This window comes from Bdellovibrio bacteriovorus (genome assembly GCF_001592735.1).
GTDB lineage: Bacteria > Bdellovibrionota > Bdellovibrionia > Bdellovibrionales > Bdellovibrionaceae > Bdellovibrio > Bdellovibrio bacteriovorus_D.
Map to the genome: position 1 here is coordinate 1,031,369 of NZ_LUKE01000001.1, position 55,947 is coordinate 1,087,315.

Below are 55,947 nucleotides of genomic sequence, written 5' to 3' on the forward strand. Positions count from 1 at the left end.
GGATTTTCTTGGCCGTCATCATCAATCAAGTGATGCCTGCAAAAGGATTCTGGCGCACGCTTTTCATTATTCCTTGGGCTGTTCCCCAATACATCACCGCCCTGACTTGGCGGGGGATGTTCAATCAAGAATACGGGCCCATCAATCAATTCTTGCAGCAGTTCTTGCATCTTTCACCGGTGCAGTGGTTAAGCCAACCCTTCACGGCATTTACCGCCTGTATTATCACGAACGTATGGCTAGGGTTCCCCTTTATGATGATCGTGGCATTAGGTGGATTGCAGGCGATTCCTCATTCACTGTATGAAGCCGCCTACTTAGATAAAGCCAATGCTTGGCAAAGATTCCGTCATATTACTTTGCCATTATTGATGCCCGTGATGATTCCGGCAGCTTTGCTGGGATGTATCTGGACATTTAATAACTTAAATATCGTATGGCTGGTCAGTAACGCCGGCGAACCGGGTGATCAAACGCATATCTTGGTCAGCTATGTTTATAAAGCGGCCTTTAACTTATATCGCTATGGTTATGCGGCGGCCGTATCCGTTATCATCTTTTTGATCCTGGTCGCGTTTAGTATCAGTTCTTTAGTTGCTCAATACAGAAAGGAGACTCGCTAATGATTAAAAAATTTCTAGCTTGGGTCAGCGTCCTGCTGTTTGCGGTCTTTTCAATTTACCCAATTCTTTATGTGCTTTCGGTTTCATTGCGTGGGGATAACGCCTTTCAATCGCAATCTTTAGAAATCATCAGCTCCACATCAACAGTTAAAAACTTTGTCGACCTTTTCGTGAATACAGAGTTTTTATTATGGCTTAGAAACTCAGTGATTGTTTCCGCGGCAACGACCTTACTGGGTGTCACTTTAGCCTCGACCAGTGCTTATGCCTTATCACGATACCGCTTCCGCGGCCGTAATCTGATGCTGTTTTCGCTTTTAGCGACCCAGATGTTTCCTGCGACGATGTTGATTCTGCCATTTTATATTATTCTTTCAAAAATGCATTTGATCGACAGCTTCGTGGGGCTTTTCATTATCTATTCGGCATCGGCATTGCCATTCTGTGTGTGGCAAATGAAGGCTTATTACGACACCGTTCCTAAAGAGCTTGAAGAAGCAGGCCTGCTTGATGGCTGTTCACGTTGGCAGACGTTTTATAAAATCATTCTGCCCATTTCTTCACCAGCCTTAGTGATCACCGCTTTATTTAGTTTTATGGCTAGCTGGAGTGAATACATTATTGCCGCGATCGTTTTACAAGATCCGCAGCTTTACACATTGCCTTTGGGATTAAGATCCTTCCAAGCAAGTCTGGCAACCCAATGGGGGCTTTATGCGGCCGGCGCATTGATCGTCAGCGTTCCGGTTTTAGTTTTATTTATTAGCATCTCTCGATACCTAGTCTCTGGTTTGACTATGGGAAGCGTGAAGGGATAGTCATGGCAAAGATTCAAATTGAAAACTGCACCAAATCTTTTGGAGAACTACAAATTCTAAAAGGCATTAACTTAGAAATTGCCAGCGGCGAATTCTTAGTTCTTGTCGGTCCTTCGGGTTGTGGTAAATCAACACTCCTACGAACCCTGGCGGGCTTAGAAACGTTAGACGGCGGCGACCTCAAAGTCGAAGGCAAATCAATTGCGCACCTCGAACCCCAAGATCGTGACATGGCGATGGTGTTTCAGAATTATGCTCTGTACCCTCACATGAACGTCGCGGAAAACATGGGTTTTGCTTTAAAGCTGCAAAAAAAATCTAAATCTGAAATCGATAAGAGTGTGAATGAAATCGCTGATCTTTTACAGATTTCCCACCTTCTAGATCGCAAGCCTAAAGAGCTTTCCGGCGGACAACGTCAACGCGTGGCTTTGGGGCGTGCACTAGCAAGACAGACTAAGATCATTCTTTTTGACGAACCTCTTTCAAATCTTGATGCTCACTTACGCGGTCAAATGCGTGTTGAAATCAAGCGCCTGCATCAGCGTCTAAAATCGACGATGATCTATGTGACTCATGATCAGATGGAAGCCACCACTATGGGTGATCGTATCGCGGTTTTAAAAGAAGGCCGCATTGAACAAATCGGTACTCCGTCAGAAATTTATCACCAACCTAAGAATTTATTTATCGCGAGCTTCATCGGTTCACCGGAAATGAACTTCATTGAAGGCGACTTAGTAAAGCGCCTCCCGTGGCCTGAGGCCCAAAAGGGTGAAAATGTTTTAGGGGTTCGCCCGGAGTCCTTTAAGATCTCTCAGGGTCCATTGGAGCCAAACGAATTTGAACTGGGAAGCTATCACATTGAGCTCTCTGAAAACCTGGGTGGCCAACAGATGCTTCATGGCTCGTTAGAGGGACAAAGTGTGCGCATTTTGGTGGATTCTACTTATAATTTTTCCAAGGATGAAAAGGTCAAACTGAAGATCGACCTGACAAAGTCTCATCTCTTTGATAAGTCTTCCGGACTAAATAAGCGAATCTAAGGGGCCTTCATGTCGATCAAGAATCTATCTCGTTTATTGGCGTTGATGACATTAACATGGGGCTTGGTGGCCGGTGCCACTCCCCCACGCACGGTCTTTGTTCAGCTTTTTGAATGGCCATGGCAAGACATCGCCAAAGAATGCGAAGCCTATTTAGGTCCTGCCGGTTTTTCTGCCGTGCAAATCTCTCCGCCTCATGAACATCTATTCTGGAAAACGACTCCTTGGTGGGATCGCTATCAAGTTGTCAGCTACAAGATTATTTCCCGCGCGGGCAATGAAGCTGAATTCACCGACATGGTTCAGCGCTGTCAAAAAGCCGGCGTTGATATCTATGCCGACGTGGTGATCAATCATATGACCGGCATGCGCGATGGCGAAGGCTTTGGGGGAACTAAGTTTACTCATTACGATTATCCAGGCCTTTATTCTTACAATGATTTCCATCACTGTGGGCGCAACGGGAATGACGATATCGTAAATTACCGTGATCGCTATGAAGTTCAAAACTGTGAGCTGGTGGATCTTGCTGATTTAGCAACTGAGTCGGATTATGTGCGCACGCAGATTGCTAAATACATGGATCACTTGCTTGATCTAGGTGTTAAAGGCTTTCGTGTTGATGCCGCGAAACACATCCCTGCTGACGACTTAGCCGCTATTTATCGCAAACTAAAAAAATCTCCGTACATTTACCACGAAATCATCTTTGATCCGGGTGGACCGATTCAGTATTCTGAGTACACTCCATACGGAGATGTTTTTGCCTACGATTACACGCAAGTGTTAGCAGAAGGCTTTCGTAACAAACATCCCAATGCTTTAAAAAGTATCGCTTATAATTTTCCGGCTTCAGATAAATCTATCGTGTCCGTCACAAATCACGATTTAGAACGCCACGGGGACGCCAACATTCTTAGCTTTAACGGCGCTGAACAACGTCTTTACCGTTTGGCCCAAGTCTTTATGCTGGCGTGGCCATTTGGATATCCACAAGTTTATTCCGGCTATCGTTTTGATAACTTTGATCAAGGCCCGCCGGTGGATTCGACTTATAAAACGTTGCCAATTTTAGATGCTAACATGAACTGCCAGGGCCCTTGGACTTGTGAACATCGCGCCCCAGAAATCGCCCCAATGGTGGAATTCCGCAATCGCACCGATAAGTCATTTACTTACAACAGCTGGTGGACCAATGGTTCTGACCAAATCGCTTTTGGTCGCGGAACAACCGGCTTTGTGGTTATTAACTATTCTAGCAATGATTTAACTAAAGAGTTCAACACGGCCCTCACCGGTGGGGAATACTGCAATATCTTAAGCAAAGGTTTTAACTTGCAAAGCAAATCTTGCGTAAATCCCATCAAAGTCGATAAAAACGGCCGCTTTACAACAACCATCCCCGCGATGGCTCCGCTAGTTTTATTAAAAAATTCAAATTCCCTACAAAGAAAATAGAAATGAAGAAAACATACACAATCGGATTAGATCTTGGTGGAACCAAATTAGCAGCGGCCTTGCTTGATAACCACGGTAAGATGCTCGACTTCATCAAAGTTCCCGTGGAAATGCGCCGTGAGAAATCAGCTAGCGAAACTCAAAAGCGCATCATCGATTTAATGGCAGATATCTGCTTAGATTTTAAAAATCGCTTTCCTAAAGAAACATCCTCAAAATGCTTTTTAGGTGTGGGCTTAGCCAGTGCCGGGCCTTTAAATGCCGAAGAAGGAAAACTTGTCCATCCCATGAATTACCCGGGTTGGAAAATCGTACCCATCCGAGATTTAGTAAAGAAAGAAATTTACAAACGCGGTTTTAAAGCGCCTGTTTATTTTCAACATGATGGCACAGCCATGGCTTTGGCGGAAGGCTGGGTTGGCGGCGGAAAAGGCATGAGCTCTTTTGCCGTTGTCACCATCGGCACCGGCGTGGGATCCGGGGTTATCTTTAACGACTTTCCCGCACAAAGCCGCGGCATGGGATCTGAACATGGTCACATCGTGGTGGATTTTAAAAAGCTTCAAGAACATCCCGACAAGCTTCACCACTGCACGGTTGAAGGTATTGCTTCAGGAACCGGACTTTTAAGACGCGCCAAAGAAATGGGCTTTCAAGGCAAGTCCGTTGAGGAATTGGTTGAGGACACGGATCCAAAATATCAGATTTTATTTAAAGAGATGAGCTGGGCCCTGGCATGTCTTTGTTATGATTTATCTATCGGATATAATTTAGAGCAGATCTTTTTAAGTGGTGGCTTGATCAAAATTCGCCATTTGTATTTGAAAGATCTCAAAGCGCACTATAAAAATTTGATTCGTCAGATGAACCCCTCTTTTGAATGCAAAATCGAAATCGCAAAGACTAAAAACCATGCCGGAGTCGTCGGCGCTGGTTATTTGCCTTACTTGGCTTTAAAAAAGTAATCTCGCCAAAAAAAAAGAGGTTTGCTAAAGATCTTTCGATACTTTCAGCAAACCTCTCAACAAGCAAAGAGACTTTTCTCTTAAAACTTTATTAAAAAACTAATTAGTGACGAGCCTTTTCATTAGACTGTTCTAATTTGTCTTTAGCTTTCTCAACTAGGTTGGCAGCTTTTTCTTTAAGAGTTTCTGTCTTTTCAGATGCTTCATAAGCAAATCTAGATGACATATCACTTAGTTTGCGATCCGCATCGTCTTTTGCAATACCATAACGTTCTTGCACAAGACCTGAAATAGACTTCATGTCGCCTTTTGCTTTTTCGATTTCATCACCAGTAATTTTACCCCAGGTTTTTTGAATCTCACCTTTAAGTTGATCCCATTTACCTTGTGCTACATCTTTATTCATAAAAACCTCCTCTATTAGGTTATTCAATAACGTACCAACCTCTATTAAGCATCAATGGTGCCAACCCATAACGACAGTATATGTACGGTAAAAACGCCCTCCGCTTAATTACTGTTAGGCAACATGACTCAATTGCCCCAAGCCTGTTCCAAATTGCCCCGCGACATTTAACGATGGGGATCCAATCTGCTCTATATTTGATCTAGTCCCATAAATCCCTCTGGCACCGTCGTTGCTTTGGTGGCTGGTGTGATCAGATGAATTGAAAGGGGTTCACTATGTTACGTGCAGCTATTGCGTTCTTTATTATCGGACTTGTTGCCATGATCTTTGGTGCTACTGGTTTTGCCGGGGTTTCAATGGAAATCGGAAGACTGTTATTGTTTGTCTTCTTGTTCTTGGCGTTGGTCAGCTTCGTTGTCAGCCTTATTTCAGGCCGCGGCGGAAAAGTTCCCTAACTAGTAATTAGTTATCTGGTAGAGAGCGGGCCTAGCTCTCATGTTGTTTATGGCCCGCTCTCGCTTTTTATTTTGATAAGAAAGGATTTCTTGTGAAAATCTTAAAAACTCTCCCCACATTATTATTGGTATCTTTATTGGCCACAACTTCTCAGGCCGCTGGCTTATTCGTTGAACCCTTAGTGACTTACGAAGGCTCCAGTAAAACCGAAATTGATTGGCCAACTCCGTGGCAAAATTCTTCTGGCTCGGTCGAGGGCTTAGGTATTGGGGCGCGTTTAGGTATGCATGCTGGCGACATCTTGTTGTTAGCGGCAGACGTGCGCTATTCAAAACCGCAATTCAAAGACTCTTCCAACAATATCGACACCGCTTCAAACCAATACAATTATGGTTTGATGGTCGGAGCCCAAACACCGTTCTTAGGAATTCGCGTATTCGGTACTTATATTCTGGGTGGTGAATTAAATCCAGATGAAGACAACAGTGTTGATGCGAAGTTCACAGAAGGAACTGGTTATCGCGTAGGGGCCGGTGTTCACTTTGCGTTTGTCAGCGTAAATCTTGAATACCAAGACATGAAATATAATAAGACGACACTTGAAAGCGTGGGTCCATTTGCGGGACCAGATCTTGATTATGATCTGACCAACAAATCCTACATCTTAAGTGTGGGCTTCCCATTTGAATTTTAATTAAAAATATAACGAACCAACCAAAAAAGGGGTACTAAGATGAAAAAAATCGTTATCGCACTAGCACTTTTCGGTTTCCTTGGCGCAGCGGCTCACGCAGAAGAAACTATGGGTGAAAAAGCCGGCGCAACGGCACACGACGCTAAACGCGCCGTTAAAAAAGGTGTCAACCGCACTAAAGAAGCTTTCTGCGCAGAAGGTGATGCAAAATGTCTTAAAGACAAAGCAGCTAACCGCGTAGAAGAAGGTGTTGATTACACTAAAGACAAAGCTAAAGAAGTAAAAAACAAAGTAGACTAATTTAGCTCTACTCTACACATCTCCATAAAAGGGAGGAGGCCACGGATTGGGTCTCCTCCCTTTTTCTTTTGTGTTCTAACAGCTCCGGTGCTTAAATACCTCTCACCGCTGGAGGTATTTTAAATGACTTATGAAATGACCAACGTTCAATGCATTAATATCCTAACAAATCTTTTAGGCTTCCTGGATAAAGCTGCGGCCTATGCCGATCACAAAAAATTTGATTTTGAAGTTCTTATGCAATCACGTTTAGCACCGGATCAATTCCCTTTAGCTCGTCAAATTCAGATCGCTTGCGACACCGCAAAATTAGGTGCTTTCCGATTAACGGGCAAAGAAGCTCCTTCACACGCGGACACTGAAAAAACCTTGCCTGAAATTCGTCAACGCATCGAAAGCACTGTGAACTATCTGAAAACTCTTTCCGCAAAAGACTATGAAGGTTTTGCTTCTCGCAAAATCACTCAGCCCCGCTGGGAAGGTAAATACTTAATGGGTGACGATTACATGATTCATCACTTGATCCCCAATTTCTATTTTCACATCACCACGGCTTACGCGATCCTTCGCCATAACGGTGTTGACCTGGGCAAAGGTGACTTCTTAGGTACTTTACCTTTCAAAAAGTAAATCTTCGTGCGCCAAAGCCGATCTTCGTCCAATGAGGATCGGCATTATTAATTTACTCAGGTTTTACAAGCGTATCATCAAAGATCAGGAACACTTAAACACACGAGGTGTAAAATGAGATCTTTGAGACAATGCAAAGCGATCGCGATAGGCCTCTTTTTTATTGGGGCCTCTTTTTCAGCCAAAGCCCAAGAGGGCGAACTTTTTTATATCGATGATGAAAACATTCCGAACATCATTGAAGAACTAAATCCATTTGATCCAAATATCGAAGAAAAACTAAAAGAATTAGACCGAATTTATGAAGAAGAAACCGGTTTGTCCTCACACTTACCTGATTACGGTGGAGTTGAAGAACTTTTCGGCATGGCCGGATGTTATCGCGCCAGCTGTCCTGTTTGGCTTCGTATCAATCGCGGCACGCAAAGCTTCACCTTGTATGTTTACGGAAACATTCAACGCACAGGCCTTGTTTCGACCGGTCTTCCAGGGTACGGAACACCGGCATTTGACAAACATCCCGACGGACGTATTTACGATCGCTATACTTCGACTAAATATCCCGGTGGAGATTACATGGGCCTAGGCAACATGCCCTATGCCGTCTTTATCAGCGGGGGATTTGCAGTTCATGGGACCCCCCAAGGGAATTGGTCTAAACTGGGGAAACGCGCCTCTCATGGTTGCATACGCATGCACCCGGACAACGGATTTGTCTTTAATCGTTTGACCCGCCAATACGGAATCAGAAATGTTTGGATCACGGTTGAGTGACAGGGGGATGTAACTATACACGACAATTGTCCTCAAAACCCGAGTCTATTGCGATATACTTTATACACCTTCGCAGTTTTCTCTAAAAAGATTTCGGTGAGGTTAGATGTTAAGGGAGCCCCTTCATGGATGAAGGGGTTTTCTAAACTAGAATAACTGCGAAAACTGCGCTAATATGCGCCTCTATGCATGCACTTCCTCAACTTCAGTTTAAAAATATTACCCGTGAAGATGTTCTTAAATATTTTGATAATGGTTGGAACCTGACGGAAATACTTTTTTCCGCCTTAAATGATTCAGAAGCTTACACGCGCGCGCCTATCCATGGTTTGCGCCATCCTTTAATATTTTATTACGGTCACCCGGCAGTGCTTTACGTGAATAAACTGCGAGTGGCAGGATTTCTAAAAGAACCCGTGGATGCTTATTTAGAAAATATCCTTGAAGTCGGCGTTGATGAGATGTCCTGGGATGACATGTCCAAAAACGAAATGAGCTGGCCGCCTGTGGCGGAGGTTCGGGCTTATCGCCAAAAAGTTTATGGCATCGTTAAAGATCTTATTTTAAATGATTCAAGACTAGATCCCAAAACTTCAAGCTTTTTACCGGACACTCCCGCCTGGGCGCTGGTTATGGGCTTTGAGCATGAACGCATTCATTTAGAAACCTCCTCGGTATTGATGCGCGAACTTCCCTTAAAACATCTTCATAAGCCCGCAGGTTGGCCGGAAACTTTAAAATCCTCCTCTGCTTCGAATGCCAGTTCTTCGGCAAGGCTTGTAAAGGTTTCTGGCGCCACGGTGAAAGTCGGAAAACCTTTTTCGTTTCCAAGTTTTGGCTGGGACAACGAATACGGTCAGCGCCATTTAAGTGTTGATGAGTTTGAAGTCAGTAACGCGCTTATAACCAATCAAGAATTTTTGCAGTTCGTAAATGAAGGTGGTTATCGCGAAGAGCGCTTTTGGAGCAAAGAAGGTTGGCAGTGGCGTGGATTCCGCAACACTAAGCATCCCACCTTCTGGGTTCCTGAAGGTCCCGGAGGATTGCATCAATATAAATTGCGCACCACTTTCGAAGTTATCGATTTTCAATCCGATTGGCCGGCGATTGTAAATTTCCATGAAGCCAAAGCATATTGCCAGTGGCTAACAGAAAAAACAAAGAGCTCCCTGCCCTTTCGCCTGATTAGCGAAGCTGAACATCATCGCTTGCGAGCCGTGACCGGCACTTCAACGTCTGCAGATTGGAATTTGAATTTACGTTTCGGCACCGAAATTTCCGCATTTCATTTTTCGGCCAATGGTATTTATGACCTTTTTGGCAATGCTTGGCAGTGGTGCGAAGACGAATTTAATCCTTTAGAAGGTTTTAAAGTGCATCCGTATTATGAAGACTTCAGCTCTCCGTGTTTTGATGGACGCCATCAAATGATCATGGGTGGTTCTTTTATTAGCACTGGGGATGAAGCCGAGCCTTATGCGCGTTTTCATTTCAGACCGCACTTTTTTCAACATGCAGGCTTTCGGGTGGCTCGATCCACCAAACCTGATGCTAAAGATTCTGCCGTGCGCTTAAGTCGCAAAGCGCAGTCCCACTATGAAAGTGAAGAGCTGTTATCGCAATACTTGATGCTGCACTTTTCCGCCGCTGATGAAAATATCAAAATCGCTCCCGAGCTTAAACACGCTTTACGCTTCCCAGAGCGTTGTGCGGAAAAAGTGATCGAGTTTGCTAAAAAAAGAAATGTCCCGATGAAATCAGCCTTGGATATTGGCTGCGCTGTCGGCGGATCCAGCTTCGCCCTCAGTACGGATTTTGAAAAAGTCGTGGGTATTGATCTAAGCGCCTCTTTTATTCGCAATGCCCAGACCATGCAAAAGCAAGGTCGTATGCCGTATCGCCGTAAAGACCAAGGGGATCTTTACACTTCGATGGAGGCCTTAAGGCCAGCTTCATCTAAGTGCGAAAGAATTGAGTTCCGGGAAGGTGATGCGGGAAACTTGGATCCTGACCTAAAAAACTTTGATGCGATTTTAATGGCCAATTTGCTTTGCCGATTGCCCGACCCGAAAGCCGCGCTTCTTCGTTTAGTTCAAGATTCTGTTTTAGCACCCGGGGGTCTGTTGGTTTTAGTTTCCCCGTATTCTTGGTTAGAACAATACACCCAGTTTGCCGCCTGGCTTGGGGGTAAAGAAGTTCAAGGTCAGAAGCTGACCAGCGATCAAGATATTCGCAATCTGTTAAGCACGCAGTTTGATTTCATAGCGGAAGAAAACATGCCTTTGGTAATTCGAGAGCACGAAAGGAAATATCAGTATATCGTTTCGCATTTAATGGTGTGGCAAAGAAGGTCTTAAATTTCTTACCTCCGCGTAACTTGATTTATAACACCGCCACGCTACTCTGTCTGAATGACGGAAGAAGCAAAATCCGAAAATCCTAAGTCCATGGAATTCACGTTAGCGTTTTCGTTAACGGCTTTGGTCTTATATGTCCCGGCGAATCTGTATCCTTTCATGACAATTGAGCTTTACGGCAATCGCAATAGCTCAACTATCTGGAGCGGAATTGTTTCTTTGACCGAGTCCGGATCTTGGGCTGTTGCGCTTGTCGTATTTTTAGCAAGCTTGATCATTCCTCTGTTAAAGCTGTTAGCTTTGTTTTATCTCGCTTTCACCGCGAAAAGCGGTCGACACCACGGATTTAAATTAAAACTCTACCAAGTCGTTGAAGCCATCGGCCGCTGGTCGATGCTTGATATCTTTTTACTGGCCGTTTTGGTTTCCATCGTAAAGTTAGCACCCTGGGCTCACGTAGAGCCCGAGTTTGGCTCTTTGATGTTTTTACTTGTCGTTATCTTTACAATGCTGGCGTCTGCCTATTTCGATCCTGACCTTATCGTGAAGGAAGATAAAAATGAAAATTGAACGTGAAATTTCTAACGTTAAATCCAGCTGGTATGTTTGGCTTTTTCCTTTATTCGCGATCATCATATGTGGCTGGCTTTTATACCAACACATGGCCGAACAAGGGCCTAAGATTAAAATCTTTTTTGAAGATGGCGCCAACCTACAGCCAGAAAAAACCCGCATTCGTTATCGCGGGGTCAGCATTGGTTTGGTAAAAAAAGTTGAAATCTCTCCGGATGGAAAAAGGGTTGTGGCTCATGCCATGCTTGAAAAATCAGCAGAACATTTTGCCGTCAAAGGATCGAAGTTCTGGATTGTTTCCCCGAAGGTCAGCTTTCAGGGCGTAACAGGTTTAGAAACTTTAATTGAGGGAAATTATATCGCCGCCCAACCCGGCAAAGAAGATTCTGCCCAGGAATACGAATTTGATGGCAAAGTCGATCTTGAATCCGATGATCCGCTTGAAGACACCGTCGCCTATAACCTTGAAGCCACGAATGTCGAATCCATCACCGTGGGGGATTCAGTGACATTTAGAGGGTTAAAGATCGGCAGCGTAAGTCGCGTGACTTTATCTAAGACCTCGCAAACCATCCTGGTTCGAATCAATATCGAAAATAAATATATTAAAGTTATTCGCACCAACACCGTGTTCTGGCGAAAAATGGCGGTGAAAGCAGATCTTGGATTATTTAAGTCCGAAGTTAAAATCAGTTCTTTAGATACACTTCTACGTGGAGGGATTGACCTCTTCACACCCGATACGGCGGGGGAAATCGCCAAAGCGGGAACGCGCTTTGCTCTTAGCGACGCTCCCCCTAAGGGCTGGGAAAAATGGAACCCCAAGCTCGAGTTTCCAGAAAAATAAAGCTTAGCTTACGGAGATTCTACCGGTGCTTCTTGGGCCGGGTTGTCGGTCTTATATGGATTCAGGGAATTACTTCCGCCCCCGACGATCAGCACCAATGCTAAAACCGCTACAACGGCAACTCCAATACACACATACAAAATACGTGCTACTTTCTTTTCAGCTTTGGGACTGTGGCCAGTGGTAGTATCGATGATTGACATAAAGTCCTCCTCTTAAGATACGAAGCAAGATTAATGCCTCGTTCTAAAATCCAATCCATTTCAATTGAAGACTTCCGTCGGGGCATTATGACCCGTGTCTATCAATCTTGTAGAATCTGTGGACGGAACTGATATCGTAAGCCTTCCGTTAACGGAGGAGATTAAAATGGCAAAAAACGTGTATGACTTTGCTGTCACACAAATGGGTGGAAAGAAAACAACTCTGGCTGATTACAAAGGCCAAGTGATGTTGTTGGTAAATACAGCTTCTAAATGCGGACTGACTCCTCAATATGAAGGTTTAGAAGAGCTTTACAAAGAATATAAAAGCCAAGGCCTACAAGTTCTAGGATTCCCGGCGAATGAATTTTTAGCGCAAGAACCCGGTTCTAATTCTGAAATTCAAGAGTTCTGTAAAATGAAATTCGGCATTGATTTCCCCATGTTTGAAAAAGTCGTGGTTAAGGGCGAAGGTCAACATCCTCTTTTTAATTTCTTAACAACCACGCGTCCTGAAACCACCATGAAACCGGGTGGAAGCCTCATGGAAAAACTTAAAGCCGGTGGATTGTTAACAGGGAAACCTGAAGACATTAAATGGAATTTTGAAAAATTTCTTATTAATCGCAAAGGTGAACTTGTGGGACGCTTTTCTCCGGAAATCGCGCCTCAAGATCCAATTTTGGTCGATGCTATTAAAAAAGAACTCGCCAGCAATTAAGCTTACTCTTGGCCGCGCATCATATAAAGGATCGCGGCCTGAAGATCCTTCTCTTTACATTCTGTGCACAGACCTTTCGCGGGCATCGCGCCTTTTCCTATATTCGCACTTTGCGCTAAAGCTTTGAGCGTTTTCATGGACGCTAATCTTGCCGACCAATCGGCTTTATCGCCAAACTTGGGAGAGGCGACCATGATATTGCTAGCGGCATGACAGGCAATACAATATTTCTGATAGTGAGCCTGACCTTGTTTAAATATATTTTCTTCTTGCTGACCTAAAAGTGTTTCTATTAAAGCGTTTGCGGGCTTTTCTGGACCCGCAAACGATACTGCTAAAAATAGAACTAAGAAATACGGCACGATCATAATTGATAACCACCAAAATAATTCACTGGCGACCAACTTGGAAGCGCTTTTATGAACTGTTCTTGCGGAGCCAAACTTTTAAATTCCGCATCACCATGACGGACTTTTCCCGCACGCACTGTTAAGACGGAATAAATATTTTTGATTTTTTCTTCAGGCACCGTGAAATAGTCGACATTTAAGATCGCAAAGTCTGCGACCTTACCTGGCTGAATATCCCCTTTTACTTGCTCTTCTTTTGAAAACCACGCCGCCCCTTGAGTCAAAGCATACAATGCTTTTTCGCGCGATAAGATATTTTCAGAACTTAGGTGTTTTAAGCCACCCACAGTTTTACCTGAAGTCATCCAGTAAAGCGCAATCCAAGGATTGTAACTAGAAACACGTGTCGCATCCGTACCTGATCCCAAAGGAATGCCCAGTTCTAAGATCCGACCGATGGGCGGCGCATTTTGGGCTTTTTTAGCGCCATAGCGCCCAACAAAATCTTCGCCTTGAAAGGCCATGCGATCTTGAATAGATATGCCGCCGCCTAACTTTTTAATTCTTTGCAGATTTTTTTCGCCGATGGTTTCCGCATGATCAATGATGAAACGCTCAGGGAAAGGACCGCCCTCTTTTTTAAGTTCTTCCACCACACTTAAAACACGTTCGATAGATTCATCATAGGTGGCATGAATACGGAAGATCCAATTGCTTTTAAATAGCAAAGCTAAAATCGGCTTCAACTCGGCTTCCATATTCGCGGGCAAATCCGGACGAGGCTCTAAGAAGTTTTCAAAGTCCGCAGCCGCCGTGGTCAGATTTTCTCCTCCGCCCACAAGATGATACGGCACGATGTGAGAAAGTTCATGCTGCGTATGGGGCGAAATCATCTTTGTCCAGCGTTTAAAGTCCTCAAGCTCTTTACCTGGCGTGGGAGCAAACAAAAAGAAAGGCAAATTCACTGCCAATTGGTCCTGGTCATTAAGATCCTTTGCCACACGGTGATCTTCTGGGAAATAAAACCCACCACCGCCGGCATCGATCACCGTGGTTAAACCAAAGCGGCTGAGCTCTTGAAAATAAAGGCGTGTTGAGTTTTTTTCTTCTTCCAAGCTTGCAAGCTTAGGAGCGGTCACTAAAGTTTTATATAAAATAAAGGCATTTGGTTTTGCTAATAGCATTCCAGTTGGTTTGCCGTTTTTGTCTAACTGCACTTCCCCACCCGGGAATTTAGTGTCTTTGTTATAGCCTAACTTTTTAACGGCAGCCTGATTTAAAAACCCACGTGAATAAAGATACATGACAAATAAAGGACGATCGGGAGAGGCATCATTAAGTTCTTTAAGTGTCGGGAATCTTTTTTCAGCAAATTGATAAGGCGACCATCCACCCACGACGCGAACCCACTGATCTGCAGGTGTTCTTTGGGCTTGTTCACGGATCATCTGTAAGCCTTGCTTTAAGGACTTTACACCGTCCCAACGGAGCTCCAGTGTATAATTTAAACCGGCGCGAATTGGGTGCGCATGCGTATCGATAAGACCTGGAATGATTGTTTTTCCTTGGGCATCGATGATACGGGTTTTTTCGCCTTGCCATTTTGTGGTTTCATTTTCGTCGCCCACGGCAACGAACTTTCCGTCTTTCACGGCAAAAGAATTTTTCATGCCTGAAGTGTGAGTGAAAACCTTGGCATTTTTAACGATAAGATCCGCTTTTTCTGAATTTGATTTCATTAGCGGCGTACATGCGGTCATAAGCAGAGCTGAAAGGGCGATGATTGTTTTCATGGTGTCTTCCGTCAGATTTTAAAAATAAAAAGGACCACCGAAGCGGCCCCTTTTTTTGATTTCTATTTATTTGCCTTCTTTAGCGTTAAACATTTCAGTGGCATAGATAGCGCCTAAACCGTAAGCTCCACCGTGTTCTTTAGCGATTCCAATCACCGCATTGTAAGTAGCACCACGAGCCCAGTCACGTTGTAGTTCTAAAAGATATTGCAACCAAGTGATCGGACGAACGCCGGCTTGAATCATACGTTGCATCGACATGTCATGAGCTTCCGTTGTTACACCACCAGAGGCATCAGACACCACATAAACTTCATATCCGTCGGCAATGGCTGATAAAGCAGGTCCTACGATACAAACCTCTGTCCAAAGACCGGCAAAAACAATTTTCTTTTTACCGTATGATTTTACGACCTTTACGACGTTATCGTCTTCCCAGGTATTCATAGTTGTACGATCAATCGGTTTTTGATCAGGGAATACCGCTTGGATTTCAGGAAAGATTGGGCCAGAGAAAGATTTTGCCGCCACAGTTGTAAGGATTGTTGGTACTTTAAAGACTTTAGCTGACTTTGCTAGAGCGACGGTGTTATTGCGAAGAGTTGCCACATCAATAGACTTAGTAGCAAAAGCCATCTGTGGTTGGTGGTCGATAAGTACAAGGGTGTGGTTAGAAGGTGTTAAAAGTTGCGGTGCTGGTTTTGCGGCATAAACGCTAGTTGAAACCAAAACTGTCATCAATGTTGTCATAAGGCCTGTGAATTTCATAAATCCTCCCCGGATGTTTTTTTTCCAGCTTTGCTGGTGGTTATTGTTTCCCGTTGTCGGGTACAAAATGAATATCGACTGGTTTTTCTTGAAAAAAAATTAATATGTTTATATATTCTTGATAGTTTAAATTTATAATTAGAAGGGCCCCCTCCTATGACAATCGACCAGCTCTTGACCCTTGAAATGATCGTGCAAAAAGGCAGTTTTAAGGCCGCTTCGGAGCATCTTTACAAGACCCAGCCCTCTTTAAGCGTCGCGATTAAGAAGCTTGAAGAAGAATTTGGCGTGACCTTATTTAATCGTGATGAATATCGTCCTACTTTGACGGAACAAGGGAAGACCTTCTATCGCTGGTCGCAAAACTGCTTAAAAACTTTCCGTGAACTTGAGGTCATCGGCAAAGAACTTGGTACGCAAGCCGTGGAACCAAAACTTGAAATCGTATTGGATCCACTGGTAAGCCCCGATATTGTTCAACAAGTCTTTAATCTGCCTGATTCAATTCCCGGTTTCACCGAATTTACTTTCCGATCAGAAACCATGGGCATGGGAATGCAAGCCTTGTTAGATGGAACTGCTGACTTTGCCGTATCCCCAAAAGTTCGCGACGATGATAATATCGAAAGCATTCCTTTTGAAAAAATCAAAATGGTGCCCGTGATTTCTCGTAAGCTTTATAAGTCAGAAAAGATTGATCCTCAATGGCTGAAAACCCATCGCCAGATAGTGGTTCCTAATAAAGACGGCACCAAGTCAGACTCTAAGATGCTGTTAGAAGGTCCAAAGTGTTTTGTCGCAGACCACACGATGAAGAAAGAATTTATCTTAGGTGGTTTTGGTTGGGGACGTTTAGCTACTCACGAAATCGCCGCGGAACTGCGCAAAGGAAGTCTTATTGAAATCGACCACGAAGCCGTGCCTTCGTTTGTTCTAAAATTGCATGTCATGCGCAGTAAATTAAAACCTCTCGGGCCGGTGGCGCGTGCGATCTGGAGCAACTTTTTAGCGTGCGCGCCTGCGATGCCTGAAAACTTAAAGACAACTAAAAAGAAAACCAGAAAGAAATCTTAGTTTCCGGCGATCGGCAATAGAGCTTGTTCAAAGAAGGGATGGAAGATCCCGTAATCAGGGTGACTTGCGGCTAACTTCTTTTCTTTCCATAACTGGATACAACGAGACATTGGAAGTTTTTTTCCACCAATAGAGCCGTTCGGAACTTCTTTATAATCTTTCTTTGAAAGCTGCATATTGGAGGTGTAATAAAGCGCGGTTAAGTCCTTCGTTTTTTTACGGAAGGTTTCCCCTTGCAAGACCGCTTTGCTTGCAATACGAACGGCGTCTTTCCAGATCTGCTGCTCTTCAGCTCCTGGCAAGCTTCCCTTCCAGAAAGGTTTATCAGCGCTGCTGGGTGGGCACATCGCCATTCGGCGCGCCGGATCTTCACGGTTCCATACGGAAAACTGATAAGACTTAAACGCGGCATTCGTGATGTCATTGCGATAATCAAGGTTTGATTCGTCCCCGTCAGAGGCAATAAAGCGAGAACCCAAATTCGTTTGGTTTTTAAAATCCACCCGATTTAAGATCACTTTGGCGACGGTTTCTGGGTATTGTTTGCCTTTTTTAAAACAAGAAGCCATTTCGCCGTAAAGAGTTCTCGCCAAAACATCAATGGCCACCCAATCAGCACGAGTGGCATGAACGATTTGGATTGAACCATCTTCCATTTTTCGCTCTTTATACATCACCGCTAATTTTTTTGTCGCCACACTTTCGACGATGCGATCATGATATTTACCATCCATATTTTTGTGACAATCGCCCACGTTTTTCATGATCAGCTCAAGCTGTTGCTCTGAACCCACATCCGCACTGGCCGCGGCGACGTCAAGCAATTCTTGCTCTTGGTCCTTCGGCTTATTGGCCTCACAGTTAGGATCACCCTCATCCATACTGCTGTAAAAATCACTCACGCGACTTGTTTCTTCGGCATTAATCCAACGGCCTTCTTTGTTTTTATAATAGTTGCGCCATTTAAGTTTGCTTTCACCTTCAGAAGTCAAAGCTAAGACAGCTTCATCGACTTCAATATCTTCGCCGGGATTAATGGGCTTGCAGCTCTCATTGATCAAACAAGTGATATGATCATCATCACCCGGGGTCGCGGTGGCAATGCTATCCCCCTCCCCCGTTTTCTTAATTTTTCGAGCGTTCTGGGCAGCGACGAAAATTTTTGAATTCTCTGGGTTTCCGGGATCGTGATCTAAGGATTGTGGATCTAAGGCAAATTCAATATCTTTGCCCTTTTGGTCTTTTCCTTTGATGATGAACCACTTTTTTCCGTCCTTCATGGTTCGCATTTCTTTTAATGTGGCAAAGTCCCCAGGATAAAGTGAGGTGATCTCTTCACCCGCGTTGCCATTTTTATCGACCGCATAAACAGGAACCGTGCGCTCAAGCTTTGGCTCAATAAAAACAAGCTGTGACTTGGTCTTGGCAGCAAAAACCTGCCCACCAGAAATCAACCCAAAACTAAGAAGTAAAATTAGGAAATATCCGAAGCTTTTCACGTACTTCTTTTCGGAAGCCGAAGTCACGACAACAAGTCTAGCTTTGTCCTTTTTGCCCTAGAAACTAGACCAAAGCAGAAAGGATGCGCGCAGCTCTCGCCTCAAATAAGGGAACTTTGCCTGTTCCTTCATAGGTCCATGCCATCGAAAGCATCATCATACAAAAAGCCCCGGCCCTCATACGATAGGGATCAAAGGACATCTCTTCGGCCAAAATTTCGGTGCGACGTCGTAAGATAGATTCTAAGTTTTCCGCCGAAGGAAGTACGTCCAAAGGGTTGTACATAAATGGCGAGATCTCAAAAACCGGATCACCGATATATCCATGCGGATCAATCACTTTCCAAGAGTTACCACAAGACAGAATATTATCGTGATGAAGATCTCCATGCAAAACCACGTCGCTCGAAGACTTATGGGTAAGATCGGTATACAGAGATTCTGCTTTTTCAACTAAGTCCTTATCATAATGGCCGTGAAGTAAAGATATATGCTTCATCTCCGACAAATGCGGAAACTCGTCTGATTTATAGGGGGTAGATTGTAGGGCTTTAACCATATCGCACACAATCCGTGTGGCTTTTTCATCTTCATTATTTTGAACCAGCGTCTTTAATGTAAAACCGGGTTCTATCTTTTCCATCAAAAAAACACCCTCTGCCGAGGCGTCGGCAAATATTTTGGGGGTCACTTTAGAAAAACCATTCAGCCAATGGGTTTCTTTGGTGATTATTCCCGCATCAGGGTTCATTTTTAAAATGGCGGTGCGGTTTTGGTATTCGACTTCGGCAACAAAGCCATAGCTTAGATTTTTTACCGGCGAAATAAAACGAAAATCCCAACGTCTTTCAAATTCACTCATCAAGCCGGGCAGTTGATCGAGCCACTTCAGACCATTTTCTTTATGTACTTCAAAAATGCGGTCTTTGAATTCCGTCGGAAAATAAAAAAGGGACTTCATATGAAGTCCCTTTTACTAGCTATTAGCCATGAATCAACTATTGGAACGTAGTTGCAATGCTGATAGTAGCCGCTTTGTCGTTCAATTTATTACCCAATAAATCTTCATCGCGGTCTGTCGCAGTGTAAGCCGCTTCCGCCACCGTAGTGCCCATTGTGTAAGAAAGACCCGCTTTATAGTCTACATAGTTCTTGAAACCAACTTTGGCATCATCACCGAATGTCGTGCTACCAACAGCAAGAACAAAACCCAATTTTTCATCAACCGGTTGACGCATGCTCAAACGAACATAAGTGTCCGAAGATTTTGTCCCAAAATAGTTGTCCATGTAAGAACCATCAAGACGGAATTGCTTCCAAGCAAAAGACAATTGATAGTCCGTGCTGTTGTTGCTTGAGTTTTTTACATAAAGGTAACCCGTTACTGCTGCAATAACTTTGAAATCTTCAGTGATCGCGTAAGTGTAAGAAACGGTCGGATCAAATTCATTATCACGTTCAACCACCACAGATGTCGGTGTTGAAAGATCAAAGTTTGTCGTGTCAGAACCACCAACAAACATGCTTAAACCCAAGCCAGAGCTGTGAGCATAGTCAAAAGAACCTTGAATTACCGGCGCCCCTTTTGCTGCTTCTAAACCCAATGACGAGAACGACAATCCCCGCCAGATATAGTTAGACGCCGCAGTGACCGTCGCGCTTGTTTGTGCATAAACATTAGTTGAAACCATCAACAACGTTGCTACTAAAAACTTTTTCACTTTAATTTTCCTTTGTTTGCCGGCTTCTAAAAACTAAGAAACCGTTTGAATATCATTATTATTATTTTCTTTTTCCCCGTGAACAACAACATTGAGATCCGTCACGACCTCTTTCATCACCTTAGCTTGTGAGTTGATCTCATCCACCGTTCCAGAAATTTCTTCTGAAGAGGCGGCGTTAGATTGCACGGATTGATCTAACTGATTCATCGCCTGGCTGATTTGTTGGATCCCAACAGATTGCTCTTCACTCGCCGCTGAGATTTCTTTATTTAAGTCTGACACCTTACGAACAGACTCCACGATCTTTTTTAGAACTTCTCCGGAGTCATTGGCTTTAGCTGTCCCTTGCTCAATTTTTTCGACCGACTCGCGAATAAGAACGGCAATATCTTTAGCCGCGGAGGCTGATCTTTGCGCTAATGAACGAACCGCTTCCGCCACGACCGCAAAACCTTTACCTTGCTCTCCCGCCCGGGCCGCCTCCACCGCGGCATTAAGGGCCAATAGATTGGTTTGGAAAGCGATATCGTCAATCACGTTGATGATTTCTTCAATTTGTTTTGAAGACTGCGAAATACCTCTCATCGATTCTAGCAAGTGATGCATTTCGGCTTCGCCTTGAGAGGCTTGTTCAGAAGAGTTTGAAGATAGCAATGCCGCTTGACGAGCATTTTCTGTATTCATCTTTACCATCGAGGTCATTTCTTCTAGCGATGCCACGGTCTCTTCTAAAGAAGCCGCGGATTGACTTGATGCTTGGGAAAGATTTTGCCCTGCCACTGATAACTGCTGAATAGATTCCGTAACCAGGTCCGTTGAAGTTCCAAGGCGGTTTGCCAAAGAGGTGATTCCATTTGAGATCAAGCGTGCCACAATCGTGACGACTAAAATCATGATCACCACGCCAATCAAAGAAATAATGACTTGAGTCCAAACCGCCGCCTTCGCCTCCGCCAAAACAGTGTCTGTTGGAGTTCTCACAACAAGAGACCACTCTTCTTCCGTGTGTCCTGCTGAAAATGGTAAGATCGCATAAAGATATTCTTTACCGTCCGCGGGATCAACACCGGTGATAACGAGCTCTGTTCCTTTGGCAATCGCGTCTTTAAACTTCTCGTTTTCAAAAGGAAAGACCGCGGGCTTCGTAATTAAAGCGTCGTCGGGATGAGAAACAAAATTTCCGGCGTGGGTAATAAGATATGCTTCCGATGTTTCATACGGTTTGATCTTCGCCACTTGCTCTTGAACCGCCTTTAGTGCAAAGTCGACACCCGCAACACCAACCGCCTTATCATTAATAATGATAGGCACCGCTGCGGAGCTCATCAAGGTGTTCACTCCTGCTACCGGATAAATGTAGGGCTCAATCAAAGCTTCTTTTTTACGATTCAAAGGAACTAGGTAATAATCTCCTTCACCCGGATTGGCATAACCGATCAATGGCCCAAGGATGGCTTTCCCCTTGTCCCAACTTGCATAGGGAACAAATCGTCCGGTCTTATCGCTATCGGGAGAATTTTTATATTGTTCGTCTTTACCATCCCAGGCATTCGGCTCCCAGCCTGTCCACACGCCGATCAAATTATTGTTGTCTTTTAAAAGCTGCAGCAGAACTTCATTCTCGTCTTCACGCGAGGTGTGATTTCTGGATTTATGATTTTTAAGAAACTGACCAAGAACTCGGGCCACGTCTAAAGCCTGATCAAGCTGACCGCGAATTTCTTGTCCTGCAAGTTTAGCCATGGACACGGTTCTTTCGTTTGCGATCTCTTTTGCATCGGCCCAATCACTTCGGGCCGTGACAATGGTCATCACTGCCATCACGACAACCGTGATCGCCAATATGGGAGCCAACATGCGAATCTGCAACGAGAACTTTTTCATTTATTATGGTCCTTAACTTTCTTATTTGGTTTGCGTATTAAATGATGGCACATACAAAAACGCTTTGACAACCGAACGCGCAAATCTAGTCAAGGTCGAGTAAACAGTTTGTAGTTCTGATTTCTCCACTGACAGTAACGATAAATAAAATCAAACCTAGGTTGAAGACAATATTGAAGAAGAACGTCGTAAGGGTTTTTTATGCGATACAGTTTAGAAGAAACAGTGGCAGAACAGGAGTTTATCTATTTAGATAAAGTGCATTGTCCTATTTTTATTCATCACACGGACTATGAGCTAATAGAAATCATTCGTTGATTTAGGATTTCTGAGTGTTCCTCTTTTTATTTTGAATTTTTCGCCGGCATAAAATGGGTTTCGCCAACATTGGGTGCGACAAATCTTGTAGCATCAACCTGCATTTTTTTAATCGCCTCTGCCAAGGCCTTTACGGGCTCATCGATTCCTTCATCGGTGAGCGGAAAGGTGCCAAAGTGCGTACCTAAAGTGAACTTAGATTCTAAATCTAGGTGCGCCTGAACCGCTTCTTCCGGATTCATGTGCTGTTCTTTCATAAACCATCTTGGCTCGTAAGCACCAATAGGTAAAATAGCGACATCCATTGGACCCAACTTTCCTTTAATATCTTTAAACAGGGCCCCATATCCAGTGTCGCCAGCAAAATAGATCTGCCTTTGATCAGCAGCTTTCACCACGAAACCTCCCCACAGGGCCTTGTTCGTATCAAACATGGTTCGTCGCGACCAATGCTGAGCGGGCACTAACGTTACCGAATTTTTTTCCGGCAACTCCGCTGTCTGCCACCAGTCCATTTCGATAACTTTTTTTGCGCCCATTTCCTTAATCAAACGTTCATTTCCCAACGGAACGACAAAAGTCGGATCAAACTTTTTAGCAAGTTCACGAATGCTTTCTTCATCCATATGGTCATAGTGATTATGACTGATTAGAACCACATCAATTTTTGGCAAATCCTTTAACTCAATTCCCGGGCGACGTACGCGCTTGGGACCAATCCATGTAAAGGGACTGACTCTTTCTGAAAAAACAGGATCCGTGATAATATTGACCCCTTTTAACTGAATCAAGTGAGTGGCGTGATTAATAAAAGTAGTAGAAATTTCGCCCTCTTTTAATTGATTGGCCACTTCGGGTTTCGAGGTATTTTCTAATGTCGCCGGCCAAGGCGTCACCGTGCTTGTCATTTTCCATTTTAAAACTTGCAACATACTTTTGTTGCCAGACATGCCCGGATTATGAAACTTTTCCCCATCGAAATGATCTGATTTTTGATAAGCCATCGAAGAACACCCACTTAATAAAGACACCAAGGTTAATCCAGAGACAATCCGCAAAATCATATATCTTCCTTCAAATAGTCCCCTCTACGATACCTCCATTTAAGGCCGCAAACTATATAGATTTAATATATAAAGATCATGAATTAATAATAATTTTATTTAACCCCGAAGTCCCCGATACTTAAGCTATCAAGGAGGCCCTTAATGACGGCCAAACTACAGATACCTCGCAGATCTTTTATTATCGGAGCGGCCACAACGACCGCCGGACTGCTAGGAGCGGGAGCTGCTTCCGCACTGTTAGGAAAGGAGAAAACTATGTTCACGATCAGAAAATCTAACGAAAGAGGCTTAGCCGAACATGGCTGGTTGAAATCAAAACATACGTTTTCATTTGCAGAGTATTACGATCCCGCTCACATGGGTTTTGGTCCCTTGCGCGTGATCAATGAAGACCGTATCGCGGGAGGCACAGGTTTTGGAACTCACCCACATAACGATATGGAGATCATTTCTTATGTAATTTCGGGAGGTCTTAAACACAAAGACTCTATGGGTAATGAAACCATTATTAAACCCGGAGAGGTCCAAAGAATGAGTGCCGGCACCGGCATTCGTCACTCGGAATACAATGAAAAGGAAAATGAAGAGACTCACTTTTTCCAAATTTGGATTATGCCCGAGCGTCGCGGAATCACTCCCAGCTATGGACAAAAATCTTTTGAGAAAGAGTTAAACTCGCAAAAACTGGTGCACGTAATTTCTAAAGATGGACGAAATGGATCTATCTCGATGAACCAAGATGCCAACGTTTATATTTCGCGCTTAAATGCCGGCGAAAGCTTTAGCTTCGAATTGCCTGAATACCGACGCCTTTGGGTGCAATTAATCAAAGGTTCTGTGGAAGTAAACGGGCAAAAACTTGAAGCGGGAGATGCCGCTTCCGCGGTGGACATCACGGCGGCTGATTTTAAATCAAGTGCCGACAGCGAAATGATTCTTTTTGATTTGCCATAACCCTTCCCCAAAAAATCCCGGTCGGAACTCTGACCGGGATTTTTATATTTAAAGCGCTTGGCCATTAGAAGCGTGAGCCCCACCATCCACCGGCAAATTAACACCGGTAATGAAATGGGCATCCTCACTTGCCAACAAATAAACGGCACTAGCAATATCCTCAGGCATTCCGTAACGCCCCATCGGAATACGGTCCACCATATCTTTAACCAGCTCTTTATCCTTAAACATATCCGCCGTTAAATCAGTCTTCGTAAACGTGGGGCAAATTGCATTCACGCGAACACCCTCTTTACCGTGATCAATGGCCATCGCCCGGGTTAAATTGGTGATCGCTCCTTTGGCGGCGTTATAAGCAGCCGCTTCAGGATCACCGCCTAAGCCTGACAAAGAAGAAATATTAATGATGTTTCCTTTTGATTTCTTCAAATACGGCAGACACGCGCGAGACATGTAAAAGACTCCGTCCACATCTGTATCCATGACTTTACGCCACTGCTCGGTCGGAGTTTCAGAAATTGTTCCTTCATAATAAATGCCTGCGTTATTAACCAAGACATCAATGTGATCAAATTTTTGCATGACTTGTTTTACAAAACTTTCCACCAGACCTTCACGCGATACATCCGTTTCTGCAAGCAAGATGCTATCGGGTGGATAATCAGCAAATGCTTTTTTAAGCTTACCAAAGTCTTTATCACATACCGCGACTTTGGCGCCTTCTTTTAAAAATCTTTTAGCGGTGGCTTCGCCTATCCCTGAACCCGCTCCCGTAACAATAACGACTCTTCCTTTTGCCATGATATACTCCTTTGCTTCGATACTTATTCTCCGGGGGTTTTATCGAACCACAAAGGATGACGGAAAATTTCTCAGTGCTTTTTGCAGGAATACATCGGCCCCCTATGTTGTGTCGCAAGAAGGTCAATAGACACTTAAGACAAATAGCAGTAAGATGAAATTTCGGAGCAGCCATGAAAAGTCTTAGCGATACTTCAATTTCCGTTCTTGATCTGGTTCCTTATCCGCAAGGAAAAACAATTTCCGATGCATTTAGAAACACCTTAGAACTTTCGCAGAAAGCAGAAGCGTTGGGATATAAAAGATATTGGATGGCGGAACACCATAATCTTGAAGGCATTGCCAGTGCGGCGACATCCATTTTGATCGGCTATGTGGCGGCTCACACGAAAACCATTCGCGTGGGTTCCGGTGGTATCATGCTTCCTAATCACGCGCCTTTAGTGATTGCTGAACAATTCGGAACCTTAGAAACACTCTATCCGGGCCGCATTGATTTAGGTTTGGGGCGTGCTCCTGGGAGTGATGCTTCGACCATGCGAGCTTTGCGCCGCGACCACGGGGCTCGAGGTGTAGATTTTGGTGAGTTGATTGAAGAGCTTGTGGGATATTTTGCTCCCGCGCGGCCCGATCAAAAAGTAAAAGCCATCCCCGGAAATGGTTTAGAAATTCCTATTTGGATTTTAGGTTCAAGTCTTTTCAGTGCTCAACTTGCGGCGCGCCTAGGAAGGCCCTATGCATTTGCTGGGCACTTTGCTCCGGGCGCGATGGAAGAAGCTTTTGAGCTTTATCGACATCAGTTTTTGCCGTCGCATTATTTGAACAAACCTTACACGATGGCCGGCATTTCAATTGTCGCCGCCGACACCAATGAACACGCGGAATACCTCTCTACAAGTTTGAAACAACGATTTGTAAGTCTGATCCGCGGAAACCTTCGACAAACACCACCACCGGTTAAAGACATGCGACCTTTTTGGACGGTTCAAGAAGAAGCCACAGTGCAGTCAATGTCTAGAACAATGATCGTCGGTGACAAAGAAACCGTTCGTCGCAAGATGCAGGACTTTATTGATAGCACGCAAGTAGATGAACTTATGATTACGTCGGACGTTTATGAGCACAGCGAACGCCTGCACTCATTTGAAATTATCGCCGACGCTAAGAAATCTGCGCTTTAACTATTTACCTAGGCGATAGGGTTCTAGGTGTTCTTTTAAAGCCGCATGCAGGGATTGTAAAAGCTTGCGATCTCTAAAGACCTTTCCCATTCCATAAGCTCCTTCTTGCGCCATTACAATATATTGAGCCATTTGCTGGCTATTTAGGTTTTTTTTGAGATAGCCCTCTGATTTCCCGCGTTCCAAATGCTCGCGAGTGCCTTCGATCCAGGCACCTAACACCGAGCTAAGAATTTCGCGGAATTTCGGATCCACCGTCGACATTTCTTGGCAAAGATTATTTAAGGGGCATCCACAGGCCATAAACTCATCCGGGATTTCGACAATGTTCTTTTTAAAACAATGTAAAATCCCTTGGACTGGATCCTTATAAACCCGTAAAGGCTTAATCCAACGCTCTTCCATCATATCGCGCAAGTATTCATTAGCTAAGACATAGCCCAATTCTTTTTTCGAAGGGAAGTGGTGAAAAAACGCGCCTTTGGTCATTTTGGTCTTTGCCACAATTTGATCCACACTGACGGCCTGAAAACTGTTCATATAGATCTCAATAAAAGCCACGTCCAAAATTTGGGCGCGAGTCTTTTCCGAGTCACGTTTTACTAATCTTTCCATGAACTTAGATCCTTTTCATACCAATTGGTATTTAACAGATGCCTTCATATTATCACAGTACCGCCTAAAAACATATTGAGTTTTAAAAATAACATACCGTATAGTATGTAAAGAACCCTCACTTCAGAAAGAGTCAAATATGGAAAAAACTAAAGACATTGCAGTGAATCCAGAGTTGGACCTAGTGTTAGAACGTATTTTACCTGTAACTCGACAACAGGTTTTTAAAGCTTGGACTACGCCTTCTAGCTTCAAAAATTGGTTCTGCCCTCGCCCGTGGACTGTCTCAGAAGCAATTCAAGAACTTCATCCCGGTGGAGCCTTCATCACGACCATGCAATCTCCTGAAGGGCAATCTTTCCCGAACGATGGGTGTGTTCTGGAAGTGATCGAAAATGAAAAACTTGTATTTACCTCCACCATGACTCGTGGCTTTCGCCCCATCCAATCTCACCTCCCGTTTACGGCTGTTATAAAACTTGAAGACCATCCCCAAGGAACCAAGTACACGGCCATTGCCATTCACCAAGATGCTGCCGGCAGAAAGACTCACTCCGAAATGGGTTTTGAACAAGGCTGGGGTATGGTCATCGATCAAATGGTTGAAGAAATTAAAAAAGGTACCATATAAAAAGGAGCCCTTTATGAATAAGCTAACAATCTGTCTTGGCTACGACACCCAAGCTGAACAGGCCGTTAATTTTTACTGTTCCGTTTTTAAAGATGCGAAGATTCAAACAAAAACCATCGTTGGCGAAAATGAATTCGGCGGCCCTCCCGGCTCGGTGCGCACGATTTCTTTTTCAGCCATGGGACAAGATTTTATCGCGGTGAACGGGGGATCCTATTTTGCCAATCTTTTTAATGACGGCATGTCGTTTATGATTAATTGCGAAACTCAAGAGGAGATCGACTATTACTGGGATAAACTGACCGCCGACGGTGGAAAAGAAGTTCAGTGCGGATGGCTTAAAGACAAATTCGGCATGTCATGGCAAGTAGTTCCTGCCATGATGGCTCATCTAATGGCAGATCCTGATCAAAAGAAATCACAGCGGGTGATGCAAGAGGTTTTAAAAATGAAAAAACTTGATATCGCAACCTTAAAGAAAGCTTACCAAGGAAATTAGAACTCCGCTTAGCGGCCGTTTTAGGGCGGCCGCTAGTTTAACTTGGAATATTTCTTTTCCAGATCTTCGGCCAATTTATCTAAAACAAAACCCCAAGCATATTGATGAATGTCCTTAGATTTTTCATCTCTAAAGCCAGCATGGGTCACGCGCAATAAAACTTCATTTTCGACGTCATGCATTTCTATGCGCACCACGGTCTCAGCCCCTTCAGTTCCGCCCGCCCCGGTCACCCAAGTTAGTTCGATGAGCTGATTTTCGACTAATTTAAGAAATCGCCCGTAATGGGGATGACGAGATTCTTTATCCGCCCCTTCGGGCTTAAATGCGGTTTCAAAAAAGAAGGGTGCGTTTACTTCTACGTTCATTAGTACAGAACCTTTGGCCGCAAACCAAGTATCTAAACCACTAGTCCAAGCATGATACAAGATGGAGCGATTGAATTTAAACACCTTTTCACGGAAACACGCTAAAGGCCGATCACTTAAATCGGGCATGCATACTGTCTGCGCCATTCATCCTCCACCTATACAGGGTAGCGCATTTCCTTTCTAAAAACCAACCCCTCCGCCAATAAAGTCCAGGCACAACTATATAATCTAAAGCTATCGTTTATATAAAATAACGGTATTAGCATTTATATAGTTTAAATCCTATATTAAATCCATCACCAAGATTCATGAAAAAGGAGAAACACCATGATTCAAGTACGCAGAGCAAACGACAGAGGAAACGCCCAACACGGCTGGCTGAATTCTAAGCACACTTTTTCATTCGGCGAATACTATGATCGCGACTTCATGGGCTTTAGCGTATTGCGGGTGATTAACGAAGATCGCATTCAAGGCGGAACTGGTTTTGATACTCACGGCCATCGCGATATGGAAATCATCTCTTACGTGATTGAGGGAGCCCTTGAACACAAAGACTCTATGGGCAGCGATGTGGTCATTAAGCCTGGCGAAGTGCAACGCATGAGTGCCGGCACTGGCGTACGACATTCCGAGTACAATCACTTGCAAGATCAAGCGACACATTTTTTACAAATTTGGATCTTACCGGAAGTACTTGGGGTAAAACCAAGTTATGATCAAAAGGCCTTTTTTCAAAACGACTTTTCTTGCAGTGACATGGTTTTAGTAGGCTCGCGTAATGGTCGCAACGGATCTGTTTCCATCAACCAAGATGTCGACATGTATGCCGTAAAAGCCACCGACGACGGGGAAAAACTTTTAAAAACCTACCTTCACCGTCACATCTGGATCCAAGTGGTCAAGGGTGATGTGAAAGTAGAAAACGAGACATTGAATTCAGGCGATGGCGCTGGAATTACCGGAGTTGAAAGCCTTCGCATCACATGGACCAAAGGTTCCGAATTCTTAGTCTTTGATTTACCTTAGGAGACGTTATGAAAGAAAATATTCGCGAACTCAGCTTACGACTAAGAAACGTCCACCAACGTTTCTTAGAGCTAGAGCGCCGACAGGCGGAACAAGATCTTGAACGCCGCCTGACTTCGTTTGATTTCTTATTGTATCTGACTCAAGATTATCGCTATGCATGGCTTCAACCTCTTTCGGCTTTGATTGCCGAAATGGACGCCTTCGTGGACGAAACAGAAGTCGTCTCGGCGGAAGACTTTGAACGTCTGCATCTGCAAATTCGCAACCTTTTAGGAAAAAAAGGCACACGTCTAGCGGGTCGATTTACAGAACACTTAGAAAAAGATCCAGAGCTGGTTTTAGCTTATGGATCGTTAAACGAATTTATTAATGCCAACAGAAAGCCAGAGGCGGAGTTATAAAATGGTTACCGGAGTTAGAAAAGAAGGACTTACAGCAGAAATAGCCGTGCGCGATCATCGCCTTATTTCCGGCGTGGTGGAAAAACTGGGCGGCCACGATGAGGGCTTAAATCCCCATGAGCTTTTAGAAGCGGCGTTGGTGGGATGCACGATCATCACGGCCCAAATGTACGCCAATCGCAAAGGCATGAAATTAGAATCCACAGACGTCACCGTAAAGGTGGTTTCTGAAAGTAAAGAGTCTTCGGTCATTAGCCGTGAGGTTTCGTTTCGCGGTGATCTTACCGATGAAGATCGGGCTCGTTTAGCGGAGATTGTGAATAAATGCCCTATTCACAACCTGCTAGAAAGCCAAATTAAAATCGACACAGTTGTAAAGTAATAGACAGCTTCTAAAAGACGCGACTATAGTAAAATCTATGGCGATCTTTCCTAAAGAAGTAATTCAAAAAAGACAAAAGAACGTCGCTGAGGCTCTTAGCGACGTTCTTAAAAATGACGAATGCCTTTTAGTCCTTTCTGGACTTCCAATCGGGAAACCCGGCGGGCTTGATCAAACTTACGATTTCCTTCCTCATCCTACCTATTACTGGCTGACGGGCTTTCGCTCTGCTCGCGGAGTGGCTTTCTTTTCTAAAAGTACGGGCTGGATTGATTTTGTTAAATTTGCGACTCGCGAAGATAAGTTTTGGGAAGGAGCGGATGAAGAACTTCATGGCCGTGATATTTCTGAACTAGAATCTTTTTTAAGCGGCCAAAAATTTTCGCAAATTTATAAAATTGGCCAACTTGCTTATAATGATTCTGCACTTACCAGCGAAGCAGGCAAAGCCACGCTAGAAAAGATCCACTTAAAAGTAAATGCCCTTCGTCGCGTGAAAGACGCTCACGAAGTGCAGATGATCTTAAACATCGCCGATATTGCCAATAAAGGTTACAAAAAACTTCAATCTTTTATTCGTCCCGGGGTCACTGAAAAAGAAATTCAAATAGAATTTGAATCTGAAATCCAACGCCACGGCGCCCACGGCATGCCTTATGGGACCATTGTCGGCAGTGGAAGCAACGCCGCGATCTTGCACGCCATCCCTACAATGAAAAAGGTCGAACAAAGTGATTTGGTTCTTATTGATGCCGGGGCTGATGTTTACGATTACTGTGTGGATATCACGCGCGTGTACCCGGCGAGTGGTCAGTTTTCAACCATGCAAAAAGAAATTTATGATCTTGTGAAACAGGCACAAACCAAAGCCATCGAAAAATGCCACATCGGCACCCAATGGCATGATGTGCATCGCACTTCTGCTAGAGTGATCGCCGAAGGGTTAAAAGCATTAAATATTATGAAAGGCGACACGGAAGCCATTCTTGATACGGGTGCTATTGCCGTCTTTTATCCTCATGGTGTCGGTCACCTTGTGGGACTGAGAGTGCGCGATGTTGGTTGTCCAGAAAATCTAAATCCAAAAAAATACTGTGGTGCCAACTTGCGCGTGGATTTAGAACTTAAGGAAAACTTCCTGATCACTGTTGAGCCGGGATGCTATTTTATTAAGGGCTTGATTGACGACGCAGAAAATCGCACTAAGTTTAAAGATTTTATCAACTGGCAAGAAGTCGAAAAATGGAAAGGCCTTGGTGGCGTTCGCATCGAAGACGATATGCTAATCACTCAAGGCCCGGCAAGAAACTTAACAGCGGTTGTGGATAAGATTTAGTTATCTGACTTTTGATACGACCACTTCTAATTTAAGATTTTTACCAGAATCCTCAGCAATCTCGATGCTGCCTGGATGTCCTTCTTTTAATATCATTTGAGGCGTCGAATGGATTTCTTCTCCATCGCGTTTGCTATAAACATCCATATTTAAAAGAACACCTTGAGCCTTGGGGTCGTTAGGAATATCCGACTTCGTTGCAATAACTTTTAAAGAAGTGGTGTGTGTTTTCTTTGAGTCGGTCTCTGTGATAGTGCCCACTTGACCCTCTGAAACAGTGATACGGGGCTTAGAAACTAATTTTCCGTTCATAAAGATGGACGTACTAATCATATAGACTGATTTAGCATCAACTTCGTTGGCCGCATTCACCGCAAACGATACAAATAATAAAACAAAAGAAATGAAAACCGATTTCATATGTATTCTCCTTTCAACTTTTTTAGCCACCCCATCTTATCAAGTCTTTCGCATCGGAATACCGGTATCTCCTGGGGTCCAGTGTCACGGGCGAAACTGCTTACAGTCAGCTTGCAAATAATAGCAAAATCGCAAGAATAGGTTTTGAGGTGATCCATGAACGTGAAAGATTCAGAATTCAAAGCACTTTTAGAGAAATACAAAAAATTCGCCGTTTACGGATTAAGCCCAGATGCCACCAAGGCCAGCCATTATGTTCCACTGTACATGCGTGATCATGGATGGGAGATGGTGGGTACTTACCCGAAGGATCATAACGCCGGTGGATTTAAAATTTATAAGACATTAAAAGAAATTCCGGCCGAATACAGAAAATTCGTGGACGTCTTTAGAAGTTCTGACCGCATTGATGAAGTCGTGGATGAGGCCATAGAGGCCGGTGGCGTAGAAGTTCTTTGGCTTCAATTAGGGATATCAAATCCTGAAGCGGAAGTCCGCGCCGAAAAAGCTGGTATCAAAGTCGTTTCCAACCGCTGTTTGATCATTGAACACAAGAAATATTTTTGATCTCATTCCACGCTTTGGTGAGCGGTTCACTAATAGCTCCATCAAAGCTGACCGCTTTAAACAGATTAAACTCGGACACTTCGCCCATCTTCCAAGTTCCGTCGGCCTGTGGATTATAGCTTCGTTTATCAATTAAGTTATAGCGGCGAAGTTGAATTCCTTTATCTGTCATCTGCGCGGAAACAAGCTTTTCTACTTCTTCGACCAAATCAACAGGAATCAAAAAACCAGAGGCCTCTTTCCATTTTGCCAGAAAGTAATAACCCCTTAAGAAGTCATAGTCATAAAAACGTGGAAATCTAATTTCAATCCAGTCGTTATCAATAACGTCACCATTTGAAATCCTGCGGAAAAGTTTTTGGCGCACTAGATATTCCGCGCCTTTATTCAAAAAATTCACTTCTTCAGCCGTTAAATCTTGATGACGACAGAATAAAACCGCTTCAAGACAGCAGATTGTCGAAACGATGGAACTTTTGGGTGTTGTCTTCGTATAAACGCTCTCATCACAGTTAAGGCCGCCGTCAGGCAATTGATACTTTACAAACCATGGGCGCATCCATGGCAAGTCCCTGTCGACGTCAACCCCTGCTGCAAAAAGAATCTGATACATATTTCCCACTGAGCAAATGCACGGAATCTGACGATAAGAATCGGTGCCCGGGGGAACTTCTTCCGAGCGAATGGGGAAAAACTGAAGATAGTGGTTCTGTAAGGCGTGCACCATCGCATCCAAGGTGATTTTAGGGATCTGACGAGCTAAGCCCAGCTCTTTTAAAACAGCCATGTGCCACCACGGCGTATCCCACTTAGGCCAATACGGATCTCGTTTGATGCTTTCAACAGCTTCAAATGATGAAAGATAAGAAATACTTTCTTCTAACGCGCTTTTAAAATCCGTCATCCGATTTCCATTCGCATAGGCTGACAAGGAACATCAACGCCTGACATCTTAATGAAAGCTTGTGGTCCGTTTTCTTTAAAACCCACGGACTTATAAAAATCTTTTGCAGAGATCGTCGACTCCAGGCGAACTTCTTTTACCTCTCTAGATTTCATACACTCAAGCATGATTTGCATCGCCGTCTTACCCACGGACCTACCCAAAACTTGCGGAGTAATATACAAGCCAAATACGTGAGCAATTCTCCATCCATTTTTAAAATGATGCTTCATATGAGCATAACCTTCAATTTTTCCCTGACACTCGATAACCCACACATCCGAATCTTTGATAGCGCTATGCCGGGCCTCTTCAGAATAAGGACGATATCCCCAAGCTTGAATTGCATCCTCGGAATAATCCTTGGCACATATCTCTTGAATTGACCTCATGTGTGCCTGATGGATCCCTTCAGCATCAGTAAGAACCGCCTTTCGAATCACAAGTCCTTTGGCAGGGCTTTTATTCCATCTTTTCAAGGCTTCGCTAATAGCGATAGCACTGCTTTCTAGCAACTCAGCCTCAGCACCATTTCGCTGGCGCAAAAAGTAGGATGTGGAAAAATCTCCGTAAGCCAGTCCATAGAATTTTTGGTCAAAAAACAGTTTACCTAAATGCTGATGATAAGATGCTCTGAGCGAATCTGAAATCTCGGAAGCATTCATTATTTCTTTTGCTTGATCGAAAAGGCCTGCGGCCTTTTTAAATTCCCGTTGCCACTGGTAGACATGGGCCAAACGGATAAGGTTTTGTAGAATTCGAGACTGAGCGACACCTTTATAAGACAATGCAAGAGACTTCATTAAATAAAACTCTGCCTTATCTAATTTCATCAAAATTCGAGAAGAAATCCCCGCCATTTCATATAAAGAAAGCCTTTCCTCATCATTAACGGCAGATTTCATCTTTTCTTGCTGATCTAATAGATAACTTTCCCACTCCGCAAGATTATTGGGTACATCCCGCAGATCGCTATCAAAATGAAATCCAGGAATTGATGTCATATTTATCCGATCTTCTTAGCATAGGCGTAAGCCCGCTTAGTCCAATTGTTTTTTTCATAAAACTTAACACCGCGTTCGTTTTCAACACCTGTGCACAGGCGAAGCACTTTGCATTTATTTTGCTTCGCGATTTCTTCAGCGTAAATCAAAAGCTTCGCGCCCAGACCCTGAGATCTAGCACTTTCGGTTGAAACCAAATCATCAATATACAAATGTCTTCCGCGAACAAAATCAGATAAAAAACGATAACCAATTAAGGCTAAGATTTGATCACCACTTTCAACGGCCACGATTTCATAGCCATCGGTTTTTTGCGCTTCTTGATAAATTAAAAGATATTCTTCGTAACTAAGATGAGGACGAAGTTCCCGCATAACGGGAAAGCATCTTTTTAAATCTTCCAATTTTTTGACCGTAAAAAAATGCAAAGACATCTTCACCTCGAAAATATAATGAACTCGCTAATCTTAACCTTCTAAGAACAAAATCCTAACAATCATTTTTGCTAAATTCTGCTATTTACTCATCAGATTAAAACAATTGTTTCAGGGATCTTATGCTTAGAGCCATTTTATTCTTAGCTTTTTATATGCTTCACTTTTCAGCCGACGCTGCTTACTTATTTTTCTATTTCTGAAAAACAGCCATCCCAAAATCGCCAATCACATAATCTTTTTGATTCGCAATTCCCCAACGAATCATCGCATACAGAACAGGCTTTAAGGATTCACCTTTCGGGGTTAGCGAGTATTCCACACCGGCTAAGCGATCTTTAGATATCGCAAAGCGCTGCACGATGCCTGATTTTTCTAATTCCTTAAGTTCTTTGGTTAAGGTCGTTGGCGTAATGCCCGGCGAAAGCCGCTTTAATTCGCCAAATCTTTTGGATCCTTTGCGCATATTGTAAAGCAAAATAGCTTTCCATTTTCCACCAATAAGACTGATCGTCATCTCCGCGGGACAATTAAATTTACGCTTTTCCATAAGGCCTCATAGTATCTAAAAGCATACTAGTTATCATTCTCGAACTTATTTTCAAGACCATGAACTTGTGCTAACTTAAGCGAACTTATGGATCAAGTTAAAGTTATCACCTTTAATCCCAAATACGTTAATAGCTATATAGAGCTTAATCGCCAGTGGATTGAAAAGTATTTTAAAATTGAACCAATGGACATTGCCCAGCTTGAAAATCCTTATGAAAACGTCCTAAAACATGGCGAAATCTTTTTTCTTTTAGAAAATGAAGTCGCCAAAGGAACCTGCGCGATGATCGAGCACGGCGTCGGCTGTTATGAACTTGCAAAAATGGCCGTCGACCCAATATCGCGCGGAAAAGGTTACGGAGATATCTTAATGGAAGAAGCCATCAAATGGGCCCGAACAAAAGGGGCTAACAAAGTGATGCTGCTTTCAAATACCATTTTAGAGCCCGCCATCACGCTTTACAAAAAGCATGGATTTAAAACCACACATTTAGGTCCGCACCCCGATTATGAACGCTGCAATATTGAGATGGAACTAGCCCTTTAAGAACAAATCTTACTTACAGGCAAACATCCAACTTTCAATCCACAAAAAGACCGCTATTCCCTCGGCATAAACTTTTTCTTATTGTTAAATCAAAACTCTAGGAGAAAGCTTATGAATCTCAAATCCATCCTTGTTCTTACGATCAGCACCGTTGTTGCCTTGCCCGCATATCCCTGCACCCGAGTTTTATGGGAAAATAAAAAAAGTGACGTCATTGTGGGGCGCAATATGGACTGGGCTGAAGACACGATGTCAAACATGTGGCTTTTACCTCGAGGAATTTCGCGCGAGGGCCTCACTCACGAAAACCCCCTGAAATGGACTTCTAAATATGGCAGTGTGATTATCACCGCCTATGATATCGGAACCGCCGATGGACTTAACGAAAAAGGTCTGACAGCGAATCTGCTTTATCTAACTGAAAGCAAGTTCCCAACTCGCGACCCTAAGATTCCGGGGCTCGCTGTGAGTTTATGGAGTCAATATTATCTAGATAATTTTGCTACCGTGGCAGAGGCGGTTTCCTATACCGAAAAGAATCCCTTCCAAGTTCAAACTGCCGGCATTCAAACCGCGGCGGGACGAAGAGAAGGTACCGTCCATATTTCGCTTTCCGATAAAACCGGAGATTCCGCGATTTTGGAATACATCGACGGCAAGGTTAAGATTTATCACGATAAAAATTTTAAAGTGATGACGAACTCCCCACCGTTTGATCAACAGATCGCTGCCTTAAGCAAATACAAAGGTTTCGGAGGGACTCAGAAATTACCCGGCACCACCGACGCGGCCGATCGCTTTATCCGCGCTGCTTACTATAGCAATGCTTTGCCTGAGCCCAAAGATTACCGCGAAGCCGTGGCCGGAGTCTTAAGCGTTTTAAGAAACGTTTCTCAACCCTTTGGTACGCCAGACCCTGTTCGTCCGTATATTTCTACTACACGCTGGAGAACTGTCGCAGATTTAACTAAGGGAATTTATTTTTACGAAAATGTTTTGAGCCCTAATATTGTATGGGTGGATTTTGCAAAACTTAATTTCGCTCAAGGACAACCCGTACAAAAGATCGGTCTAATCAAAAACTATGAGCTGATCGGCGATGTTTCAAATAAGTTTGCACCCGCAAAACCGTTTCAGTTCTTAAAACCTGAGGCAGAGCCCGCACGCAATGCTCAGCTCTAAACTCTGCCTAACTTTAAATTCGCCGGAACCGCGACGTCCAATTTTTTTGGCGGAGGTAATTTTAAATCCGCCATAATCTGAACGAAGTCTTCCAGTTTACGCTGTTGATTCAGTCGAACATTGTGCTTTTTCTCATCCCCAATAGTCGATGAGGTAAAGCCTTTATAATCATGTGCTGGATACACCAAAGTTTCGTCAGGCAGAACAAAAAGCTTAGTGCGCACGTTTTCATAAAGGCTCTTTGCCGATCCCTCTTGAAAGTCAGTACGGCCATTAGCGCGAATCATTAAAGTGTCACCAGTAAAGACTCGGTCACTCATTAAAAAGCACAGACAGCTATTGGTGTGACCCGGAGTTGTTAATACCTTAATTTCATACTGGCCAAAACGAATCACATCCCCCTCTTTAAGTGCTTTAAAAGAGCCTTCGATATTAGCTTCAGAGCTTAAAGCAATCTGCGCGCCCGTAGCATCCGCGATTTTTCCCGCACCGGTGATATGATCGGCATGGACGTGAGTTTCAAGGATATAAAGTAATTTAAGATCTAATTCCTTAATCAGCTGAAGGTCTCTGTCGACTTTTTCTAAAACCGGATCAATCATCACGGCTTCGCGCGTAACACGATCGGCAAGGATATAGGTGAAAGTGGAACTTTCGCTTTCAAAAAGCTGCTGGAAAATCAGATTTTTCATAGGCTTTTATGATGCACTCTAGTGCGCGGAAGTACCAGAGGTATTTAAAAGCTCTAAACGACGACCAATCGCTGATAAGCTTTGAACCAAAGAATCCGCACCTTGCTCAAGCGTTTTAAGGCGAGAAGTATGAGCTTCATTTTTCAGTTTCAAAGCTTCCGCAATCAAAGGCTGAAGTTGAAGTTGGAATTCTGACAAACGCATTGAAAGATGAGCCCTGTCGTCATCGGTAAGCTCTTCCCCGTCGGGGCGTTTTAGATCATTCAGGGAAAGAGTCAAATCACGAACCTTGTCACCCAAAGCGCGGAAGTCAGCCATTTTTTGATGGTGATCATTTTGGCGAGCTTGGATTTGTTCGGCGCGAGCGGCTACGATTTGGGCTGCGGCTTCCGCCTTAGCGCGGGCTTCGTTTAAAGTCGCAGAAAGTTGAACAACCTCTTCAGCGACACCTTGACCACATTGAGTAAAGTGGTTCATTAGTTTTTGAGCTTGCTCATAGTCGAAGTCTGTTTTTAGATCCATGCTTTCAATCTTTTCGCCCAATCGGACGATTTCAGAAAGATAGTTATCAAGTTTAAGAACAGTTTCAACAAGTGGGGACGGGTTTTTGATTTGATTAGACATGAATTTCTTATGTCACAGCCGCAAAACAAAGCCAATTTTTTTGCGGCTGGCACACTGCCCGATACCGTTACAAATTATTCATAATCAGGGTCAGGATGAAGTTCAGACGGAAGCTCATCAAGAGTGAATTCACCGTAATTAGGATCGATCTCTAAACGCAGGCCCTTAGCATTGATAAACGCAAGTCCCAGATAAAATCCTGGGTCTTCAGTATATGTCATTAGGTTCGCCTCGATATAGCCGACAACCACCCCATTATCAGTCACTTCGTAAAAAGCACCCGCGCGGTAATTGTAATAGCCATCACCCATTTCAAATGGAAGATCGACTTGATCAAACGCTTTTACAACTTTTGAAGGCAATGACGAAACGTTATTGATGTAGCGCGCGTTCGCATCCCCCGGCATCGTTGATAACAAGACTTGATCCGCAGACTTAAAAGGCAACTCAAGCTGCTGAGCTTGGGCGTGATTTACAAAAACCACTGACGTTAACATCGCAAACACAAACATTAAGTTCTTCATGGACATTCCCCTTTTTCAATGGCCGGGGATATAGCACTGCCTTTATCGTAACCAAAAGGTATTCTTGGCACATTGTTATGCCTTAGATGAATACCTCTTCAGCTGTCTCTAAACGACTGTTTGCAAAATGAAAACAAACCCTTCGAATTCCAATATCTTTCACTTGAGATTTTTTACATTACAACTGCGCCTCAATATGATCCGGAATCTTTAGTCATACTTATATTCGACCGAATAGATGGGTCCAAACATCACACTAAGGGGATTCGGGAATGGTGAAGTTTTTGGCGGCCAGCCTGTTCTTGGCAAACATCGCTTATGCACAAATCAATGTTTCCGTAAATTCAAACACCACGATCACCGAGATAAATGCCAACCCCGTCGGCATGGTTTTAAACCAAATGAATGACGGAACACTTTCGCAAAGCTCGTTAACTACCGCGGTTCAATCAACCGGCTCAAAGCGCCTGCGCTTTCCTGAAGGTGAAACGGCCGATAACTATTACTTTACCGACCCTGCTTATATTTCTGCGCCACGCCCGTCCACTCACCGTGTGGCCAATACCAGCTGGTATCCGGCAAATAGCTCGCTTGCAAATTCGGCAGGCGTTTACTCTAAGGGTTTAAACTTTGACCAATTCATGGCGGTCGCTAATGCGGCAAAAGCCATTCCTAACGTCGTTCTTTGTTATCCATGTACCGATAAAGCAAAAGCTTTAGAGATGGCCAAAGCTTGGGTGAAGTACGCTAAAGACAAAGGCTATAAAGTAGGCCAATGGGAAATCGGTAACGAAACCTATATTTTTAATTCCAATTACACCGACGTTTATCAAATGAGCGTCAGCGAATACGCTAAAGACGTCATCGAATGGTCGCAAGCTTTAAAAGCCATTGATCCAAGTATTAAACTAGGTGCTAATGGCGAAACGACGGAATGGTTCTATTCACTTTTGACTTATAAACATCCGACTTTAAATATTTATGCGGCCCAAGCTCTTGATTTCTTGGTGGTGCATTCTTATCAACAATACGGTTCTAACTTTGCAAACTATCAAGCTAATAAAAATTCTTGGGGCACACTTGATTATGGCGCCAGCATTAAAAGTGTTGAAAACGCCCTGAGCCGCGCACAATCGGTGGTGAACACTTCACATCTTCGTCTTTCGATGACCGAAACAAGCAGCATGAATTTCTCTTCCAACGATCCTAATAATTTAGGCTCGGCACTGATGACGGTGGAGATTCTTTTAGAAGCTTTAAAATACTCTCGCCTTGATTATGTGGAACTTTGGGCCAGCCGTTGGATTAATAATTTCTCTGCTAAAACCCCGCAAGCTTCAGATACTTTTTCTTCAACTAATAAATTAAACGCTTCCGGCACGGCCCTAGCGTTAGTTTCAAAATTCGTCGGGAACCGCGCGGTCTATAACTCTGGTTCTACAACGACTTTAAGAGTTTTCAGCCAATTAGATTCGGCGACGAACATGGTAAATGTGATCCTGGTAAACAGAGCAAGCTCTGCCCAAACTGTGGCCCTAAATATCCAAGGTAAAACATCGGCCTTTTCAGGAACACTTTATAAACTCACTGGTAAATCGACGGACACCGCACCCGCACTCAGTTCTTCATCGAATGTGTCTTCATCATCGGCCACACTTTCAATCAGCGTTCCGGCGACTTCAGTTTACGTGATTCAAACAAGTGCACCGGCCGCCTCTCAACCAGCGCCTAATTTAGTTTTAAATCCAAGCTTTGAATCTTCGCTGACTTCTTGGGGTGAAGATTGGGGCAATTCAAGTGTCGTTGCTAATGCCTCTGCCGGCTCTTATGGTTTAAGAATCGGAACGGCGGCGGGTGGTCGCGCGCAAGTATTGAGCGGCCTGGTTGCTGGCAAAACATATAAGCTTTCGGTGTACGGAAAATTAAGTGCCGCTTCCAGTGAATACGCCTGGGCCGGAGTGAAGTTTAGAGATGCTTCTGGCAAAGATATCGCCGGGGCTTCCTACACTGTTCTTGTCACCGGAACGACTTATCAAAAATACGAAGTCATCTTTACCGCGCCTAGTTCATTTAGCTCTGCTGTTGTGTGGGGTTATAAGAATGCGGGTTCAGCTTACTTGCACTTAGATGATTTCTCTTTAACCGCGCAATAGTTTTTGGGACTTTTACAAATGCGAGGATGTCGGAGCTTTTTTTGAGTTTCGACATCTTTTTTGCGTTCAACTCACCCCTTCATTCACCCCCTTTTGCTAATCAATTAAGCAAAATTCTAAGCCGAAAATATTTCGGGTAAATTTAAGAATCTTAAATTTTGGTGACATTTTTGCCCCGATTTTTCCGACCCGATGTGGATAAGTCTGTGGAATACACACATAAATGGTGGATATCTGGACCATTTGGCGCAAATTGTCCCTTGCTTAAGTCAGGATCTCGTTAAGGCTAAGTAATGCAAGCAAGACCAAAGTACTGCGTCATGGAAAATTTAATCATTGAATGTGAGGACTTCAAAAGGAAGGATAAACGATTTTCATTTTGCCGCTGAAAAGTGTGGTAAGGTGAAAAGAATGTTTTTTGTTCTACATGGGGGCGTACTGGCTTCGACGTGGGTGCTGAAACATAAGGAGCATACAGGGGCGCATGAGGACCTCTTTAAAAACGTGCATTTTGTAATTGGCAACGATTACGCACTTGCAGCTTAATTAGCCGCACGATCAACTTTGAGGTGGTTGCGCTCTTAGATTGATTGTCATTTAGTGACCTCGGTGAGCTGGGTTTTCTCCAGCAGGCTCGCTTAAATCCACTGGGGGAATGTTTGATGGGAACTTTGTCGATAGAGGTCCCATCATCATATTAAAATATCGACTAAGTATGTAGCGCCTTATCGCGGATCACTTGCGGACGGGGGTTCAATTCCCCCCGCCTCCACCATTTGTCGGTAAAGATAAAATCGAACTGAGTGAGTTTTAACCAAGATTCACTCGGTTTACTTTTCTCTCATTTTCAGAGGAGAAATCAGTAAGTTGTGGGCAATCTATTTACTTTCTGATACTCGGTTTTCACTCAAATAAATAATCCAAAGCTGGACACAGTTCTGGCTCATGTCTGGACATACTAAGTGCTTACTAAGCATGTAGCGTTTTGAGTGGAGGTTTTTGAATGGGGCGAACAGATCGAGTCGTAATGAGCGTAGAGGCTCGCGTAATGAAGCGATTGCGAGAGCGCAATGGCCTTTCAATGAGGAAAGCAGGACAGCTTCTAGGATACTCAGATAGCTATATTAGCCAAATTGAGAACGGCAGGGAAAATGTCCCTACGGGTGAACGCCTGCTTAGATTTCTGAATATCTACGGGAATATAACCGAAAAGTATTTTAAGCAACTGTGTAAGGATTTTGAAGAAGATCAGACAGACCAAATGGTAATTCAGGATTTACTCCCAAAACTAGGAGTCCCAGGATATGGTTAGCAGAGACACTCTCGCGCACAATTTGCCATAAATACCATCAAGCCCAAAGTCGATTGAGCCGATATATATTCGATGTCAAAAGTATTTAGGCTTTCCAAATCCCAATATTGCAAAGCACGAAAGTGCATGAAAGCAATTTGGCTATATCGCCATCAAAAAGAAGTGGCTGATCTGCCTTCTGATTTTCAGAAAAACTTGTTCGACCAAGGAAAAGAAGTCGGTGCCTTGGCTATCAAGATGTTTCCAAATGGCATTATGATTGACGCTGATCACACGCAAGGTGAACTAGCGATTCAGACAACTCAGCAAGCTATGAAGTCACATCCAGAAGCGATCTTCGAGGGTGGATTTCAGTTTGAGAATGTTTTAGTCAGGGTGGACATCTTGAAGAACAACTTTGATGGTACCTGGGATTTAATTGAAGTTAAATCGACAAATGATGTCGAGCCAAAAGCGCACTATGACGACGTTGCCATACAAAAGTGGGTTCTAACGAATTGCGGAATTAAACTACGAAGTTGTAATTTGATGCACCTGAATCGTGAATATTCCTTTGAAAATTCCCTTGATATGAATTCGCTATTCGTAATCAAGCCTCTTGATGGACTTATCGCTGCCAATTTAGCAGAAATCGAAGGTTTTTTGCCGGCAATTCAAGCAACCCTAAACTTGTCGTCAACACCATTAGAAGACATAGGCTCTAGATGCAATAATCCATATCCATGCGAGTTTACCACCTATTGTTGGAGTCACGTGGGGCCAGATAGCATCCATACGCTCGGCAGAATCAGCGACTCAAAACGAGGAGAGCTTTTAGAAAAGAGTATTGAGCGAATCTCCGAAATTCCCACTGAGTTCAAACTTACAGCCAACCAGGCTGTTGAAGCAAAAGCTCACCGTGAAAATGACGTTCAGATTGCTCTTAGAGAAATCCAAGGACATTTGGAAAAGCTCAAGTATCCTCTCTATTTTCTAGATTATGAATCAGTTGCTTATGCCGTACCCAGATACAATGGAAACTGGCCGCACAAACAACTTACAACGCAGTATTCTTTGCATATTTTAGACAAACCAGATGGTGATCTTATTCATAAGGAATTCATCCATGACGAAGCATCGAACCCATCTAGAAAATTTGCCGAGCACCTAGTCAGAGATATCAAAGACGATGGCGGATCAATTATCGTATATCATCTGACATATGAGCGTGAAAGAACGAAAGAATTGGCAGAAGAAATTCCCGAACTTTCACACAGCTTGGATATTCTGATTGATCGAATGTGGGATCTTGAAATTCCATTTGCTAAACGCTGGTATTGGGATCACAGATTTGAAGGTTCGAGTTCGATTAAGAATGTCCTTCCAGTTTTCAAACCAGAATTCTCTTACGACAAGCTTGCGATAAAAAAAGGCGATCAAGCTGTACTGGAATATTCAAAAATGGTCGCACTAGCCCCAGGTAGCACTGAGCGCGAAGCAATCAAACGAGCCTTGCTTGAATATTGCAAAATGGACTCGCTAGCAATGTTCCACATTCTAATGGAATTACAGTCCCAAATCGGATTTCCAAAGCGTCAACAGGTCGGTTAATTGTCTTTTGATTTGTACTCAAAACTTTGGAAGAACTTGATATCTTTATTTGTCTCCACCTGATCGTGCGGGATCAGCAAATACTTCCAAGTACGCCCGCCATTAGCTTTGAGGTATTCATTCACCGAATTGCAGTATTGGGTTGCGGATCGTGCTTTATCTTGTACTTCATCTGATTGAAGTTCCGCACTATCTTTGATTTCCACCATATAGATGACTTTTTCAGTTTGAACTACGAAATCGGGTTCATACATTTTGGATTGATTGCTATAGAAAATCTTGAACTGGTTGTGCGCCGGCCTTAGCCATTTCTCGACATTTTTATCGTCTTCTAGAATAACGGCAAAGTCTCTCTCTGGTTTGACATCAAACTTATAGTAGCTATGGCAGGATTTCTTAAAACCCTTCAGAATTTTCAAACGCATTTCGCCTGTTGATTTGAACGTCGTCCTGAAATCAACCAAGTTGTCCGAGCGAATTTTTGAGAAGTTGTGTTTTTCAATTCGTTGGAATGGTTGGACATCAGAGGCTTCGTAGCCTGCGTCTTTCACAAAGAATTTTCCTGACATCTGTAACCAGATTTGGCTCGCGATGTCCTTCGCGTAAAACTGAACTACGTTTGAAACTTTGTTCGGATCTTTGTGACTCTTTTCTATGTGTTCAATCGCCGTTTCCGCTAAAGAATAAAGCAGGTCCTTGTGTTCATCATAATCAACTTCATCATTATTGATGAGTTGTCGGACTATTGTATTTACATTTGTATCCCTAGAATTCGCATTATTTTTGATAATTCCAATACTACTGGTTTCTCCAGATTGAAGGGCCTTAATCAGAATTTCCTCATCGACAGGTTGCCAGTTCGGAAATGGCTTAGTGTCGAGCTTAAACGTATGAAACCCTGTCTTAGTTTCACCACTCGGCTGAATAACAATCCTTGGTATTTCAATAGTTCCAGAAATTATCTCTTGCAGAGTTTCTTCCAGCAAACCGTCTTTTAGGAGTTCTGCAACAATCTTATCTCGATCGTCGGTTAACATTTCCATGAGAGGCAATGTTTCGGTAACTGATTTTTGAAGCTCTTTTTTGACTTTGGCTTCGGTTAACTCTTTGAGTGATTTCACGTCTGTGATGGCCGTCCCATCTGCAACGGCATCAATAATAGCTTTTTTAAGGTTGTACTTTACCTCGGCCATTTTTTTAGCTTCGGGAGTTTTGGCCTTTTCAATTTCTTCCTGGACTTTTTGCAACCCTGCTTCAGCGAGTGATGGAACCGTGACTATTTCCTGTCCATGCTTAAACTCTGGATCGTCAGGGTCAATTATGTACTCTTTCATTATTATCGAGTTAGGATCTGTGGCCGCCTCAATTAGTTCTTTGAATAACTCGTGCGCTACTACGGTCAGGCGATCAACATTAGGATCTCCTGTACGCTGTCCATAGGGGAGCCTAAGTCCTCGCCCTAAAGTTTGCTCTCTTAGAATTACGGCGGCGGCAGATCGAAGTGGAACAATGGTAAAGAGGTTTGTAACGTCCCATCCTTCTTTGAGGATATTGACGTGGATAACAATTTCCACTGGATTCTCTGGTTTCTCAACAGACAATAAGCCTTGAACAACTTCGTCCTTTTCACTTCCTTTTTGGCCGGAGTGAATGGTCACTACCTTTTCAGAATATTGCCCATCAAAGAACTTCGGAGATTTAACTAGGTCTAATAATTTTTCGGCATGCTTCGTATCTTCAGCGACCACAAGGATAAATGGCTTAACCCTTGGGAGGCCATTATTTTTTGAGTAAATATCCAGACTAGTTTTTGTCTTCTCATGGATCACGACAGCATCCTGAAGCTTCATTTGATCAAGCTCGTCTTTATCCATTTTTTTAAGCGACTTCAGATCAAAGTTCTTTCTGGTCGCTGCGTAGGGTTCCTTTACAAACCCATCACGAATTGCCTTCGCCAAAGAGTATTCGTAAGCAATGTTTTTGAAAGGGATGTCTTTTCCACCTTTTGAAACCACAGGTGTTGCTGTTAGCTCAAGACCTAGGATCGGATTCAAATCATTTATGACTTGCATACCTCTTTCGGCACGATAACGATGTGATTCGTCCATGATAACAACGAGATTTTCGAGGTTCTTCAGATAATCGAAATACGCTTCGCCAAGATACTCATTGATGGATTTAATTTTTGAGACATCTTTATCTAGCTTAGAGATGTTAAAAATATTTATGGCCAAGTCTTCTGTAAAGAGAGCCTGTTGCTGGCCAGGCTTAAACATCTGCTTTCTAGGAGTGTTTACGCTTTCGTAGTCGTCACCCGTAATAATCCTGGGTTCATGGTGAACAAAATCACCAATGCCACGAAAGACGTATTTAGGGCTGGATGTGTTTCTGAAATCATCAATCAATTTATTATAAATGGTTAAATTGGGCGCGAGGATTAGAAAGTCACGAATCTTGTGCTCGATAAACAAGTAGGAGATGAACGCACCCATAAGCCGCGTTTTTCCAACCCCAGTAGCAATCGCAAATGAAAGCGATGGGAAATCTCGATCAAATTCCTTGAGATTTCCGAATCCACCATTTGTTAAAAGAGCATCGAGTTTTTTCTCTTTAGAGTCTTTGGATTTGAAATCAACGACCTGAAATGCTCTTTCAAGTATCTCAAGACTTTCTTTCTGTGGTTTTCGTAGGCTCATTCGTTGAGCCAAAGTTCGTGTTGTGTTTCCCATGTTGCGCATCCTTGCAGCAGTTAAACTTAGTTACATTTCGGCATCCATATCCATTTCTTCTTGGATTGGTTCCTTGATATTTAGGCTATAGTTATCTCTTCCAAACTCAACTCCGCGAGTGAGTAAGGACTGCGGAATCTTTTTAAGTGTAATTCGATCAAACTTATTCGCGGGAACCTTAAATGCTTTAGCACTGATGAGTAATGTTTCGTCAGGCTTTAGTTGATCATGAATTCTTTGAAGGTGTTCTGCCGTGAGGAACTGAGTGGTGACGAATATGAAGTCCTTTTCTGTAGAATAACCTTGTTTCCAATACACCTTCTGATCTGGGTGGAACTTAAACCCCTCATGCTTACAAACTGCCGCCGCAAGCATTGTTGCGTCGTATTTCTTTGAAATAACCCAGTTACCTCGGTCGTCTTTTTCTAGGAGAGAAGGGGCTAGAGTCATAAACTTGAATCCGCCGCCGCCTTTCCAGTTGCAGGCAGATGTGACACCAGAATCATCCTTTCCACTTATGACCGAACTCAAGCGAGGGACAATTAGCTCTTCGCATTGCTGACCCAACTCGATCATAATCCACTTTCTATCCATTTTATGAGCTACCGCACCAGTAGTGCCACTCCCCCCAAAACTATCTAGAACATAGTCGCCCTTGTCGGTGGACATCTCGATAACGCGCTTAATGAGAGCTTCTGGCTTTTTTCCTTTAGGTAGTTTTACTCCTCCTTCATTGTGGAGATTGTTTGATAATAGATCGTCCCAGATTGTCGTAAGGGGCTCGCCAGCCACAAGTTGGCCATCCACTTCCTTGAGTTTTTGCGAATAAAACAGCAACCTCTTGCCCTTGAGAAAATACATATCTGAATGCTGTTCTCGCTGAAGATGGTAAAACTTGGTAGGGTTTGCAGCCGATAAATCAATCATTTTTCTAACTTGTTCCCCTACGCTTTTGTAATCGGGGCGAGCAAGCTGCACAACAGAGTCTGGATTATTTAATACAAATGTTGAAATCTGACTCTCAAAGTCCTCTTTAGAAATTCCCTTTGCTTCTTTTGCAGAAATTCCCAGTGACTCCAAGAACGCTTGTCGAAGCGGAATCATTTTCCACTTACCTATTGGTTGATCACGATTGAGGATGAACTGGTCATATCGAGAGTCACGATCTCTGGCCGTAAAAATCTTCTTGTTTTTCCACTCTGATTTGTTTTTTGCGTATATCAGAATGAAATTTGAAGTGTTTACGACACCTTTGTTGATTGCTTTGTGTCCAGTCGCGGCGCCTTGCTTGAATGTAATTATTGATATTCGATTGTTTCTCCCGAAAACTTCGTCAGCGAGCGCAATCAGATAGCCAAGTTCGTTGTCATCAATATGAATAAAGAGACTGCCTGAGGCACAAATGAGTTTGTGAATTATTTCAAGGCGCGCTTTCATCATTGATAGCCAGAGCGAGTGTTCTAAGCCATCATCGTAATGCTCGAAAGCCTGCTGAGTGTTAAACGGGGGATCAATATATACGCATTGAATTTTGCCACTGAAATCATTTTCCAAAGCCTTAAGACCCAAAAGGTTATCACCATGTATTAAGAGATTTTGAGTGGTTTTGGCGCCTACCGAAAGTGTTTCCTTTTCAATCAAGATTCTAGGTTCAAGTATGAATTTTTCATCTTTTCCTACCCAGTCTAATTCTAATCTTTGTTTCGTCATTCCTTCTCCCTAAACGACTTTCCATCCGATGGTGAAAATCTCAGTTAGTTCTGTTTTAATATTCATGTTTTGTTCAATACGGTTTAGAACTGACTCCTTCTCCTGATCAATACGATCTTGAGAAGAGAAAAGTTCCTTTCGCTTTTCATTGCGCTTGGCTTCGAGATTTTTGATGTGTCTTTTGGCCTGAACCGTTTCCTCTAAGTTACTCATTTTTTTTGAGGCAGTCTTCAAGGTCTTAATCTCCTGGTCCAACTGCTTAATCTCAATTTCTAGACTTAATTTGATGTCCTCAGCCCAGGCATCTAGCCTGTCGATTTCTTCGTGGAATACGACTTTGTTTTTTTCAGCCAATTTCAAATTTAACGCCTCAAGTTCGGACTTAATGTTGGCCTCAACCTTTTTCAAATTCACTTCAGAAAGCTGTCCGGTAGTCGGACGGGCGTTTAGCCTAAAAAGCTTTGAAATGACCTCTGCTGAAATGGATTTGCCTTCTTGGGTGGCCCCTGCAAGAAGAATGCAGTCCTCGTCTCGAAATGCAGAGAGCTTGGCGTGATATGCTGCAAGTATGCCGGATTCGCCGGACAGTGATTCTAGTAAGGAAATGGTGTTTTCATAATTGGAAAGATCAAACTCTAGAATTTGTGGCGGAGTAGACGAAGACTTTGCCTTTGCTAAGAAAAGCTCTCCCAAGGAATTGTTCGTTAGAATCGGAGTAGCTTCCGAGGATAAATCTGTGGAATAGCGCCCTTCTGTGATCTGGCCATTTGGGGACGTGACTTCAAAGACTCCGTCCTTGGCTTCTATTCCAAGGCCATCAAAACCAAATTCCACGATTGTATTAAACTTTCTGCTAAACTCATCAACGGTCTTTTTGGTCTGCTCTTCTCTGAATTTTAGCTTCGCCTGAACCTCTTCATCGAAGTTTTCCAAGAGCAACTTTTTTGCGTCAGTCATTGATTTATCAATCTTAGACTTTAGTTTTTCAGATAGATCATTAAATGCGCTCTTGATCTCTTCAGGTGTTCTACAAGCCAAATAGATTTTCAGAATTTCCTTTTCAAAATCATGACCAGATTCAATTTGTCCTAGTACTTCGTCACTAGCACCAAAGGCACCTTTGAATAAGTTGAATTTCTCTTGAAGAAGCTCAAGCACTCGGACATCTGCACCGTTCTTCTTGTTAACAAAGTTTACGACTATTACATCGAGCGGCTGACCATATCTGTGGCAGCGTCCAATCCTTTGCTCTATGCGCTGTGGGTTCCAAGGAAGGTCATAGTTGATGATTAGATTGCAAAATTGGAGATTTAATCCCTCTGATCCTGCTTCGGTTGTAAGAAAGATTTTTTTATTCTGTTTGAATTCAGACACCAGAGACTTTCTCTCTTCTGTATCTCCAGAATCGCCATTAAAAATGACGACATCTGATTTTAAGTTCAGACCCATTCTCTCAAGAGCCTTTAGCACATAATTTTGAGTAGTTCTGAACTCAGTGAAAATTACGGCCTTTTCGGGCCAACCTTCGCTTTTCGCTTTTGCAAATTGTTGATTGAGAGCCTCGATAAGAGAATCTGCTTTTTTGTTTTCTGAGATTTCTCTAGATGTCGTGATGAATGACAAAATCAGTTTTGCTTCTTCTTCAATTTCATCAGTAGGATGGAGAACTTCTTCTTGCGTGTCCTGATCGTCATCTTCGGAATCGGTTTCCTCGTAGGTTGCTGATATTTCGGACTCTTCGTCTGTTAGCTCGAACTCTGCAAGGGCAGCTTCGGCGCGCTCTCTAAGTGCATCGAATGTTTTGGAGATCACGCCCTTAAACAGTCTCTTTTCAAACCTCTCCAACTCGTCCGCTCGCGTGCCATCGCTGTTTGTTAGTTTGATTTTAATGTCTGAGTAAAGCTTTTCGTATAACTCTCGATTATTGAGATTTACACTTAGCCACATTAAGCGGCAGTACAGATTGAGCAGGCTATTCTTGAGAGCAAAAGTAGAACTAGCCAGCAATTTAAGATAGATCAGCTTTAGCAAAGGCAACGCTGAAGTAGGAATAGAGTGAATAATCGGTCTTCTTAGAAAGTCTTCAAATCCAATTCTAAGCTTTTCTTCATCTACCGACGGCTCATAAGTGAATGTCATTGGGTTTCGATTTGTGTATGGAACGTAGTCCTTCACATTCTGGCGAAGTTCACGATTAAAGAAGCGACTCATTCGATGACGAAGCTCGATTAGCCGCTCTTCGCGCTGCTCTTCTGGAACATTGCAAAAGGTGGCGGCGAAGCTTTCTGGAGTTCCAAGAATGTAATCGTCAATGAAGCTAACTAAGCCGTATAGCTCCATGAGGTTGTTTTGCATTGGAGTAGCAGTCAAAAGGGCTTTATTGAATCCACGAACTGCATCCCGAACACTCTTTGCACGCTTTGCCTGCGTGCGAGATTTTTTCCATACATTTCTAAGCTTGTGAGCCTCGTCGATAATAACTAGGTCCCACTTGTAGAGTTTTATCTGAGTTGAGTAGGCATCAACGAAGTGTTCGTTTGTTATGATGATCTTTTCATTGCGATCAAATGGATCGTTTTCTCCAGATTTCTTTATCTTTCGGTAAATGGCACTATTGAGAACATCGGATTTAAGAAAGAACAGGCGATCAAGCTCATCCTTCCATTGGTGCCTTAAGGACTTCGGAGCGATAATTAGAATGGATCTCTTTCCTTCGGCCCAATACTGTGAAATTAGTAATCCAGCCTCAATGGTTTTTCCTAGTCCAACTTCATCAGCAAGAATTACCCCTTGAGATAGCGGATTCTTTAGAGCGAAGAGAGCGGCGTTTACTTGGTGGGGGTTGAGGTCCACTTTAGCGTCATGCAAAGCGCGCGCGATTCTGTCAGGAACATCTGCGCCAGGTTTTGAAGTTAACTCGTATGCAAAAAGTTTTGCGTGGTAAGGGGTGATCATTATTCGTCCACCCTCAATACAAATTTGGGATCATCAAGAACTTGCTTCAGTATCGCAGAAATAAGGGATTGCCTGGAGAGGCCATTTTTCTCTGCAGTTTTGTCCATCTCGGCCATGATCTTCTCTTCAATGCGAAGTGTGACCGTGCGGTAGTGTTTAGTGTCTTCTTTTTTAATTATCTTCATGATGTGTCTTCAGTGTAGTTGCTTGATAGATTCAATGCATCTATTGCTTGATCTTAATAATGCAATGAAGCAATGCATATACTGGACTGGACTGGACTTCGGTTTGCGGCCTAACATGAGTGAAGTATTACGGGGTATGTCTCAAAAGGATGCGTTGAAAGTGAGCGACGATGAAAATGGCAATATACTTACGTAATTTCAATAGGATAGACGTTTATTAAAGATTCCTTTTATAATGCCGAAGAGGTCAATAGTTGACAAAAGTGAATAAAAGTGTACAAAGGCAACCAGTTAAGGTAATATGGATATGTTGGAAAAAAAGCTAAATACCAAGGCAGTGTCAGAGAGGATGATCCATAAAGGGTTATCTCAAACTGACTTAGCCGATAAACTTCAAGTTTCTAAAGCGACAATTTCCTCTTGGCTCAAGCCAGAGAAGTTTCCTCGTCCGCGCCACTTATTACAGTTGGGCGAATTGCTCAGCTTGAAATATGAAGAATTGATATTGGAGTCACAGGCTCAATCTCCCGTAGTCGCATTTAGAAAGAGCGGGAATTATAAAATTACTCCTGAGCATATGGAGAAGTTTTATTACGTTGGTAGATTACTGAATAAGCTCGTCCAATTCTTACCGTTCGATACATTAAGTAGCCCAACTACGCTTAAAGATCCCAAGCTTGACTATGAATATATCCAGAAGGCGGCAAGTTCTGTCCGTCAGATTATCAACCCTAAGACCCACGTCATAGATTTTCCTGATTTGATTAGGTTCTTCAATGAACTTCATGCAGTTCTTATTCCAGTTCTATGGGGGACAAAGCATTATAAAAATGCAACTCATCTCTATTTACCTGAATCATCTACGACATGGATATTTATAAATTTAGATACAAAAGTATTCGATTTCAAATTTTGGTTAGCACATGAGCTAGGACATGCGAAGGCTCCTCAGTTACTTGGTGAGGAAGGTGAAGAGTTTGCTGATAACTTTGCAGGTGCCCTTCTGTTTCCGAGAGAAAGTGCCGAAGCTGCCTATAAAGAACTTTCCAAAGTAGGGAATGCTGACCGCTTAAAGATAATTGGTAAGTTCGCAACTGAATATCTAGTGTCACCAATTACGATTTATCTTCAGATCGAAGAATTCGCGAAGGCAAATGACCTTCCATCTTTGGAGCTAGAAAAGCAGATTTATGGATTCACTACAAATTTCAATAAATCATACAAACTCATTAGCGAAATATTGCTGAATGTGGAAAAGCCCTCGGTCGAGCAATATTGTAAAGTTGCTAGTGAGGCATTCAAGACACCATTTTTTAGCTGTCTGAGCGAGTATCTAAAAGCGTCAGAGGATTCACCTAAGTTTGTGGCAAATCTTTTGGATATTTCCATTGAAGATGCTCAGGAATTGTTTCGGTGTCTTGTTAAAAATGGCTGAAAAAAGAGTTCTTGTTGATACAAACAGCTACGTTCGTTTGGCGAGAGATATTCATCCCCTATTAGGGCAATCTTTTACTGTTGATGAATGGACACTTTATATTATCGAAGAGTTCGAGTCTGAATACTCAAAGCAACCAAGGCTTCAAAATAAGCACTCTTGGGTCACGCAAAATGATTTTAAGGTTAACCGCGCATTTAAGTTGAAGCCAAACTCATTTGAAAAAGGGGCAATAGAGAATGCTCGAATCTTTATTGGGGAAACAGCAAAGGAATTGGAATTAACGGCTTCTCCAGTTGATGTCCGTGCACTCGCTACAGCGCATGTTCTCAAGATACCCGTCATCACTGATGATGATGATATGATCCAGTTGGCAGACGAATATGAGATAGAAGTTTGGAAGAGTTTGAAGTTTTTGAGCGTGCTCTTAGCTGGAGGAGTAATCGCACTCCCTAAAATACGATCCATGTATCAATATTGGTGTTACTTGCCAGATAAGCCTAAAAACTGCGCTGCTGATTACAAAGCCCTATTCAATGAAGACCCACCTCCTCCAGTTTAATTTCTTGCGAGTGTCTTCTTTTGATTTACCGCATCTTAATCGCAGTTACCCATTCACAGAGGGCAAACTCTGGACTCCATTCTGGATATGATTTAACTATGTATGTAGTTTCATGGAGTTAGCGGATCGACCGTGTCCTCCACCATTTTGTTTCCGCAAGGAAGTAAAACGAGTCCGAAAAACATAAGTTCTGAATTGGGGTTCAGCACGTGAAGTTGAATATTAAAAAGTAGGTTTTGACCCCTCATGCAGTTGAAAGAGTCGTGAATCGCAAGATTTCGATGGAGGAGCTAGAGCTTCTGATTCTTTCTCCTGAGGAGGTCATCGCTCAAGGTCCCAAGTTCCTTTTAGTTAAAAAGCTAAAAGGACGTAAGGACAACAACGTCGCCGCTGTCATTATCGAGAAAAAGGGACAGGATCTATGGGTCGTAATACCGGTCATGGTAAAATTTCAAAAAAAGTAGAATCGTTTCCTAAAATCTTTATTGATAAAGAAAACGACTTTGCCGCTATCAAAATCGCCAAGGGCATTGAACACAAATCCTATAAAAAGGATGGCTTTATTTTTTGTGAGGATAAAGCTGGGCGAGTTATTGAGATTCAGGTTTTGAATCTCAGCAAACTTCCGGAGCTTCTTAAAAAAGCTTCCTAGTGTGTTCTTTATACTGACCTCTCAAATCCCACCTCCAATAAGATTTATCAGAATATTGGATACCGGGAAGTCTCTGATTCAAAACATTTTTTATTTTAGGTAAAAATAAAAATACTGTGGTCAATAATACATAAGCATAGAGAATCATAAAATGAGCTGCGTTTTTTGCAAAGTTATCAATGGTGAACTACCTAGTAGCAAAGTTTACGAGGATGACGTTTGCCTAGCGTTTCTTGATATTCATCCAATCACAGAAGGCCATGTTTTAGTTATTCCTAAAAGCCATAAAGAACGATTCACTCAATTGGATGCCCAAACTGCGGGTCATCTTTTTCAGATCGGCCACAAAATACTTAAAGCTATTGAAAAATCGGACCTTCGCTGCGAAGGTGCAAATCTATTTCTTTCCGACGGCGTGGTTGCTGGACAAGACGTTATGCACTCCCACCTCCATATAGCGCCCAGATTTAAAGGCGACGGCCAAAGAACGGGTTTTTCGCACTCAGATCCAGATGAGTACCCAAGAAAACGGCTAGATGAGATAGCCAACAAAGTTAAAAAATTCATTAAGGAATAAGTTATGAATCCAAGTCATAGAGCTGAATGTCGGTCTTTAACAAAACCGATATGAAACGCAGCCCAGAGTTCGCGATCCTGAGTTTCAAAATAAGGGCCTTGGTCGTCAGATAATGCAGGGCTCTTATTAAAAGTGCTCCCAATACCTGCATTCAGTTAACATCCACGTTTGGCAATGAACCTTTCTATCACAAGCTGGGCTTCCGATTTCATAAGTCGGCAATGGCGCTTTATCCTGAAAGATTTGGCAGATCACCCTATTTAGATGGGGATAGAAATCCGATAACATAGTCATAAGGTGCTCTGGAGGAAGTTTCGATAACTCGCGATCGAAACTTTAATTCTTGCCATTATACCGGGCTCGTAGATAAAAACCACCGTAAGAATAAGCAAAGGATAGATCGTGGGAACACCCGACAAAGATTACTACTCCCACTGTTTGCAGGCGGACCTAAAGTCTGCAATCAAGGCCATTTCTAAAGAGAGCAGATCTGATTCAAAAAAAGTAATCTCACTTCGAAAAAAAGTGATGTCGAGGTTCGTTGAGCAAAATGAACAGCTAAGGATTAAATGTAAAGATCCATTCGTGAGCACGGTGATAGCCACCTATCGCGATTACTATAGAAAAGTGCTGCTTCAACCTGGACGAAGCGAACAGCTTAGTACATCCCTCTATAGCAGTTTACGCATAATTCTAGCTGATAGTGATCAAAAGCAGACCGCTAAATATTCTTCAGACAAAATAGAAAAGAAATTATCAGAAGAAATCAGAAAACGTGGTTATTATTCTTTATTTGGCTCAGTTACGCCGTTTCGTTCGCTGCTTGTTTGGAAAAAACAGTATTCGAAAATATATACCGTTTCCCTCCCTGAGAAAAAACAAAAGATCGAAGTCGTTTTTATGGATGATTTTGTCGAGCTTAGTTGGATGCACTATGCGACCCTAGGAAGATATTATGTCGGTGGATGGGCAAAGAAAAATGCTTTATACTGCATAAAGCAAGCCTATAAAGTCGGATCACCTGAGTTTCAGGCACACTACCTA

General features: G+C 43.1%; 60 protein-coding genes and 1 other RNA gene (2 of these 61 only partly in view). 36 read left to right on the top strand and 25 right to left on the bottom strand.

Features of this window, described 5'->3' with window-relative positions; translation table 11 throughout:
• The 5 genes in view from AZI86_RS04980 to AZI86_RS05000 are tightly spaced (at most 9 nt apart) and all read left to right on the top strand, a layout consistent with a single transcriptional unit that may run on beyond the window.
• Window positions 1–623, top strand: the 3' portion of a protein-coding gene (locus AZI86_RS04980) for an extracellular solute-binding protein (RefSeq protein ID WP_253715748.1). The gene continues 1,585 nt to the left of window position 1, outside the view; the window shows 623 of its 2,208 coding nt (coding positions 1,586–2,208); the start codon falls outside the window, past its left edge; the stop codon is at window positions 621–623.
• On the top strand, window positions 623–1,441 hold the full coding sequence (locus AZI86_RS04985; RefSeq protein ID WP_061833971.1) for a sugar ABC transporter permease: 819 nt from the start codon (window positions 623–625) through the stop codon (window positions 1,439–1,441). Before AZI86_RS04980 ends, AZI86_RS04985 begins: the two co-directional genes overlap by 1 nt.
• Window positions 1,442–1,443: 2 nt before the next feature.
• Window positions 1,444–2,487 carry an ABC transporter ATP-binding protein gene (locus AZI86_RS04990; RefSeq protein WP_061833972.1) on the top strand — a complete coding sequence of 348 codons (1,044 nt, stop codon included), beginning with the start codon at window positions 1,444–1,446 and terminating at the stop codon, window positions 2,485–2,487.
• Window positions 2,488–2,496: 9 nt separating this feature from the next.
• Complete coding sequence (locus tag AZI86_RS04995) at window positions 2,497–3,945, top strand: alpha-amylase (RefSeq protein WP_061833973.1); 1,449 nt, start codon at window positions 2,497–2,499, stop codon at window positions 3,943–3,945.
• 2 nt (window positions 3,946–3,947) lie between these two features.
• A complete protein-coding gene (locus tag AZI86_RS05000; protein WP_061833974.1) occupies window positions 3,948–4,910 on the top strand; it encodes an ROK family protein in 963 nt (320 codons plus the stop codon).
• Between the two features lie 103 nt (window positions 4,911–5,013).
• Here AZI86_RS05000 and AZI86_RS18985 read toward each other — a convergent pair whose 3' ends face one another.
• Complete coding sequence (locus tag AZI86_RS18985) at window positions 5,014–5,316, bottom strand: CsbD family protein (RefSeq protein WP_081111787.1); 303 nt, start codon at window positions 5,314–5,316, stop codon at window positions 5,014–5,016.
• Between the two features lie 278 nt (window positions 5,317–5,594).
• Between AZI86_RS18985 and AZI86_RS05010 the strand changes: the two genes are divergently transcribed.
• The 8 genes from AZI86_RS05010 to AZI86_RS05045 all read left to right on the top strand — a co-directional run bounded on the left by AZI86_RS05010 (window position 5,595) and on the right by AZI86_RS05045 (window position 11,950).
• Entirely contained in the window at window positions 5,595–5,774 is a 180-nt protein-coding gene (locus tag AZI86_RS05010; protein WP_061833975.1) for a DUF1328 family protein, read from the top strand.
• A gap of 92 nt (window positions 5,775–5,866) precedes the next feature.
• Window positions 5,867–6,469: an outer membrane beta-barrel protein gene (locus AZI86_RS05015; RefSeq protein WP_061833976.1), complete on the top strand. Its 603-nt coding sequence runs from the start codon at window positions 5,867–5,869 to the stop codon at window positions 6,467–6,469.
• A 39-nt stretch (window positions 6,470–6,508) separates the two neighbouring features.
• On the top strand, window positions 6,509–6,769 hold the full coding sequence (locus AZI86_RS05020) for a hypothetical protein (protein ID WP_061833977.1): 261 nt from the start codon (window positions 6,509–6,511) through the stop codon (window positions 6,767–6,769).
• Between the two features lie 123 nt (window positions 6,770–6,892).
• On the top strand, window positions 6,893–7,399 hold the full coding sequence (locus tag AZI86_RS05025; RefSeq protein WP_061833978.1) for a DUF1993 domain-containing protein: 507 nt from the start codon (window positions 6,893–6,895) through the stop codon (window positions 7,397–7,399).
• A 114-nt stretch (window positions 7,400–7,513) separates the two neighbouring features.
• Complete coding sequence (locus tag AZI86_RS05030) at window positions 7,514–8,173, top strand: L,D-transpeptidase (protein ID WP_061833979.1); 660 nt, start codon at window positions 7,514–7,516, stop codon at window positions 8,171–8,173.
• A 185-nt stretch (window positions 8,174–8,358) separates the two neighbouring features.
• Window positions 8,359–10,530, top strand: a complete 2,172-nt coding sequence (gene ovoA / locus AZI86_RS05035; protein WP_061833980.1) for a 5-histidylcysteine sulfoxide synthase — start codon at window positions 8,359–8,361, stop codon at window positions 10,528–10,530.
• 54 nt (window positions 10,531–10,584) lie between these two features.
• Window positions 10,585–11,100 carry a paraquat-inducible protein A gene (locus tag AZI86_RS05040; protein ID WP_061833981.1) on the top strand — a complete coding sequence of 172 codons (516 nt, stop codon included), beginning with the start codon at window positions 10,585–10,587 and terminating at the stop codon, window positions 11,098–11,100.
• Window positions 11,090–11,950: an MlaD family protein gene (locus AZI86_RS05045; protein ID WP_061833982.1), complete on the top strand. Its 861-nt coding sequence runs from the start codon at window positions 11,090–11,092 to the stop codon at window positions 11,948–11,950. Before AZI86_RS05040 ends, AZI86_RS05045 begins: the two co-directional genes overlap by 11 nt.
• An 8-nt stretch (window positions 11,951–11,958) precedes the next feature.
• On the opposite strand, the gene AZI86_RS05050 is transcribed toward AZI86_RS05045, so the two are convergent.
• Window positions 11,959–12,153: a hypothetical protein gene (locus AZI86_RS05050; RefSeq protein ID WP_061833983.1), complete on the bottom strand. Its 195-nt coding sequence runs from the start codon at window positions 12,151–12,153 to the stop codon at window positions 11,959–11,961.
• Between the two features lie 166 nt (window positions 12,154–12,319).
• Between AZI86_RS05050 and AZI86_RS05055 the strand changes: the two genes are divergently transcribed.
• A complete protein-coding gene (locus AZI86_RS05055) occupies window positions 12,320–12,874 on the top strand; it encodes a glutathione peroxidase (protein ID WP_061833984.1) in 555 nt (184 codons plus the stop codon).
• A gap of 2 nt (window positions 12,875–12,876) precedes the next feature.
• Here the strand turns inward: AZI86_RS05055 and AZI86_RS05060 are convergent, their stop codons facing one another.
• The 3 genes from AZI86_RS05060 to AZI86_RS05070 all read right to left on the bottom strand — a co-directional run bounded on the left by AZI86_RS05060 (window position 12,877) and on the right by AZI86_RS05070 (window position 15,767).
• Window positions 12,877–13,242: a c-type cytochrome gene (locus tag AZI86_RS05060; protein ID WP_061833985.1), complete on the bottom strand. Its 366-nt coding sequence runs from the start codon at window positions 13,240–13,242 to the stop codon at window positions 12,877–12,879.
• Entirely contained in the window at window positions 13,239–15,017 is a 1,779-nt protein-coding gene (locus AZI86_RS05065) for an amidohydrolase (RefSeq protein ID WP_061833986.1), read from the bottom strand. The genes AZI86_RS05060 and AZI86_RS05065 overlap by 4 nt, the downstream gene beginning before the upstream one ends.
• A gap of 66 nt (window positions 15,018–15,083) precedes the next feature.
• On the bottom strand, window positions 15,084–15,767 hold the full coding sequence (locus AZI86_RS05070; RefSeq protein WP_081111860.1) for a hydrolase: 684 nt from the start codon (window positions 15,765–15,767) through the stop codon (window positions 15,084–15,086).
• Window positions 15,768–15,941: 174 nt separating this feature from the next.
• Between AZI86_RS05070 and AZI86_RS05075 the strand changes: the two genes are divergently transcribed.
• On the top strand, window positions 15,942–16,859 hold the full coding sequence (locus AZI86_RS05075; protein ID WP_061833987.1) for a LysR family transcriptional regulator: 918 nt from the start codon (window positions 15,942–15,944) through the stop codon (window positions 16,857–16,859).
• Here the strand turns inward: AZI86_RS05075 and AZI86_RS05080 are convergent.
• The 5 genes from AZI86_RS05080 to AZI86_RS05100 form a co-directional block, all read right to left on the bottom strand.
• Window positions 16,856–18,385, bottom strand: coding sequence for a cell wall hydrolase (locus tag AZI86_RS05080; RefSeq protein WP_061833988.1), 1,530 nt, complete (start codon window positions 18,383–18,385; stop codon window positions 16,856–16,858). The two genes, AZI86_RS05075 and AZI86_RS05080, sit on opposite strands and share 4 nt — an antisense overlap.
• Before the next feature lie 37 nt (window positions 18,386–18,422).
• Complete coding sequence (locus AZI86_RS05085) at window positions 18,423–19,319, bottom strand: aminoglycoside phosphotransferase family protein (protein WP_061833989.1); 897 nt, start codon at window positions 19,317–19,319, stop codon at window positions 18,423–18,425.
• 37 nt (window positions 19,320–19,356) lie between these two features.
• Window positions 19,357–20,079 (bottom strand): TorF family putative porin, encoded by a 723-nt coding sequence (locus AZI86_RS05090; protein ID WP_061833990.1) that lies wholly within the window; start codon window positions 20,077–20,079, stop codon window positions 19,357–19,359.
• Between the two features lie 33 nt (window positions 20,080–20,112).
• The gene (locus tag AZI86_RS05095; RefSeq protein ID WP_061833991.1) at window positions 20,113–21,966 is read right to left on the bottom strand and encodes a methyl-accepting chemotaxis protein; all 1,854 of its coding nucleotides are present in this window, start codon (window positions 21,964–21,966) and stop codon (window positions 20,113–20,115) included.
• A gap of 344 nt (window positions 21,967–22,310) precedes the next feature.
• The gene (locus tag AZI86_RS05100; RefSeq protein WP_216635887.1) at window positions 22,311–23,348 is read right to left on the bottom strand and encodes an MBL fold metallo-hydrolase; all 1,038 of its coding nucleotides are present in this window, start codon (window positions 23,346–23,348) and stop codon (window positions 22,311–22,313) included.
• Between the two features lie 258 nt (window positions 23,349–23,606).
• Here AZI86_RS05100 and AZI86_RS05105 point away from each other — a divergent pair, with 258 nt between their 5' ends.
• A complete protein-coding gene (locus tag AZI86_RS05105; RefSeq protein ID WP_061835071.1) occupies window positions 23,607–24,305 on the top strand; it encodes a pirin family protein in 699 nt (232 codons plus the stop codon).
• A 48-nt stretch (window positions 24,306–24,353) separates the two neighbouring features.
• Here AZI86_RS05105 and AZI86_RS05110 read toward each other — a convergent pair whose 3' ends face one another.
• Entirely contained in the window at window positions 24,354–25,106 is a 753-nt protein-coding gene (locus AZI86_RS05110) for an SDR family NAD(P)-dependent oxidoreductase (RefSeq protein WP_061833992.1), read from the bottom strand.
• 173 nt (window positions 25,107–25,279) lie between these two features.
• Here AZI86_RS05110 and AZI86_RS05115 point away from each other — a divergent pair, with 173 nt between their 5' ends.
• Window positions 25,280–26,287: an LLM class flavin-dependent oxidoreductase gene (locus AZI86_RS05115; RefSeq protein WP_061833993.1), complete on the top strand. Its 1,008-nt coding sequence runs from the start codon at window positions 25,280–25,282 to the stop codon at window positions 26,285–26,287.
• On the opposite strand, the gene AZI86_RS05120 is transcribed toward AZI86_RS05115, so the two are convergent.
• Entirely contained in the window at window positions 26,288–26,902 is a 615-nt protein-coding gene (locus AZI86_RS05120; protein ID WP_061833994.1) for a TetR/AcrR family transcriptional regulator, read from the bottom strand.
• 139 nt (window positions 26,903–27,041) lie between these two features.
• On the opposite strand from AZI86_RS05120, the gene AZI86_RS05125 reads away from it, so the two are divergent.
• Both AZI86_RS05125 and AZI86_RS05130 read left to right on the top strand, forming a co-directional pair.
• Window positions 27,042–27,533 (top strand): SRPBCC family protein, encoded by a 492-nt coding sequence (locus AZI86_RS05125; RefSeq protein ID WP_061833995.1) that lies wholly within the window; start codon window positions 27,042–27,044, stop codon window positions 27,531–27,533.
• A gap of 13 nt (window positions 27,534–27,546) precedes the next feature.
• Window positions 27,547–28,032: a VOC family protein gene (locus AZI86_RS05130; RefSeq protein ID WP_061833996.1), complete on the top strand. Its 486-nt coding sequence runs from the start codon at window positions 27,547–27,549 to the stop codon at window positions 28,030–28,032.
• Window positions 28,033–28,064: 32 nt separating this feature from the next.
• Here AZI86_RS05130 and AZI86_RS05135 read toward each other — a convergent pair whose 3' ends face one another.
• Window positions 28,065–28,547 (bottom strand): SRPBCC family protein, encoded by a 483-nt coding sequence (locus AZI86_RS05135; RefSeq protein WP_061833997.1) that lies wholly within the window; start codon window positions 28,545–28,547, stop codon window positions 28,065–28,067.
• Between the two features lie 183 nt (window positions 28,548–28,730).
• On the opposite strand from AZI86_RS05135, the gene AZI86_RS05140 reads away from it, so the two are divergent.
• The 4 genes from AZI86_RS05140 to AZI86_RS05155 are packed head-to-tail and all read left to right on the top strand — an operon-like array spanning window position 28,731 to window position 31,554.
• Window positions 28,731–29,432: a pirin family protein gene (locus tag AZI86_RS05140; RefSeq protein ID WP_061833998.1), complete on the top strand. Its 702-nt coding sequence runs from the start codon at window positions 28,731–28,733 to the stop codon at window positions 29,430–29,432.
• Between the two features lie 8 nt (window positions 29,433–29,440).
• Window positions 29,441–29,836, top strand: coding sequence for a hypothetical protein (locus tag AZI86_RS05145; protein WP_061833999.1), 396 nt, complete (start codon window positions 29,441–29,443; stop codon window positions 29,834–29,836).
• Between the two features lies 1 nt (window position 29,837).
• On the top strand, window positions 29,838–30,218 hold the full coding sequence (locus AZI86_RS05150) for an OsmC family protein (protein WP_061834000.1): 381 nt from the start codon (window positions 29,838–29,840) through the stop codon (window positions 30,216–30,218).
• A gap of 37 nt (window positions 30,219–30,255) precedes the next feature.
• Window positions 30,256–31,554 carry an aminopeptidase P family protein gene (locus AZI86_RS05155; RefSeq protein ID WP_061834001.1) on the top strand — a complete coding sequence of 433 codons (1,299 nt, stop codon included), beginning with the start codon at window positions 30,256–30,258 and terminating at the stop codon, window positions 31,552–31,554.
• On the opposite strand, the gene AZI86_RS05160 is transcribed toward AZI86_RS05155, so the two are convergent.
• Window positions 31,555–31,974: a hypothetical protein gene (locus AZI86_RS05160; RefSeq protein WP_061834002.1), complete on the bottom strand. Its 420-nt coding sequence runs from the start codon at window positions 31,972–31,974 to the stop codon at window positions 31,555–31,557.
• 156 nt (window positions 31,975–32,130) lie between these two features.
• On the opposite strand from AZI86_RS05160, the gene AZI86_RS05165 reads away from it, so the two are divergent.
• On the top strand, window positions 32,131–32,541 hold the full coding sequence (locus AZI86_RS05165; RefSeq protein ID WP_061834003.1) for a CoA-binding protein: 411 nt from the start codon (window positions 32,131–32,133) through the stop codon (window positions 32,539–32,541).
• On the opposite strand, the gene AZI86_RS05170 is transcribed toward AZI86_RS05165, so the two are convergent.
• The 4 genes from AZI86_RS05170 to AZI86_RS05185 all read right to left on the bottom strand — a co-directional run bounded on the left by AZI86_RS05170 (window position 32,516) and on the right by AZI86_RS05185 (window position 35,472).
• A complete protein-coding gene (locus AZI86_RS05170; protein WP_061834004.1) occupies window positions 32,516–33,445 on the bottom strand; it encodes a hypothetical protein in 930 nt (309 codons plus the stop codon). The two genes, AZI86_RS05165 and AZI86_RS05170, sit on opposite strands and share 26 nt — an antisense overlap.
• A complete protein-coding gene (locus AZI86_RS05175) occupies window positions 33,442–34,488 on the bottom strand; it encodes a GNAT family N-acetyltransferase (protein WP_061834005.1) in 1,047 nt (348 codons plus the stop codon). Before AZI86_RS05175 ends, AZI86_RS05170 begins: the two co-directional genes overlap by 4 nt.
• Before the next feature lie 2 nt (window positions 34,489–34,490).
• Complete coding sequence (locus AZI86_RS05180) at window positions 34,491–34,922, bottom strand: GNAT family N-acetyltransferase (protein WP_061834006.1); 432 nt, start codon at window positions 34,920–34,922, stop codon at window positions 34,491–34,493.
• A 193-nt stretch (window positions 34,923–35,115) separates the two neighbouring features.
• Window positions 35,116–35,472, bottom strand: coding sequence for a winged helix-turn-helix transcriptional regulator (locus AZI86_RS05185; protein ID WP_081111789.1), 357 nt, complete (start codon window positions 35,470–35,472; stop codon window positions 35,116–35,118).
• An 87-nt stretch (window positions 35,473–35,559) separates the two neighbouring features.
• On the opposite strand from AZI86_RS05185, the gene AZI86_RS05190 reads away from it, so the two are divergent.
• Window positions 35,560–36,021 (top strand): GNAT family N-acetyltransferase, encoded by a 462-nt coding sequence (locus AZI86_RS05190; protein WP_061834007.1) that lies wholly within the window; start codon window positions 35,560–35,562, stop codon window positions 36,019–36,021.
• A 111-nt stretch (window positions 36,022–36,132) separates the two neighbouring features.
• A complete protein-coding gene (locus tag AZI86_RS05195; protein ID WP_061834008.1) occupies window positions 36,133–37,203 on the top strand; it encodes a linear amide C-N hydrolase in 1,071 nt (356 codons plus the stop codon).
• Here the strand turns inward: AZI86_RS05195 and AZI86_RS05200 are convergent.
• The 3 genes from AZI86_RS05200 to AZI86_RS05210 form a co-directional block, all read right to left on the bottom strand.
• Complete coding sequence (locus AZI86_RS05200; RefSeq protein ID WP_253715763.1) at window positions 37,200–37,895, bottom strand: MBL fold metallo-hydrolase; 696 nt, start codon at window positions 37,893–37,895, stop codon at window positions 37,200–37,202. The two genes, AZI86_RS05195 and AZI86_RS05200, sit on opposite strands and share 4 nt — an antisense overlap.
• A gap of 18 nt (window positions 37,896–37,913) precedes the next feature.
• Window positions 37,914–38,519: a hypothetical protein gene (locus AZI86_RS05205; RefSeq protein WP_061834009.1), complete on the bottom strand. Its 606-nt coding sequence runs from the start codon at window positions 38,517–38,519 to the stop codon at window positions 37,914–37,916.
• 74 nt (window positions 38,520–38,593) lie between these two features.
• Window positions 38,594–39,043 (bottom strand): hypothetical protein, encoded by a 450-nt coding sequence (locus tag AZI86_RS05210; RefSeq protein WP_061834010.1) that lies wholly within the window; start codon window positions 39,041–39,043, stop codon window positions 38,594–38,596.
• Window positions 39,044–39,315: 272 nt separating this feature from the next.
• Between AZI86_RS05210 and AZI86_RS05215 the strand changes: the two genes are divergently transcribed.
• The 4 genes from AZI86_RS05215 (at window position 39,316) to AZI86_RS05230 (ending at window position 44,098) form a co-directional block, all read left to right on the top strand.
• A complete protein-coding gene (locus AZI86_RS05215) occupies window positions 39,316–41,196 on the top strand; it encodes a carbohydrate binding domain-containing protein (protein ID WP_061834011.1) in 1,881 nt (626 codons plus the stop codon).
• 429 nt (window positions 41,197–41,625) lie between these two features.
• Window positions 41,626–41,971: a transfer-messenger RNA gene (gene ssrA, locus AZI86_RS05220) on the top strand.
• Window positions 41,972–42,244: 273 nt separating this feature from the next.
• Window positions 42,245–42,508, top strand: a complete 264-nt coding sequence (locus tag AZI86_RS19490; protein WP_157684633.1) for a helix-turn-helix domain-containing protein — start codon at window positions 42,245–42,247, stop codon at window positions 42,506–42,508.
• A gap of 126 nt (window positions 42,509–42,634) precedes the next feature.
• The gene (locus AZI86_RS05230; protein WP_061834013.1) at window positions 42,635–44,098 is read left to right on the top strand and encodes a DUF2779 domain-containing protein; all 1,464 of its coding nucleotides are present in this window, start codon (window positions 42,635–42,637) and stop codon (window positions 44,096–44,098) included.
• Here the strand turns inward: AZI86_RS05230 and AZI86_RS05235 are convergent.
• Genes AZI86_RS05235 through AZI86_RS05250 form a run of 4 tightly spaced genes read right to left on the bottom strand, consistent with a single transcriptional unit; the run spans window position 44,095 to window position 51,677 of the window.
• The gene (locus AZI86_RS05235; RefSeq protein WP_061834014.1) at window positions 44,095–46,827 is read right to left on the bottom strand and encodes a DEAD/DEAH box helicase; all 2,733 of its coding nucleotides are present in this window, start codon (window positions 46,825–46,827) and stop codon (window positions 44,095–44,097) included. The two genes, AZI86_RS05230 and AZI86_RS05235, sit on opposite strands and share 4 nt — an antisense overlap.
• Window positions 46,828–46,857: 30 nt before the next feature.
• On the bottom strand, window positions 46,858–48,537 hold the full coding sequence (locus AZI86_RS05240) for a site-specific DNA-methyltransferase (RefSeq protein WP_061834015.1): 1,680 nt from the start codon (window positions 48,535–48,537) through the stop codon (window positions 46,858–46,860).
• Window positions 48,538–48,546: 9 nt separating this feature from the next.
• The gene (locus tag AZI86_RS05245; RefSeq protein WP_061834016.1) at window positions 48,547–51,492 is read right to left on the bottom strand and encodes an SNF2-related protein; all 2,946 of its coding nucleotides are present in this window, start codon (window positions 51,490–51,492) and stop codon (window positions 48,547–48,549) included.
• Window positions 51,492–51,677, bottom strand: a complete 186-nt coding sequence (locus AZI86_RS05250; protein WP_061834017.1) for a hypothetical protein — start codon at window positions 51,675–51,677, stop codon at window positions 51,492–51,494. Before AZI86_RS05250 ends, AZI86_RS05245 begins: the two co-directional genes overlap by 1 nt.
• Before the next feature lie 301 nt (window positions 51,678–51,978).
• On the opposite strand from AZI86_RS05250, the gene AZI86_RS05255 reads away from it, so the two are divergent.
• The 6 genes from AZI86_RS05255 to AZI86_RS05280 all read left to right on the top strand — a co-directional run.
• Window positions 51,979–53,112 (top strand): helix-turn-helix domain-containing protein, encoded by a 1,134-nt coding sequence (locus AZI86_RS05255; RefSeq protein ID WP_061834018.1) that lies wholly within the window; start codon window positions 51,979–51,981, stop codon window positions 53,110–53,112.
• Complete coding sequence (locus tag AZI86_RS05260; protein WP_061834019.1) at window positions 53,105–53,674, top strand: hypothetical protein; 570 nt, start codon at window positions 53,105–53,107, stop codon at window positions 53,672–53,674. Before AZI86_RS05255 ends, AZI86_RS05260 begins: the two co-directional genes overlap by 8 nt.
• A gap of 281 nt (window positions 53,675–53,955) precedes the next feature.
• The gene (locus AZI86_RS19495; RefSeq protein WP_061834020.1) at window positions 53,956–54,138 is read left to right on the top strand and encodes a hypothetical protein; all 183 of its coding nucleotides are present in this window, start codon (window positions 53,956–53,958) and stop codon (window positions 54,136–54,138) included.
• The gene (locus AZI86_RS19365; protein WP_061834021.1) at window positions 54,096–54,326 is read left to right on the top strand and encodes a hypothetical protein; all 231 of its coding nucleotides are present in this window, start codon (window positions 54,096–54,098) and stop codon (window positions 54,324–54,326) included. Before AZI86_RS19495 ends, AZI86_RS19365 begins: the two co-directional genes overlap by 43 nt.
• A 151-nt stretch (window positions 54,327–54,477) precedes the next feature.
• Window positions 54,478–54,903 (top strand): HIT family protein, encoded by a 426-nt coding sequence (locus tag AZI86_RS05275; protein ID WP_061834022.1) that lies wholly within the window; start codon window positions 54,478–54,480, stop codon window positions 54,901–54,903.
• Window positions 54,904–55,305: 402 nt separating this feature from the next.
• Window positions 55,306–55,947, top strand: partial view of a hypothetical protein gene (locus AZI86_RS05280; protein ID WP_061834023.1) — the 5' portion only. Its footprint extends 309 nt past the window's final position; the window shows 642 of its 951 coding nt (coding positions 1–642); its start codon is at window positions 55,306–55,308; its stop codon lies beyond the right edge, outside the window.

Coding starts and splice junctions, on each gene's coding strand:
- AZI86_RS05020 (WP_061833977.1), top strand. CDS start 6,509: ATGAAAAAAATCGTTATCGCACTAGCACTTTTCGGTTTCCTTGGCGCA.
- AZI86_RS05165 (WP_061834003.1), top strand. CDS start 32,131: ATGAACGTGAAAGATTCAGAATTCAAAGCACTTTTAGAGAAATACAAA.
- AZI86_RS05255 (WP_061834018.1), top strand. CDS start 51,979: ATGGATATGTTGGAAAAAAAGCTAAATACCAAGGCAGTGTCAGAGAGG.
- AZI86_RS05095 (WP_061833991.1), bottom strand. CDS start 21,966: ATGAAAAAGTTCTCGTTGCAGATTCGCATGTTGGCTCCCATATTGGCG.
- AZI86_RS19365 (WP_061834021.1), top strand. CDS start 54,096: ATGGGTCGTAATACCGGTCATGGTAAAATTTCAAAAAAAGTAGAATCG.
- AZI86_RS05140 (WP_061833998.1), top strand. CDS start 28,731: ATGATTCAAGTACGCAGAGCAAACGACAGAGGAAACGCCCAACACGGC.
- AZI86_RS05120 (WP_061833994.1), bottom strand. CDS start 26,902: ATGGAAAGATTAGTAAAACGTGACTCGGAAAAGACTCGCGCCCAAATT.
- AZI86_RS05135 (WP_061833997.1), bottom strand. CDS start 28,547: ATGGCGCAGACAGTATGCATGCCCGATTTAAGTGATCGGCCTTTAGCG.
- AZI86_RS05055 (WP_061833984.1), top strand. CDS start 12,320: ATGGCAAAAAACGTGTATGACTTTGCTGTCACACAAATGGGTGGAAAG.
- AZI86_RS05100 (WP_216635887.1), bottom strand. CDS start 23,348: ATGATTTTGCGGATTGTCTCTGGATTAACCTTGGTGTCTTTATTAAGT.
- AZI86_RS05240 (WP_061834015.1), bottom strand. CDS start 48,537: ATGACGAAACAAAGATTAGAATTAGACTGGGTAGGAAAAGATGAAAAA.
- AZI86_RS05160 (WP_061834002.1), bottom strand. CDS start 31,974: ATGAAATCGGTTTTCATTTCTTTTGTTTTATTATTTGTATCGTTTGCG.
- AZI86_RS04985 (WP_061833971.1), top strand. CDS start 623: ATGATTAAAAAATTTCTAGCTTGGGTCAGCGTCCTGCTGTTTGCGGTC.
- AZI86_RS05205 (WP_061834009.1), bottom strand. CDS start 38,519: ATGTCTAATCAAATCAAAAACCCGTCCCCACTTGTTGAAACTGTTCTT.
- AZI86_RS05060 (WP_061833985.1), bottom strand. CDS start 13,242: ATGATCGTGCCGTATTTCTTAGTTCTATTTTTAGCAGTATCGTTTGCG.
- AZI86_RS05190 (WP_061834007.1), top strand. CDS start 35,560: ATGGATCAAGTTAAAGTTATCACCTTTAATCCCAAATACGTTAATAGC.
- AZI86_RS05235 (WP_061834014.1), bottom strand. CDS start 46,827: ATGGGAAACACAACACGAACTTTGGCTCAACGAATGAGCCTACGAAAA.
- AZI86_RS05245 (WP_061834016.1), bottom strand. CDS start 51,492: ATGATCACCCCTTACCACGCAAAACTTTTTGCATACGAGTTAACTTCA.
- AZI86_RS19495 (WP_061834020.1), top strand. CDS start 53,956: ATGGAGGAGCTAGAGCTTCTGATTCTTTCTCCTGAGGAGGTCATCGCT.
- AZI86_RS05085 (WP_061833989.1), bottom strand. CDS start 19,319: ATGAAGTCCCTTTTTTATTTTCCGACGGAATTCAAAGACCGCATTTTT.
- AZI86_RS05000 (WP_061833974.1), top strand. CDS start 3,948: ATGAAGAAAACATACACAATCGGATTAGATCTTGGTGGAACCAAATTA.
- AZI86_RS05125 (WP_061833995.1), top strand. CDS start 27,042: ATGGAAAAAACTAAAGACATTGCAGTGAATCCAGAGTTGGACCTAGTG.
- AZI86_RS05155 (WP_061834001.1), top strand. CDS start 30,256: ATGGCGATCTTTCCTAAAGAAGTAATTCAAAAAAGACAAAAGAACGTC.
- AZI86_RS05175 (WP_061834005.1), bottom strand. CDS start 34,488: ATGACATCAATTCCTGGATTTCATTTTGATAGCGATCTGCGGGATGTA.
- AZI86_RS18985 (WP_081111787.1), bottom strand. CDS start 5,316: ATGAATAAAGATGTAGCACAAGGTAAATGGGATCAACTTAAAGGTGAG.
- AZI86_RS05025 (WP_061833978.1), top strand. CDS start 6,893: ATGACTTATGAAATGACCAACGTTCAATGCATTAATATCCTAACAAAT.
- AZI86_RS05260 (WP_061834019.1), top strand. CDS start 53,105: ATGGCTGAAAAAAGAGTTCTTGTTGATACAAACAGCTACGTTCGTTTG.
- AZI86_RS05250 (WP_061834017.1), bottom strand. CDS start 51,677: ATGAAGATAATTAAAAAAGAAGACACTAAACACTACCGCACGGTCACA.
- AZI86_RS05115 (WP_061833993.1), top strand. CDS start 25,280: ATGAAAAGTCTTAGCGATACTTCAATTTCCGTTCTTGATCTGGTTCCT.
- AZI86_RS05145 (WP_061833999.1), top strand. CDS start 29,441: ATGAAAGAAAATATTCGCGAACTCAGCTTACGACTAAGAAACGTCCAC.
- AZI86_RS05150 (WP_061834000.1), top strand. CDS start 29,838: ATGGTTACCGGAGTTAGAAAAGAAGGACTTACAGCAGAAATAGCCGTG.
- AZI86_RS05050 (WP_061833983.1), bottom strand. CDS start 12,153: ATGTCAATCATCGATACTACCACTGGCCACAGTCCCAAAGCTGAAAAG.
- AZI86_RS05275 (WP_061834022.1), top strand. CDS start 54,478: ATGAGCTGCGTTTTTTGCAAAGTTATCAATGGTGAACTACCTAGTAGC.
- AZI86_RS05200 (WP_253715763.1), bottom strand. CDS start 37,895: ATGAAAAATCTGATTTTCCAGCAGCTTTTTGAAAGCGAAAGTTCCACT.
- AZI86_RS05110 (WP_061833992.1), bottom strand. CDS start 25,106: ATGGCAAAAGGAAGAGTCGTTATTGTTACGGGAGCGGGTTCAGGGATA.
- AZI86_RS04995 (WP_061833973.1), top strand. CDS start 2,497: ATGTCGATCAAGAATCTATCTCGTTTATTGGCGTTGATGACATTAACA.
- AZI86_RS05075 (WP_061833987.1), top strand. CDS start 15,942: ATGACAATCGACCAGCTCTTGACCCTTGAAATGATCGTGCAAAAAGGC.
- AZI86_RS05130 (WP_061833996.1), top strand. CDS start 27,547: ATGAATAAGCTAACAATCTGTCTTGGCTACGACACCCAAGCTGAACAG.
- AZI86_RS19490 (WP_157684633.1), top strand. CDS start 42,245: ATGAAGCGATTGCGAGAGCGCAATGGCCTTTCAATGAGGAAAGCAGGA.
- AZI86_RS05170 (WP_061834004.1), bottom strand. CDS start 33,445: ATGACGGATTTTAAAAGCGCGTTAGAAGAAAGTATTTCTTATCTTTCA.
- AZI86_RS05105 (WP_061835071.1), top strand. CDS start 23,607: ATGTTCACGATCAGAAAATCTAACGAAAGAGGCTTAGCCGAACATGGC.
- AZI86_RS05230 (WP_061834013.1), top strand. CDS start 42,635: ATGAAAGCAATTTGGCTATATCGCCATCAAAAAGAAGTGGCTGATCTG.
- AZI86_RS05195 (WP_061834008.1), top strand. CDS start 36,133: ATGAATCTCAAATCCATCCTTGTTCTTACGATCAGCACCGTTGTTGCC.
- AZI86_RS05045 (WP_061833982.1), top strand. CDS start 11,090: ATGAAAATTGAACGTGAAATTTCTAACGTTAAATCCAGCTGGTATGTT.
- AZI86_RS05040 (WP_061833981.1), top strand. CDS start 10,585: ATGACGGAAGAAGCAAAATCCGAAAATCCTAAGTCCATGGAATTCACG.
- AZI86_RS05215 (WP_061834011.1), top strand. CDS start 39,316: ATGGTGAAGTTTTTGGCGGCCAGCCTGTTCTTGGCAAACATCGCTTAT.
- AZI86_RS05070 (WP_081111860.1), bottom strand. CDS start 15,767: ATGACAACATTGATGACAGTTTTGGTTTCAACTAGCGTTTATGCCGCA.
- AZI86_RS05180 (WP_061834006.1), bottom strand. CDS start 34,922: ATGTCTTTGCATTTTTTTACGGTCAAAAAATTGGAAGATTTAAAAAGA.
- AZI86_RS05030 (WP_061833979.1), top strand. CDS start 7,514: ATGAGATCTTTGAGACAATGCAAAGCGATCGCGATAGGCCTCTTTTTT.
- ovoA (WP_061833980.1), top strand. CDS start 8,359: ATGCATGCACTTCCTCAACTTCAGTTTAAAAATATTACCCGTGAAGAT.
- AZI86_RS05010 (WP_061833975.1), top strand. CDS start 5,595: ATGTTACGTGCAGCTATTGCGTTCTTTATTATCGGACTTGTTGCCATG.
- AZI86_RS05210 (WP_061834010.1), bottom strand. CDS start 39,043: ATGAAGAACTTAATGTTTGTGTTTGCGATGTTAACGTCAGTGGTTTTT.
- AZI86_RS05185 (WP_081111789.1), bottom strand. CDS start 35,472: ATGGAAAAGCGTAAATTTAATTGTCCCGCGGAGATGACGATCAGTCTT.
- AZI86_RS04990 (WP_061833972.1), top strand. CDS start 1,444: ATGGCAAAGATTCAAATTGAAAACTGCACCAAATCTTTTGGAGAACTA.
- AZI86_RS05065 (WP_061833986.1), bottom strand. CDS start 15,017: ATGAAAACAATCATCGCCCTTTCAGCTCTGCTTATGACCGCATGTACG.